General features: G+C 67.6%; 54 protein-coding genes and 1 pseudogene (1 of these 55 only partly in view). 31 read left to right on the top strand and 24 right to left on the bottom strand.

Annotated elements, in window-relative coordinates; all coding sequences use genetic code 11:
• From M7H19_RS13060 to M7H19_RS13075, 4 genes are all read left to right on the top strand, one after another.
• The coding region (locus M7H19_RS13060; RefSeq protein WP_277068364.1) for a DUF742 domain-containing protein at window positions 1-135 on the top strand (135 nt) is incomplete at its 5' end.
• Window positions 116-724 (top strand): ATP/GTP-binding protein, encoded by a 609-nt coding sequence (locus tag M7H19_RS13065; RefSeq protein ID WP_298181080.1) that lies wholly within the window; start codon window positions 116-118, stop codon window positions 722-724. The genes M7H19_RS13060 and M7H19_RS13065, both read left to right, overlap by 20 nt.
• Before the next feature lie 111 nt (window positions 725-835).
• Complete coding sequence (locus M7H19_RS13070; RefSeq protein ID WP_298181082.1) at window positions 836-1,255, top strand: roadblock/LC7 domain-containing protein; 420 nt, start codon at window positions 836-838, stop codon at window positions 1,253-1,255.
• Entirely contained in the window at window positions 1,248-1,829 is a 582-nt protein-coding gene (locus tag M7H19_RS13075; protein ID WP_298181083.1) for a DUF742 domain-containing protein, read from the top strand. The genes M7H19_RS13070 and M7H19_RS13075 overlap by 8 nt, the downstream gene beginning before the upstream one ends.
• Before the next feature lie 185 nt (window positions 1,830-2,014).
• Here the strand turns inward: M7H19_RS13075 and M7H19_RS13080 are convergent, their stop codons facing one another.
• On the bottom strand, window positions 2,015-4,267 hold the full coding sequence (locus M7H19_RS13080) for a helicase-associated domain-containing protein (protein ID WP_298181084.1): 2,253 nt from the start codon (window positions 4,265-4,267) through the stop codon (window positions 2,015-2,017).
• A 41-nt stretch (window positions 4,268-4,308) separates the two neighbouring features.
• Between M7H19_RS13080 and M7H19_RS13085 the strand changes: the two genes are divergently transcribed.
• From M7H19_RS13085 to M7H19_RS13100, 4 genes are all read left to right on the top strand, one after another.
• Window positions 4,309-4,527: a hypothetical protein gene (locus M7H19_RS13085; protein ID WP_298181085.1), complete on the top strand. Its 219-nt coding sequence runs from the start codon at window positions 4,309-4,311 to the stop codon at window positions 4,525-4,527.
• A 113-nt stretch (window positions 4,528-4,640) separates the two neighbouring features.
• Entirely contained in the window at window positions 4,641-6,041 is a 1,401-nt protein-coding gene (locus M7H19_RS13090; protein ID WP_298181087.1) for an NAD-dependent malic enzyme, read from the top strand.
• Window positions 6,038-6,511 carry a cyclic pyranopterin monophosphate synthase MoaC gene (gene moaC / locus M7H19_RS13095; RefSeq protein ID WP_298181088.1) on the top strand — a complete coding sequence of 158 codons (474 nt, stop codon included), beginning with the start codon at window positions 6,038-6,040 and terminating at the stop codon, window positions 6,509-6,511. Before M7H19_RS13090 ends, moaC begins: the two co-directional genes overlap by 4 nt.
• Before the next feature lie 31 nt (window positions 6,512-6,542).
• Complete coding sequence (locus M7H19_RS13100) at window positions 6,543-7,508, top strand: molybdenum cofactor biosynthesis protein MoaE (protein WP_298181090.1); 966 nt, start codon at window positions 6,543-6,545, stop codon at window positions 7,506-7,508.
• 212 nt (window positions 7,509-7,720) lie between these two features.
• Here M7H19_RS13100 and M7H19_RS13105 read toward each other — a convergent pair whose 3' ends face one another.
• From M7H19_RS13105 to moaA, 3 genes are all read right to left on the bottom strand, one after another.
• Window positions 7,721-8,401, bottom strand: a complete 681-nt coding sequence (locus M7H19_RS13105) for a transglycosylase family protein (RefSeq protein WP_298181091.1) — start codon at window positions 8,399-8,401, stop codon at window positions 7,721-7,723.
• A gap of 595 nt (window positions 8,402-8,996) precedes the next feature.
• Window positions 8,997-9,308, bottom strand: coding sequence for a MoaD/ThiS family protein (locus M7H19_RS13110; RefSeq protein WP_298181094.1), 312 nt, complete (start codon window positions 9,306-9,308; stop codon window positions 8,997-8,999).
• Between the two features lie 14 nt (window positions 9,309-9,322).
• On the bottom strand, window positions 9,323-10,387 hold the full coding sequence (gene moaA, locus M7H19_RS13115) for a GTP 3',8-cyclase MoaA (protein WP_298181095.1): 1,065 nt from the start codon (window positions 10,385-10,387) through the stop codon (window positions 9,323-9,325).
• Window positions 10,388-10,501: 114 nt separating this feature from the next.
• On the opposite strand from moaA, the gene M7H19_RS13120 reads away from it, so the two are divergent.
• The 6 genes and pseudogenes from M7H19_RS13120 to M7H19_RS13145 all read left to right on the top strand — a co-directional run bounded on the left by M7H19_RS13120 (window position 10,502) and on the right by M7H19_RS13145 (window position 15,268).
• On the top strand, window positions 10,502-10,915 hold the full coding sequence (locus M7H19_RS13120; protein ID WP_298181096.1) for a helix-turn-helix transcriptional regulator: 414 nt from the start codon (window positions 10,502-10,504) through the stop codon (window positions 10,913-10,915).
• Window positions 10,912-11,688 carry a molybdate ABC transporter substrate-binding protein gene (modA, locus tag M7H19_RS13125; protein ID WP_298181097.1) on the top strand — a complete coding sequence of 259 codons (777 nt, stop codon included), beginning with the start codon at window positions 10,912-10,914 and terminating at the stop codon, window positions 11,686-11,688. Before M7H19_RS13120 ends, modA begins: the two co-directional genes overlap by 4 nt.
• A 34-nt stretch (window positions 11,689-11,722) precedes the next feature.
• Entirely contained in the window at window positions 11,723-12,499 is a 777-nt protein-coding gene (locus tag M7H19_RS13130) for an ABC transporter permease (protein ID WP_298181237.1), read from the top strand.
• A complete protein-coding gene (locus tag M7H19_RS13135; RefSeq protein WP_298181100.1) occupies window positions 12,496-13,602 on the top strand; it encodes an ATP-binding cassette domain-containing protein in 1,107 nt (368 codons plus the stop codon). The genes M7H19_RS13130 and M7H19_RS13135 overlap by 4 nt, the downstream gene beginning before the upstream one ends.
• An 11-nt stretch (window positions 13,603-13,613) precedes the next feature.
• On the top strand, window positions 13,614-14,408 hold the full coding sequence (locus M7H19_RS13140; protein WP_298181102.1) for an HAD-IIA family hydrolase: 795 nt from the start codon (window positions 13,614-13,616) through the stop codon (window positions 14,406-14,408).
• Between the two features lie 37 nt (window positions 14,409-14,445).
• Window positions 14,446-15,268: pseudogene (locus M7H19_RS13145) on the top strand (metallophosphoesterase).
• 40 nt (window positions 15,269-15,308) lie between these two features.
• Here M7H19_RS13145 and M7H19_RS13150 read toward each other — a convergent pair.
• Entirely contained in the window at window positions 15,309-15,680 is a 372-nt protein-coding gene (locus M7H19_RS13150; protein ID WP_298181104.1) for a YccF domain-containing protein, read from the bottom strand.
• A 115-nt stretch (window positions 15,681-15,795) separates the two neighbouring features.
• Between M7H19_RS13150 and M7H19_RS13155 the strand changes: the two genes are divergently transcribed.
• Window positions 15,796-17,430: an AMP-binding protein gene (locus tag M7H19_RS13155; RefSeq protein ID WP_298181106.1), complete on the top strand. Its 1,635-nt coding sequence runs from the start codon at window positions 15,796-15,798 to the stop codon at window positions 17,428-17,430.
• A 55-nt stretch (window positions 17,431-17,485) separates the two neighbouring features.
• On the opposite strand, the gene M7H19_RS13160 is transcribed toward M7H19_RS13155, so the two are convergent.
• Window positions 17,486-18,454 (bottom strand): R2-like ligand-binding oxidase, encoded by a 969-nt coding sequence (locus M7H19_RS13160; RefSeq protein ID WP_298181108.1) that lies wholly within the window; start codon window positions 18,452-18,454, stop codon window positions 17,486-17,488.
• 16 nt (window positions 18,455-18,470) lie between these two features.
• The gene (locus M7H19_RS13165; protein WP_298181109.1) at window positions 18,471-19,124 is read right to left on the bottom strand and encodes a TetR/AcrR family transcriptional regulator; all 654 of its coding nucleotides are present in this window, start codon (window positions 19,122-19,124) and stop codon (window positions 18,471-18,473) included.
• A gap of 82 nt (window positions 19,125-19,206) precedes the next feature.
• Here M7H19_RS13165 and M7H19_RS13170 point away from each other — a divergent pair, with 82 nt between their 5' ends.
• On the top strand, window positions 19,207-19,884 hold the full coding sequence (locus M7H19_RS13170; RefSeq protein WP_298181111.1) for an HAD family hydrolase: 678 nt from the start codon (window positions 19,207-19,209) through the stop codon (window positions 19,882-19,884).
• Here the strand turns inward: M7H19_RS13170 and M7H19_RS13175 are convergent.
• Window positions 19,823-20,056 carry a hypothetical protein gene (locus M7H19_RS13175; RefSeq protein ID WP_298181112.1) on the bottom strand — a complete coding sequence of 78 codons (234 nt, stop codon included), beginning with the start codon at window positions 20,054-20,056 and terminating at the stop codon, window positions 19,823-19,825. The genes M7H19_RS13170 and M7H19_RS13175 overlap by 62 nt on opposite strands.
• Before the next feature lie 226 nt (window positions 20,057-20,282).
• Between M7H19_RS13175 and M7H19_RS13180 the strand changes: the two genes are divergently transcribed.
• Window positions 20,283-20,669: a cold-shock protein gene (locus M7H19_RS13180; RefSeq protein ID WP_298181114.1), complete on the top strand. Its 387-nt coding sequence runs from the start codon at window positions 20,283-20,285 to the stop codon at window positions 20,667-20,669.
• Window positions 20,670-20,745: 76 nt separating this feature from the next.
• On the opposite strand, the gene M7H19_RS13185 is transcribed toward M7H19_RS13180, so the two are convergent.
• The 3 genes from M7H19_RS13185 to M7H19_RS13195 are packed head-to-tail and all read right to left on the bottom strand — an operon-like array spanning window position 20,746 to window position 23,930.
• Window positions 20,746-21,279: a DUF2771 family protein gene (locus tag M7H19_RS13185; protein ID WP_298181116.1), complete on the bottom strand. Its 534-nt coding sequence runs from the start codon at window positions 21,277-21,279 to the stop codon at window positions 20,746-20,748.
• A 10-nt stretch (window positions 21,280-21,289) separates the two neighbouring features.
• The gene (locus M7H19_RS13190) at window positions 21,290-23,056 is read right to left on the bottom strand and encodes an MFS transporter (RefSeq protein ID WP_298181117.1); all 1,767 of its coding nucleotides are present in this window, start codon (window positions 23,054-23,056) and stop codon (window positions 21,290-21,292) included.
• Window positions 23,057-23,096: 40 nt separating this feature from the next.
• Window positions 23,097-23,930: a glutaminyl-peptide cyclotransferase gene (locus tag M7H19_RS13195; protein ID WP_298181119.1), complete on the bottom strand. Its 834-nt coding sequence runs from the start codon at window positions 23,928-23,930 to the stop codon at window positions 23,097-23,099.
• A 55-nt stretch (window positions 23,931-23,985) separates the two neighbouring features.
• Between M7H19_RS13195 and M7H19_RS13200 the strand changes: the two genes are divergently transcribed.
• Together M7H19_RS13200 and M7H19_RS13205 are read left to right on the top strand one after the other, a co-directional pair.
• A complete protein-coding gene (locus M7H19_RS13200; protein ID WP_298181120.1) occupies window positions 23,986-24,855 on the top strand; it encodes a DUF3027 domain-containing protein in 870 nt (289 codons plus the stop codon).
• Entirely contained in the window at window positions 24,852-27,689 is a 2,838-nt protein-coding gene (locus M7H19_RS13205) for a molecular chaperone Hsp90 (protein ID WP_298181121.1), read from the top strand. The genes M7H19_RS13200 and M7H19_RS13205 overlap by 4 nt, the downstream gene beginning before the upstream one ends.
• 38 nt (window positions 27,690-27,727) lie before the next feature.
• Here the strand turns inward: M7H19_RS13205 and M7H19_RS13210 are convergent, their stop codons facing one another.
• Window positions 27,728-27,943 (bottom strand): DUF2530 domain-containing protein, encoded by a 216-nt coding sequence (locus tag M7H19_RS13210; RefSeq protein WP_363321375.1) that lies wholly within the window; start codon window positions 27,941-27,943, stop codon window positions 27,728-27,730.
• 102 nt (window positions 27,944-28,045) lie between these two features.
• Between M7H19_RS13210 and M7H19_RS13215 the strand changes: the two genes are divergently transcribed.
• Window positions 28,046-29,512, top strand: a complete 1,467-nt coding sequence (locus M7H19_RS13215; RefSeq protein WP_298181125.1) for an NCS2 family permease — start codon at window positions 28,046-28,048, stop codon at window positions 29,510-29,512.
• Between the two features lie 53 nt (window positions 29,513-29,565).
• Here the strand turns inward: M7H19_RS13215 and M7H19_RS13220 are convergent, their stop codons facing one another.
• Window positions 29,566-30,156 carry a DUF3558 family protein gene (locus M7H19_RS13220; RefSeq protein WP_298181127.1) on the bottom strand — a complete coding sequence of 197 codons (591 nt, stop codon included), beginning with the start codon at window positions 30,154-30,156 and terminating at the stop codon, window positions 29,566-29,568.
• Window positions 30,157-30,336: 180 nt separating this feature from the next.
• Window positions 30,337-30,651, bottom strand: coding sequence for a hypothetical protein (locus M7H19_RS13225; protein ID WP_298181129.1), 315 nt, complete (start codon window positions 30,649-30,651; stop codon window positions 30,337-30,339).
• Between the two features lie 239 nt (window positions 30,652-30,890).
• On the opposite strand from M7H19_RS13225, the gene M7H19_RS13230 reads away from it, so the two are divergent.
• Both M7H19_RS13230 and M7H19_RS13235 read left to right on the top strand, forming a co-directional pair.
• On the top strand, window positions 30,891-31,325 hold the full coding sequence (locus M7H19_RS13230; RefSeq protein ID WP_298181130.1) for a MarR family transcriptional regulator: 435 nt from the start codon (window positions 30,891-30,893) through the stop codon (window positions 31,323-31,325).
• Window positions 31,326-31,357: 32 nt separating this feature from the next.
• Window positions 31,358-32,695, top strand: coding sequence for an MFS transporter (locus M7H19_RS13235; protein ID WP_298181133.1), 1,338 nt, complete (start codon window positions 31,358-31,360; stop codon window positions 32,693-32,695).
• A gap of 147 nt (window positions 32,696-32,842) precedes the next feature.
• Here the strand turns inward: M7H19_RS13235 and M7H19_RS13240 are convergent, their stop codons facing one another.
• Together M7H19_RS13240 and M7H19_RS13245 are read right to left on the bottom strand one after the other, a co-directional pair.
• Window positions 32,843-33,466 (bottom strand): superoxide dismutase, encoded by a 624-nt coding sequence (locus tag M7H19_RS13240; RefSeq protein ID WP_298181134.1) that lies wholly within the window; start codon window positions 33,464-33,466, stop codon window positions 32,843-32,845.
• Between the two features lie 187 nt (window positions 33,467-33,653).
• Window positions 33,654-35,150, bottom strand: a complete 1,497-nt coding sequence (locus M7H19_RS13245; protein ID WP_298181136.1) for a glutamate-cysteine ligase family protein — start codon at window positions 35,148-35,150, stop codon at window positions 33,654-33,656.
• A gap of 227 nt (window positions 35,151-35,377) precedes the next feature.
• Between M7H19_RS13245 and M7H19_RS13250 the strand changes: the two genes are divergently transcribed.
• From M7H19_RS13250 to M7H19_RS13265, 4 genes are all read left to right on the top strand, one after another.
• Window positions 35,378-36,181, top strand: coding sequence for an RNA methyltransferase (locus M7H19_RS13250; RefSeq protein WP_298181138.1), 804 nt, complete (start codon window positions 35,378-35,380; stop codon window positions 36,179-36,181).
• 19 nt (window positions 36,182-36,200) lie between these two features.
• Window positions 36,201-36,929, top strand: a complete 729-nt coding sequence (locus M7H19_RS13255) for a DUF2537 domain-containing protein (RefSeq protein ID WP_298181140.1) — start codon at window positions 36,201-36,203, stop codon at window positions 36,927-36,929.
• An 89-nt stretch (window positions 36,930-37,018) separates the two neighbouring features.
• Complete coding sequence (locus tag M7H19_RS13260) at window positions 37,019-37,963, top strand: NAD(P)-dependent oxidoreductase (protein WP_298181142.1); 945 nt, start codon at window positions 37,019-37,021, stop codon at window positions 37,961-37,963.
• A 3-nt stretch (window positions 37,964-37,966) separates the two neighbouring features.
• Entirely contained in the window at window positions 37,967-40,216 is a 2,250-nt protein-coding gene (locus M7H19_RS13265; RefSeq protein ID WP_298181144.1) for a glycosyltransferase, read from the top strand.
• On the opposite strand, the gene M7H19_RS13270 is transcribed toward M7H19_RS13265, so the two are convergent.
• A complete protein-coding gene (locus M7H19_RS13270) occupies window positions 40,140-40,664 on the bottom strand; it encodes a GtrA family protein (RefSeq protein ID WP_298181145.1) in 525 nt (174 codons plus the stop codon). The genes M7H19_RS13265 and M7H19_RS13270 overlap by 77 nt on opposite strands.
• Window positions 40,665-40,812: 148 nt before the next feature.
• Here M7H19_RS13270 and M7H19_RS13275 point away from each other — a divergent pair, with 148 nt between their 5' ends.
• Entirely contained in the window at window positions 40,813-41,967 is a 1,155-nt protein-coding gene (locus M7H19_RS13275) for an NAD-dependent epimerase/dehydratase family protein (protein ID WP_298181147.1), read from the top strand.
• A 214-nt stretch (window positions 41,968-42,181) separates the two neighbouring features.
• Here the strand turns inward: M7H19_RS13275 and sepH are convergent, their stop codons facing one another.
• The 4 genes from sepH to M7H19_RS13295 all read right to left on the bottom strand — a co-directional run bounded on the left by sepH (window position 42,182) and on the right by M7H19_RS13295 (window position 47,584).
• On the bottom strand, window positions 42,182-43,060 hold the full coding sequence (gene sepH / locus M7H19_RS13280; protein ID WP_298181148.1) for a septation protein SepH: 879 nt from the start codon (window positions 43,058-43,060) through the stop codon (window positions 42,182-42,184).
• A gap of 188 nt (window positions 43,061-43,248) precedes the next feature.
• Entirely contained in the window at window positions 43,249-44,379 is a 1,131-nt protein-coding gene (serC, locus tag M7H19_RS13285; protein WP_298181149.1) for a phosphoserine transaminase, read from the bottom strand.
• 44 nt (window positions 44,380-44,423) lie between these two features.
• A complete protein-coding gene (locus M7H19_RS13290; RefSeq protein WP_298181151.1) occupies window positions 44,424-45,785 on the bottom strand; it encodes a serine hydrolase domain-containing protein in 1,362 nt (453 codons plus the stop codon).
• 20 nt (window positions 45,786-45,805) lie between these two features.
• Entirely contained in the window at window positions 45,806-47,584 is a 1,779-nt protein-coding gene (locus tag M7H19_RS13295; protein WP_298181153.1) for an L-lactate permease, read from the bottom strand.
• A gap of 154 nt (window positions 47,585-47,738) precedes the next feature.
• On the opposite strand from M7H19_RS13295, the gene M7H19_RS13300 reads away from it, so the two are divergent.
• A complete protein-coding gene (locus tag M7H19_RS13300; RefSeq protein WP_298181155.1) occupies window positions 47,739-49,445 on the top strand; it encodes an SDR family oxidoreductase in 1,707 nt (568 codons plus the stop codon).
• A 52-nt stretch (window positions 49,446-49,497) separates the two neighbouring features.
• Here M7H19_RS13300 and M7H19_RS13305 read toward each other — a convergent pair whose 3' ends face one another.
• Window positions 49,498-50,667, bottom strand: a complete 1,170-nt coding sequence (locus M7H19_RS13305; RefSeq protein WP_298181157.1) for a citrate synthase 2 — start codon at window positions 50,665-50,667, stop codon at window positions 49,498-49,500.
• 268 nt (window positions 50,668-50,935) lie between these two features.
• Here M7H19_RS13305 and pdxH point away from each other — a divergent pair, with 268 nt between their 5' ends.
• Both pdxH and M7H19_RS13315 read left to right on the top strand, forming a co-directional pair.
• A complete protein-coding gene (gene pdxH / locus M7H19_RS13310) occupies window positions 50,936-51,616 on the top strand; it encodes a pyridoxamine 5'-phosphate oxidase (RefSeq protein ID WP_298181159.1) in 681 nt (226 codons plus the stop codon).
• Between the two features lie 69 nt (window positions 51,617-51,685).
• Window positions 51,686-53,047 (top strand): MFS transporter, encoded by a 1,362-nt coding sequence (locus M7H19_RS13315; protein ID WP_298181161.1) that lies wholly within the window; start codon window positions 51,686-51,688, stop codon window positions 53,045-53,047.
• A gap of 180 nt (window positions 53,048-53,227) precedes the next feature.
• Here M7H19_RS13315 and M7H19_RS13320 read toward each other — a convergent pair whose 3' ends face one another.
• A complete protein-coding gene (locus tag M7H19_RS13320) occupies window positions 53,228-53,743 on the bottom strand; it encodes a hypothetical protein (protein ID WP_298181162.1) in 516 nt (171 codons plus the stop codon).
• 196 nt (window positions 53,744-53,939) lie between these two features.
• Between M7H19_RS13320 and M7H19_RS13325 the strand changes: the two genes are divergently transcribed.
• Entirely contained in the window at window positions 53,940-55,865 is a 1,926-nt protein-coding gene (locus tag M7H19_RS13325) for a BTAD domain-containing putative transcriptional regulator (RefSeq protein WP_298181164.1), read from the top strand.
• A gap of 301 nt (window positions 55,866-56,166) precedes the next feature.
• On the opposite strand, the gene M7H19_RS13330 is transcribed toward M7H19_RS13325, so the two are convergent.
• Window positions 56,167-57,009: the 3' portion of an acetyl-CoA carboxylase biotin carboxylase subunit gene (locus M7H19_RS13330; RefSeq protein WP_298181166.1), read on the bottom strand. The gene runs 588 nt beyond the window's last position; the window shows 843 of its 1,431 coding nt (coding positions 589-1,431); the start codon falls outside the window, past its right edge; its stop codon occupies window positions 56,167-56,169.

Below are 57,009 nucleotides of genomic sequence, written 5' to 3' on the forward strand. Positions count from 1 at the left end.
GTCGTGCGGGTTCTCGTTGGTGACGTTGCCGGTCTCGGGCTTGTGCTCGTGCATTCCGCGTCCTCCTCCATGGTGGGAGACCGGCCCAGTATCGAGTTCATGGAAAGGGTTCTCAGTGGGCTTCGGAGAATTTGACGTGTCCGCTGCCGCGCCGGCGACGTCAGGCCCGACCCAGTCGGCCAAGATCGTGGTCGCCGGTGGTTTCGGTGTCGGTAAGACAACGCTCGTCGGAGCGGTGTCCGAGATCGACCCGTTGACCACCGAAGCGTCCATGACCGAGGCGAGCGTCTCCGTCGACGACCTGTCGCAGACGCCGAACAAGATGACCACCACGGTCGCGATGGACTTCGGCAGGATCACGCTCGATTCCGACTTGGTCCTCTACATCTTCGGCACCCCGGGCCAGCACCGGTTCTGGTTCATGTGGGACGACCTCGCCTACGGCGCGATCGGTGCTGTGGTGCTGGTCGACACCAGGAGGCTGGCCGACGCGTTCCCGTCGATCGACTTCTTCGAGAACCGCAAACTGCCCTACATCGTGGCGATCAACTGCTTCGACCGGCTGCTGCACCACCAGATCGAGGACGTGCGGCACGCGCTCACCATCTCGCCGTCGGTGCCGATCATGGCTTGTGACGCGCGGGATCGGGAGTCGGCCAAGCAGGTGCTCATCTCCATCGTGCAGCACGCGATCGCCCACGACACGGCATTGCAGGCGGGGTGATTCGTTGGGCCACCGGCGTGATTCGACCTGGCGGATGGGGGATTCGGCCTCGACAGGATTGACCTGACTAATAGTCTTGCCGCTACAGCGGGCGGGAGGCTAGGAGGGACAGTGACGGCATCAGCCCACCAGGGCGACTTCGGGTGGCTGGTCACCGATTTCGTGCGCCGTGTTCCAGGGGCGGCGCACGCCGTGGTGGTCTCGGCCGACGGGCTTCTACTCGCGAGCTCACAGGGATTGCCCAGGGAGAGGGCCGAACAACTGTCCGCTGTGGCGTCCGGCCTCGTGTCGTTGACGTACGGCGCGGCGCGATGCTTCGAGGGCGGCGTGGTCAATCAGACTGTGGTCGAGATGGAGCACGGTTACCTGTTCCTCATGTCGATCAGCGATGGCTCGTGTCTCGCCGTGCTGGCCTCGCCCACGGCCGACATCGGCACGGTGGCCTACGAGATGACCCTTCTCGTCGACCGGGTCGGCCAGCGACTCACTCCTGAACTACGGGCGCAGCTGCAGGGTGACGTGCGTGGCTGACGGCGTGGAGGAGTGGGAGGCTCTCAACAAACCGACCGACAGAGAAGGGTTCGACCTCCCGAGCAGGTTCGATTTGAGCAGCGTGTCCGGGGTCACGCAGCTGGCGAGGCGAGTGCGTCAGCAGTCGGGTCAGGCGAGTCACGCCGGGTCGGTGCGGACTCCGGGGCAGGCAGCGCAGCCTGTCCCGGCCGCCCCGGCGCGGCCGCGCACGGCACCCGCGCCACCGCACTTCACGCACCGGTCGTTGGTGCGGCCGTACGCGCGGACGGGCGGTCGGACCAGGCCGGCCAGGGAACTGGCGCTGGAGGCGCTGGTGGTGACCACGGACCGCGGCCGCCGCTACGAGGGTGTGGAGTCACCGGAACAGCGGTTCATCTGCGATCTGTGTGTGGACGTGCATTCGGTGGCGGAGATCGCCGCGTTCGCCAGACTGCCGTTGGGCGTGGTGAAGGTGCTGGTGGACGACCTGGCGCAGATACACGCCGTGGAGATCAGGCGTCCGGGATTCGTTCTCGAGGACAAGGGTTCCCAGGAATTCATGGAGCGCATCCTCAACGGACTCCGCGCGCTGTGACCCATAAGCGACCGTGTCCGCAGGTTACGTAGCCGTGTCCGCAGGTTACGTAGCCGTGTCCGCAGGTCGCGTAGCCGCGTCCGCACTTCTCGACCGCGGTGAGCACGCCGACCGCGCCGTCTGCGGACCGGTGGGCCGAGGCGCAGACCCGAACGAACCCGAACGAGCCCGAGTGAGCCGTCGCCTCAGTCCTCCACCAGGGCGGCGGAGGTGATGCGGTGCAGCGGGTAGCGTTCACCCGACGAGCTCTGCAATAGACCACCACCCACGTGCACCGGGGTGACGACTCGCTGGGTGGCGGTGCCGTGTGAGTCGACGAACCCGATCCACACCTCCCGCTGTTCGGCCGCGGCCTTGGCCAGCAGCGCCATCGTCGCCGACGTGTCGGCTCCACCGCCGCCCGGCAACCGGACGACCGAGCCCTTGCGACTGCGGGCAGCCTTGTCCCCGGCACGTACGTGTGCCACCACGGCCGCCAGTTGGTCTTCGGGCAGTCCCGCGCGTCCGTCCGGCGCGGTCCTTCTGGAGGGGCGGTTACGGGCGGGGATGCGCCTGCCGCTCGGCCGTAGGTCGAGCACACGCCCGTCGGGCCCTTCGGCCGCCGGGGCGAATCCGGCTTTGCGCAGTGCGTCGAGGACCTCGGCCAGTGGGTAGGGGCTCACCACCACCGTGGGCGCTATCCGGCGGAGTCCCAGGTCCCCGGCCGCCGTGGTGCGGAGGACTTCGGAGAGCAGGACCTCGTCGTCGCAGCGCAAAAACGACGCCGCCACACCGCCGCGCAACCGTCCGTGTCTGCGGGCGACGTCGTCGATCAGGTACGACAGCGACTGCGGTACGGGGGTGCGGGACCGGGTGCGGAACAGTTCGTGCAGTTCATCGGCGGTGCGTCCACTGTCGAGGGCCCGCCGCACCGAGGTCTCGCTGACGCGGTACATCGTCGCGTGCCCCGCCGATTCGATGTCGGCGACGGCCTCGATCTGGCGAGCCAGCTCCGGTTCCAGCGGCCCGGGTGCCACGACGGTGAGATCGGCCTGGACCAGAACGTGGTCCACGGGTTGCGGCATGGAGTCGGCCATTGCCGCGGCCGCCTCGTGCGGATCGTCCTCCAGCAGCGCCCTGCCGGCCGTGGTCAGTGCTCCCATGCCCACGATCCCCAGCGTGGTGGCCTCGGACATCGTGTCGCGTACCAGCTGGTCCCGCAGCCGACCGCCTTTACGCGGTGCGTGCCAGGCCAGGAGCGCGACGAGTTCGTCGACGCTTTTGATCCCGGCTCCGTTCGGAAGGTCGGCGAGTGTGTCCAGCACCCGGCGGCGCATCGTGGGCGCCGTCGGACGTCGGGCCTCTTCCGACAGGGGCACGATCACCTTGTCCCGGGCGTCCCTGCCGCCGATGAGACCGGGCAGGCGGGGTAGGTCGAGCCAGGCCCGGGCGAGGGCGAGCCAGCGACCTGACGGGGGAGAGGACAGCCACGAGTCGGTCAAGGTCGTGGGGACCCATTCCGGGGAGGTGCTCTCGTCGGTGGCGACGAGTCCCGCGCCTACGGCGAGTTCCACCAGTAGCACGGCGGTGCGTTCGTCGATGCCCAGGTCGCGGGTGATCCTGCGCAGTTCTCGGATACCGAGCCCGCCCGACTTCAGCACCGGCGGTGGCTGCTCGGACCACGTGCGCAGCAGCGCTTCCGCGTGCCGGAGGAACTCCATGGCCTCCCCGGCCGCAGTGGTGTCCACGGTGGATTGTCGGTGAGGGTCGGTGGGTAGGTCGGGTTCGGCGAGTGCCTCGGGGCCGAACACGGCCCCGCCACGCAGTGCGAGACCTATCTCACGTGGGAGTTCGACCGTCTGGTCGTCCCGGCGGATGAGCAGTCCTCGGGTGAGCAGTTTCTGTACCGGCGTCGTGGCCTCTTCCAACGGCAGGTCGGCGGTGGCGTCCCGGGTGCGTCCGATCGGGGGGCCGGCGGAGAGCGTGTTCAAAAGCGCGCGTTCGTCCTCACCGAGCTCGCCCAGCCGCGCGGACAGCTCGTCGGGTCCGAGGGTCGCCAGCTCGGCCGACGACGCGCCGAGCCCGGCGGGGAAGGGGCCGAACACGTCGCGTGCTGCGGGAGGCACGGATACGGCGTCGTCCGGTCCCCACGCGAGTGCCGCGGCTCGTAGCCGGTCGAGTGCGTCGCGTGGCAGGGTGCCGAGGAGGTCGCCGAGTCGTTCGACGGCGACGGGTTCGTTGTCCGCACCGGCGACGAGCAGTGTTTCGAGGACCGCCAGGGTGGCGTTGTCGAGGTTCTCGCAAGCCCGGGCGATCGAACCGGCCGTGCCCGCGCGGGTGGCGAGGACGTCGGAATTCGTGGGCGGCGGGGTGGCGAGATCACGCCTGCTTCTCAGAAGGGCGGCGAGAGCGTCGTCGGGAAGCGAACGCAGCCAGTCCGCGAGCGAGAGGGCGGCCATCGTCACCACGATATCCCCCGTCGTCCGATATCGGGCACACTATGGTCAGTCGTTTGGTCGAGTGTATGGAGGACGACGTGGGCAAGGACGACAAGCGTAAGCAGAACCGGATCGACCCGGAGTGGCCGGACGTCGAACACGCAGTCACCGAACTCGCCGCCGACCGACAGGGAGCACTGTCGCCCTTCGGCGAAACCACCTTCCCTTTGGAGTCCATCCCGTACGAACACCCCAAGACCGAGATCAACAAGACGCCGTAAGGCGAACGACGAGGTTACTGGCCAGTCCCCCATCCGGCCCACAGTGCTGTCACGCATCGGGATACGCTTCTCTGCGTAAGACCAGCGCAAGTCACTGATGCGGGGGTAGCACCATGCCCGTTCCCGGTCCCGGTTACTCGATCACCGTGCGACTGGAGGCCCCTCCATCTGTGAGTGCCGCCGGTGATCTCACGACGACTGTCGGCCGGGTGGGTGGCGTCCTGACGGCGTTCGACGTCGTCGAATCGCGGGCCGACGCCATCATCGTCGACATCACGGTGAATGTGCTGTCGGCCGACCACGCCGACGACATCACCCAGGCTCTCGACTCACTGCCCGGTGTGCATGTGCGGAAGGTGTCCGATCGCACGTTCCTCATGCACCTCGGTGGCAAGTTGGAGGTCACCCCGAAGGCCGCCCTCCGCAACCGGGACGACCTGTCCCGCGTCTACACGCCCGGCGTCGCGCGGGTGTGTCAGGCCATCGCGGCCAATCCCGACGACGCCCGCCGGCTCACCATCAAGCGCAACACGGTGGCCGTGGTCACCGACGGCTCGGCCGTCCTGGGGCTGGGCAACATCGGGCCCGCGGCGGCGCTGCCGGTGATGGAGGGCAAGGCGGCTCTGTTCAAGAAGTTCGCTGATGTGGACGCGTGGCCTGTGTGTTTGGACACCCAGGACACCAAGGAGATCATCCGGACGGTGAAGGCGTTGGCCCCGGTGTACGCGGGGATCAACCTCGAGGACGTCGCCGCGCCCCGGTGTTTCGAGATCGAGAGGCGGCTGCGGGAGCAGCTGGATATTCCCGTCTTCCACGACGACCAGCACGGCACCGCGATCGTGGTGGTGGCCGCCCTGCGCAACGCGTTGCGCGTGGTGGGTAAGTCCATCGAGCAGTGCCGCATCGTGGTCAGCGGTGTGGGTGCGGCCGGGTCCGCCATCATCCGGCTGTTGCTGCGCAAGGCGCCGGCCGACATCGTCGCGGTGGACATCGACGGGGTCGTGCACCGGCAGCGCCCGGGCCTCGACGACAACCTGCGGTGGATCGCCGAGCGCACCAACGCCGAGCAGCTGACCGGCTCGCTCCACGACGCGATGGTGGGAGCCGACGTCTTCATCGGAGTGTCCGCGCCGAACCTTCTCGGGGCCGAGCAGGTCGCCACGATGGCCGACGATCCCATCGTGTTCGCGCTGGCCAACCCGGACCCCGAGATCGACCCGTTGGAGGCGCAGAAGCACGCCGCCGTCGTGGCCACGGGCCGCAGCGACTACCCGAACCAGATCAACAACGTACTGGCGTTCCCCGGGGTGTTCCGGGGTCTGCTCGATGCGCAGGCGCACCGTGTCGACGACGACATGCTGCTGGCGGCGGCCGACGCCATCGCCGACGTGGTCGACGACCGGTTGCACGCCTCCTACATCGTGCCCAGCGTGTTCGACACCACCGTGGCTCCCGCCGTGGCGGAGGCCGTGAAGGCCGTCGCGCAAGGGCACGAAGTAGTCTCGACGTCGTGAGTGAACTGAGCCACCTCGACGATTCGGGTACGGCTCGGATGGTCGACGTGTCCGGCAAGGGCGTCACCGCGCGCACCGCGGTGGCCCGTGGCACGGTACGCACGACCTCCGAGGTCATCGAGTTGTTGACCGAGGGCGGGTTGCCCAAGGGCGATGCGCTGGCCACGGCCCGCATCGCGGGAGTGATGGGCGCCAAGCGCACCTCCGAGCTGATCCCGTTGTGCCATCAGATCGCGCTGACCAAGGTGGACGTCGACTTCGAGCTCGGAGCCGACAGTGTGGACATCACCGCGGCTGCGCGCACCAGTGATCGCACCGGGGTCGAGATGGAGGCGCTGACCGCCGTCGCGGTCGCCGGTCTGGCTCTGCACGACATGATCAAGGCCGTGGACCCGGCGGCGACACTGGACGGTGTGCGGCTGGTCCGTAAGGAAGGCGGGAAGTCCGGCACGTGGCAGCGTGAGGAATAGGCCGGGGGTCCCGTAAGGCACTGGAGGGCTCATGAAGCGCACTGCGCGGGTCGTCGTGGCGTCCAACCGGGCTGCCGCGGGCGTGTACCCCGACCGGACCGGACCGGTCATCGCGGAATGGCTTACGCAGCGGTCTTTCGACGTGGCCGAGCCTTTGGTGGTGGAGGACGGGGAGCCTGTCGCGCAGGCGTTGCGCGAGTGCCTGGCCGAGGGCGTGGACCTCGTTGTCACCACGGGCGGTACCGGAGTGTCGCCCACGGATCGGACACCCGAAGCCACGGCCGAAGTGTTGGATTTCGAGATCCCGGGCTTGGCCGACGCCATTCGGTCAGCGGGGCAGGACGCGGTGCCCACGGCGATGTTGTCTCGAGGGCTCGCCGGGGTCGCCGGACGTACGTTGGTGGTGAATCTGCCGGGGTCCCGTGGCGGTGTCCACGATGGTCTTTCCGTGCTGGACCGGGTACTCGACCACGCGTTGGACCAGTTGGCGGGCGGTGATCACCACCGGGCGGCGGGGCAGGTGTCCATCGAGGAAGCCGCAGAGGACGCGCAGAAGCCGGGAACGGGTGGGCAGGCCAGGGTGGCGCTGGCCCAGGTGACCGAGGCGGAGCTGTCGGTGGAGGAGCACGCGCGCCTGGTCGCCGACCCCGCCGCCGGGGCTGTGGTCACGTTCAGCGGTGTCGTGCGCAACCACGATCACGGTCGAACGGTGACGTCCCTGCATTACGAAGGACATCCCACGGCGGGCGAGGTGTTGGCGAGAGTCGTGTCGGACGTCGCCGGTCGGCGCGGCGGAGTACGAGCCGTGGCGGTCAGCCACCGGATCGGCGCTCTGGAGATCGGTGATGTCGCGCTGGCGTGCGCGGTAGCCGCCGACCACAGGGCAGAAGCATTCGCCACCTGTGCCGACCTGGTCGACGAGGTGAAGGCACAACTACCGGTGTGGAAACACCAGTGGTTCGCCGACGGCACGGACGAGTGGGTCAATTCGCCGTAGCGGCGGTGTTTCCTCCACGTCGGGGTGCGCCCGCGGCCGAGGGTCGTGCTGTGCCGTCGTCGGCTGCTATCGGTTGTTGTCGACTCTCGTCGACTTCCGCCCTTGTTCGGGGTTCGTCGGTCTGTGCCGGAGCGAAGGTCCCACCGCCCGGGGGACAGCGGTGGGACCTTCATAAGCGCCGCAGGGGTGGGCGCCGATGACTCCGACACCGATCACTCGGTGGCGATCTTCTGCCCCACCACGATGTAGTCGGGGTTGGAGATGTAGCCCTCGTTGAGCTCCATCAGGGTGTGGTAACCGCCCTCGATGCCCTTTTCCTTGGCGATCGCGCTGAGGGTGTCGCCCTTCTCGACGACGTAGTCACCGTCGGGGTTCGACTTCGCCACACCCGTGGCAGTGGACGGTGCGGAGGTGGGAGCGGGGCTGCTCTCCTGAGTCGGCTGGGCCGACTCGGCCGACGAGCCACTGCTGTTGCCGCTGTTGTCGCTACTGCTGCTGCTCGGAGCACCTTCGGTGTTGGTGCCCTCGTAGCTGGTGCTGGAGTAGCCCCTGGGGCCGCAGACCGGCCACGCGCCGATGCCCTGTCCGTCGAGGACGCGCTCGGCGACGGCGATCTGCTGCTCCCGGGAGGCCTCGTGCGGCATTCCGGTGCCGCCGTAGGCCTGCCAGGTGCTGAGCTTGAACTGAAGCCCGCCGTAGTAACCGTTGCCGGTGTTGATGCTCCAGTCACCGCCGCTCTCGCACTGGGCGATGGCGTCCCAGTTGACGCTGTCCGCCTGGGCCGGTGTGGCCGCGATGGTCAGCGGGGCGCCCACGGCGATGCCCGCGACGGCGAAGCGAGCCAGGTGACGGGATGTGTTGGACGGTTTGCGGTGCTTGCCTCGGTAAGCCATGTCGACTCGTTCGACTTCTGCGCCTACGAGATGGCAGGCAGGCCGGGAAGGCCTGGCCGACCGGTGGGTCCGGCTCGGCAGTCGGCACCGGGGGATGCCGGCTCCTTCTCGTCCCAGTCCGAGAAGTTCAGTTGCTCGGGGTTTCGGTCCCGGGGTTCCGCCGGACTGGGCTCGGCGCACGGAACTCCGGTCGTTGGTCGGTTCGGGGCCAACCGGAATGCGACGGTACGTAACGACGAGCATGATCGGAAATCTTTGTTGGGGTGAGCTAGTCCACAGTAACGGCACGCAACCTTGCGCGATCGTGGCATTTCCGCTGATCAGACGCCCGTTATTATTCCGTTTCCTTCCCGAAATATTTCACCCAAAGTGAGGTATGGGTCACGCTCGTTGAAGTCGCTTTGCTCTGTTAGTGGGAGCGCCGAGGTGGGGTCGTTCGAACCTCTCCGGTTGTTGTCCCCAGTGGAGTCGATTCGCCGAAATATTGACAAAAAGGACATACCGGCAAAGTGTTGAAGATGCCCTTCCCGATGGCCGCGAATCCTTGCCGGGGCGGTTCTGCCGAGGGAGGGTTGGAAGGTCCGAACTCGACCGGTCAGCCGCCCGCGAACGGAGGGAGCACGTCGAGTTCGGCACCGTCGGGCACAGGCTTGTCGAGGTCGCGCACCGCGATACCGTTCAGCAGGAAGGACGCGGCGTCGAGGATGCGTGGAAGACGCTCGGGATGTGCCGCGCGCAGGTGTTCGACCACGTCGGCGACGGACGCCGACGACGACAGCCGCACCGTCTCGGTCTCCACTCCCGCCGCCGCACGGGCGGAGGCGAAATACCGGACCAGGACCGTCACAGAAGCCCAGCCTGCCTCGTGAGAGGTCTCCACCACGTCACCGGTGCCTGCTGTGCTCATCGACCGCTCCTTCGTCAACCGCCGATTGCGCTCATCGGGCGGATCGGTTGCGCGAAACCAGCCTCATTGATCTCGTGACCCGCGAGTTTGCCCCACATCGCGCCACGCCAGGCGTTCGCGATCTCCTCGTCGTCGGCGCCGCCCCGAAGCAGGGCACGGAGATCGGTCTCGGTGGTGCTGAACAGGCACGAGCGCACGGCGCCGTCGGCGGTGAGACGGGTGCGCTCGCAGGTCGAGCAGAAGGGGCGGGTGACGGAGGGGATGATGCCGACCTCCTCCGGCCCACCGTTCACCAGCCAGCGTTCGGCCGGTGCGCCGCCGCGTTCGGTGGGGCTAGGCGTGAGTGTGAACTCCGCCCTCAACAGGTCGAGGATCTCGTCCGCGGTGATCATCTCGGACCGGTTCCAGCCATGCTGGGCGTCGAGCGGCATCTGCTCGATGAACCGCAGGTGGTAGCCGTTTTCGAGGGCGAAGCGCAGCAGGTCGGTCGCCTCGTGTTCGTTGATGCCGCGCATCAACACCGCGTTGACCTTGACGGGTTCCAGGCCCGCGTCGCGGGCGGCGGTGAGGGCGTCGAGCACGTGACGGAGCCGGTCGCGGCGAGTCAGGCGTTCGAAGGTGTCGGGGTCGATCGTGTCGAGCGAGATGTTCACGCGATCGAGCCCGGCCTCGGCGAAGGCGTGGGCCCGCTTGGCGAAGCCGATGCCGTTGGTGGTCATGGCGAGCCGGGGCCGTGGCCGCAACGCGGCGATTCTGGCGACGAGGTCCTCCAGCCGAGGCCGGAGCAGCGGCTCGCCACCGGTGAGCCGGATGTCGGTGACGCCGAGCAGTCGCACGGCGATGTCGATGAGCCGGATGAGTTCGTCGTCGCCAAGGAGCTGTTGGTTGGACATCCAGTCCAGCCCCTCGGCAGGCATACAGTAGGTGCACCGCAGGTTGCACTTGTCGGTCACCGAGACGCGCAGGTCGGTGGCGGTGCGACCGAAGCTGTCGATGAGCGCAGGCGTATCCGGGCGCGGCCGGTTGGGGGCCGTGGGCTCGGCTGGCACCCTCGGGATGCCGAGGTTTACTCCCGTCACACTTCCCAGCCTAGGTGGGATTTCGGTGAATAGGGAGACGCCTCGCGGCGTCGTCTGCCGAGCACTTCCACCGGAGGCTGCCCTTTTCGCAAATACGGCGTTATCGTCATCTTCATGCCGCATTTTCGGCTTTCGGAGGCCGCTCGTCTGCTCGGCGTCAGCGACGACACCGTGCGCCGCTGGGTGAGGGCCGGGCTGTTGACCGAGCACGTCGACGCCGCCGGTCGCAAGGTGGTGGACGGCGCCGAACTGGCCGCTTTCGCGCGCACGCAGGCGGAGTCCTCGCCCGATCCCACCGGGGTGGGCAGATCGGCGCGGAACCGGTTCGTCGGGCTGGTCACCGATGTGGTCGCCGACACGGTGATGGCGAAAGTGGAGTTGCAGTGCGGTCCGAATCGGATCGTGTCGCTGATGAGTTCGGAGGCGGTGGCCGAACTGGGACTACGGCCGGGAGTGCTGGCCGTGGCGGTGGTGAAGGCGACACAGGTGATCGTCGAAACCCCCGGTGGTGGGGTGGAGGGGCGATGAGCCGCCGCGTTCGGGGCGTGACGGCCGTGTTGTCGTCGGTGGTGACGGCCGCGCTCGTCATGACGTCGATGACCGCGTGCGGCGCCGCGAGCGGCGATCGCGTGCTCACCGTGTTCGCCGCCGCGTCGTTGACCGATGTCCTTCCCGAACTGGAGCGTCGTTTCGAGAAGACCCACGAAGACGTCGACGTCCGGTTGCACTTCGCCGGGTCGGCGCAGTTGGCCCAGCAGATCGCCGAGGGCGCACCCGCCGACGTGTTCGCCGCCGCCGACGCCGAGACCATGGCCCGACTCGACCGGGACGACCTGCTCGACGGCCCGGCGACACCGTTCGCCACCAACACGCTGACCATCGCCGTGCCGGAGGGCAACCCGGCGGGTGTGACCGGCTTGGCCGACCTCGCCGACCCCGCTCTCACCGTCGTCGTGTGCGCGCCCTCGGTGCCGTGTGGAGCGGCGACTCGGCACGTCGAACGACTCGCCGGAGTGACGTTGCGGCCGGCGAGCGAGGAAGCCGACGTGCGGTCGGTTCTGACGAAGGTGGAGACCGGCGAGGCCGACGCGGGGCTGGTGTACGTCACCGATGTCGCCGCCGCGTCGCGCGGTGTCGAACAGGTGCGGTTCCCCGAGGCCGCCGAGGCCGTCAACACCTATCCCGTCGGGATCCCGGTCGACGCGGCCCACAAGGACCTGGCGCGGCAGTTCCGGGACCTGCTGTTGTCCGACGAGGGACGGAGGTTGCTGAAGGAGGCCGGGTTCGGTGCTTCCTCGTGATCGCCGGAATCGGACCCTCGACGTCCCGACAGGGGTGCCACGCGTGTTGTGGCTGCCCGCTGCGGTGGCGCTCGCGTTGGTCGCGCTGCCCGTGGTGGGACTCGTGGCCCGAACCGACCTCACGCGGTTGCCCTCGCTGCTCGGCATGCCCGCCGCGCTGAACGCGCTGCGGTTGTCGCTGGTCACGGCCGCCGTCTCCACACTGCTGTGTGTCGTTTTCGGAGTGCCGTTGGCGGTGGTGCTGGCCCGGTCGAACGCGCGGGTCGTGCGGCTGTTGCGTGCGGTGGTGCTGCTGCCGCTCGTGCTGCCTCCCGTGGTGGGAGGTTTGGCGCTGCTGTTCCTGTTGGGTCGCAACGGTTTCCTCGGCTACCTGCTCGATGTCGTGGCCGGGGTGCGGGTGCCGTTCACCACCGCTGCCGTGGTGATCGCGCAGACGTTCGTGGCGATGCCGTTTCTGGTGGTGAGCCTGGAAGGCGCGCTGCGCGCATCGGGAGACCGCTACGAGCGTGTCGCGGCCACGCTGGGAGCTCGCCCGTGGACCGTCTTCCGCCGCGTCACCGTGCCGTTGCTGCTGCCGTCGCTGGGCTCGGGGGCCGTGTTGAGCTTCGCCCGCGCGCTCGGCGAGTTCGGCGCCACCATCACGTTCGCCGGCAGCCTGGAGGGCATCACCAGGACTTTGCCCGTCGCCGTCTATCACCACGCCCAAAGTGACGTCGACAGCGCGGTGGCGTTGTCGTTGCTGCTGGTGGTCGTGGCCGTGGTGGTCATCGCGGTGGCCAGGCCCAAGGCTCTGGAAGGAGCGCGGCCGTGACGCTGCACGCGGAGTTGACGCTGCGCAGGGAGTCTTTCGAGCTGTCCGTGACGTTGGACGTGGCCGAGGGCGGGGTGCTCGCGGTGCTCGGTCCCAACGGGTCGGGTAAGTCCACGGCGTTGGCGTGTCTCGCCGGGCTCGTGCGGGCCGAGCGGGCGCGCGTGAGCCTGGCCGGCCGGGTTCTCGACGGCGACGGTGTCCGGGTACCGCCCCATGCACGGGGGATCGGGTTGCTCGCCCAGAATCCACTGCTGTTCCCCCACCTGTCCGTACTGGACAACGTGGCCTTCTCGCCCCGTTCACGGGGCGCGTCGAAGACGCGGGCGCGTGCGGTGGCGCGGCGGTGGCTCGCCGAGGTCGGGGCGGAGGCCTTCGCCGACCGTGCCCCGGCGGCGTTGTCCGGTGGGCAGGCGCAGCGGGTCGCGCTCGCACGGGCTCTCGCCGGCGACCCCGACCTGCTGTTGCTCGACGAACCACTCGCCGCGCTCGACGTCGACGCCGCACCCGCCGTGCGCGGTGTGTTGCGGCGGATACTCCGGGACGGACACGGCGGTGACAGAGCGATCACCACCGTGCTCGTCACACACGATCCGCTCGACGCGCTCACCCTCGCCGACCACGTCGCGGTGCTGGCGGGCGGGCGCATCGTCGAACGCGGGCCGACTCGGCAGGTGCTCGCGGCACCGAGGACGGCGTTCACCGCGAGGCTGGCCGGGCTGAATCTCGTCACGGGTGTGGCCGTGCGCACCGGAACGGGCGCGGCGGTGCGCACGGAACACGGGTGGATGTTCCACGGAATGCCCGCGAGCGACCTCGTCGACGGTGCCGCCGCCGTGGCCGTGTTCGAGCCGGGAGCGGTGGCCGTCCAGCCGGGGGACACCCAGGTGGTCGGCTCTCCGCGCAACGTCGTGGACACCGTCGTGACCGCCGTCGAGCCGCACGGACCCGTAGTATGCCTGCGGACCAGCGAGGGAATCAGCGCCGATCTCACGCCCGCTGCGGTGGCCGATCTCGCGTTCGATCTCGGCACCCCCGTCCGGCTCACCGTCAAGGCCGCCGCGGTCACCGTTCATCCGGCCCCGGAGTCGGCGCGGAGGCCATAGGCTGGAACACCATGACCGAGCAACAGTGGAACTACCTCACCGACATGGACGGCGTGCTGGTGCACGAGGAGCACCCTGTGCCCGGGGCCGACGAGTTCCTCGCCGAGCTGAAAGCGAACGGGGCACGGTTTCTCGTGTTGACCAACAACTCGATCTACACGCCCCGTGACCTGCGTGCGCGGCTGGCCCGTTCGGGGTTGGACGTGCCCGAGGAAGCCATCTGGACGTCCGCGTTGGCCACCGCGCGGTTTCTGAGCAACCAGCGACCGGGCGGTTCGGCGTTCGTGATCGGGGAGGCCGGGCTCACCACTGCGCTGCACGAAGCCGGTTACGTGCTCACCGACATCGACCCCGACTACGTCGTGCTGGGGGAGACCCGTACTTACAGCTTCACCGCCATCACCAGGGCCATCCGGCTGATCGAGCAGGGGGCGAGGTTCATCGCCACCAACCCCGACGCGACGGGACCGAGTCGGGAGGGCGTGCTGCCCGCCACGGGCTCCGTCGCGGCACTCATCGAGCGCGCCACCGGCTTGTCGCCCTACTACATCGGCAAGCCGAACCCGCTGATGATGCGTTCGGCCCTACGGTCCCTCGGCGCGCACAGCGAACACACGATCATGATCGGTGACCGGATGGACACCGACATTCACTCGGGGATCGAGGCCGGTCTGCAGACCGTGCTGGTGCTCAGCGGCATCTCCACCCGCGAGTCGGCCGAGCGCTACCCGTTCCGCCCGACTCTGGTCGTCGACTCGATCGCCGACCTCGTCGGACGCACCCACGACCCGTTTCAGGCGGGTTGACCCCGAGGGCTGGAAAACCAGGGCTTATCGTCGGGGCGTGCTCGACCATCCCACGTTCGTCGTCGGCGACGTTCACGGCCACCGAGACGAACTGGCCGCCGCGTTACGTGACGCTGACCTCGTCGACAGTGCCGACAACTGGACCGGGGCCGATGCCCACCTGTGGTTCCTCGGGGATTTCGTGGACCGGGGACCCGACGGAGTCGGGGCCATCGACCTGGTGCGGGAGCTGCAACGACAGGCACCGTCGGTGGGCGGGGCCGTCGAGAGCCTGCTCGGCAACCACGAGATCCTGCTGCTCGGGATGTACCGTTTCGGCGACACGCCCGTACCGGCCGAGGCCGCCGGCGGTGGAGGCCGCAGTTTCGCCCGGAGCTGGGCCGTCAACGGCGGGCAACTGGCGGATCAGGACGCGCTCACCGACGAACACATCGAGTGGCTGACGTCGCGGCCGGTCATGGAGTTGGTCGCCGACCACCTGCTGGTGCATTCGGACACGCTGGAGTACCTCGAGTGGGGCGACACGATCGAGGAGATCAACTCGGCGGTGCGGCGTGTGTTGACCGGTGACGACCTCGCCGAGTGGTGGGACGTGTGGTGCCGGATGACGGCACGGTTCGCGTTCCGAGGGCGTCGACGCGGCGGACGAGATGCTGTCGCAACTCGGTGGTGAGCGCATCGTGCACGGCCACAGTGTCATCGCCGACCAGGTGGGTGTGCACCCGGCGGAGCTCGACGCCCCGTATCTCTACGCGGGCGGCCGGGTGCTCGGCATCGACGCGGGACTGTTCGCGGGCGGACCCTGCCTGGTCGTCGAGCTGCCGTACGAGCCGGACGACACCGACATCGAACCCTTCTAGTGGGTGCTACGCGGTACCGACCGTGCTGTCTCTTCCCGGCTCAGGCGGGCACGATCTCCCTGCCCAACGGCAGCAGTGACACGGGGATCATCTTGAAGTTCCCGATCCCCAGCGGAATGCCGATGACCGTGAGGCACAGCAGAACACCGGTGACGAGGTGTGTGAGCGCGATCCACCACCCAGCCAGAAGGAGCCAGACGAGGTTGCCGAACAACGACGGGATACCGGCGGACCGGCGATCGGTCACGGTCCGGCCGAACGGCCACAGCGCGTAGGCGGCGATGCGGAACGACGCGAGCCCGAACGGGATCGTGACGATGAGGATGCAGCAGACGATACCGGCGAGGGTGTAGGCGAGTGCCAGCCAGATCCCGGACAGCGCCAGCCAGATCACGTTCAGTAGAGCCCGCATCGGTCCATTCTCCCGCGCCAGGTCGACGAGCGTCCGTGTTCGCCGAAAATCATGGCTTTTGTGACGCGTGCCTCAGTAAACTCGTGCTGCTGTCGCTCACCGTTGAGGAGGCACCATGCAGCATGCGCTCACGGCTCCGAGTTACACCTCCGGCACGTCGGCGGTGCCGTTGCTCGGAGACACCATCGGTGACAACCTTGATCGAACAGCGCGGACTTTCGCCGACCGGGACGCCCTCGTCGACTACGCGAGTGGGCGCCGCTGGACCTACCGCGAGTTCGTCGCCGACGTCGACGCACTGGCCCTCGGCCTACTGGACAGAGGCGTCGTGAAAGGCGACCGCGTGGGTATCTGGGCACCGAACCGCCCGGAATGGACCCTGACCCAGTACGCGACGGCCAAGATCGGCGCGATCCTGGTCAACATCAACCCGGCGTACCGGGCGCACGAACTGGAATACGTCCTCAACCAGGCCGGAATCTCCACACTGGTCGCCGCGAGCGAGTTCAAGACCTCCGACTACGCGGGCATGATCCGCGAGGTGCGGCCCCGGTGCTCGGCTTTGACCGACGTGGTGCTCCTCGACAGTGACGACTGGGTCGAGCTGCTCGACGCGGGCCGGAAAGCCGATCCGGCGAAGCTGTCGCGGGCACAGGCGGCGTTGAGCGCCGACGACCCCGTCAACATCCAGTACACGTCGGGCACGACCGGCTTTCCCAAAGGCGCGACGCTGTCGCACCACAACATCCTCAACAACGGATTCTTCGTCGGCGAGCTGTGCCACTACACCGAGGAAGACCGCATCTGCCTCCCGGTGCCCTTCTACCACTGTTTCGGAATGGTGATGGGAAACCTCGCCGCCACCACTCACGGGGCCTGCATGGTGATCCCCGCGCCCGCGTTCGATCCCGCGAAAACCCTCGCCGCCGTTCAAGCCGAACGCTGCACGTCGCTGTACGGCGTGCCGACAATGTTCATCGCCGAACTCGCCGAACCGGACTTCGACTCCTACGACCTGTCCAGCCTGCGCACCGGCATCATGGCGGGTTCACCGTGCCCGGTGGAGGTGATGAAGCAGGTCATCGACCGCATGGGCATGACCGAGGTGTCCATCTGTTACGGCATGACTGAGACCTCGCCCGTGTCGATGCAGACCAGGGTCGACGACTCCGTGGAACGGCGCGTGTCCACCGTCGGCCGGGTCGGCCCGCATCTGGAAGCCAAGATCATCGACCCGGACACCGGGCTCACCGTCCCCCGCGGCACCCCGGGTGAGTTGTGCGTGCGCGGATACTCGGTGATGCTCGGCTACTGGGAACAGCCCGACAAGACCGCCGAGGTCATCGACGCGGCCCGCTGGATGCACACCGGCGATCTCGCCGTGATGGACGAAGAGGGCTACGTCAACATCACCGGACGTCTCAAGGACATGGTCATCCGAGGTGGGGAGAACATCTACCCGCGCGAGATCGAGGAGTTCCTCTACACCCACCCGGACATCCTCGACGCTCAGGTGATCGGCGTGCCCGACGAGCGCTACGGCGAGGAACTCATGGCCTGGGTCCGGATGCGGGAGGGAGCCGAGCCGGTGACGGCCGAGAGCCTACGAGAGTTCTGTACCGGCAAGCTCGCCCATTACAAGATTCCGCGTTACGTGCACGTGGTGGACGAGTTCCCGATGACCGTCACCGGCAAGGTCCGCAAGGTGGAGATGCGCAAGAAGGCGGTGGAACTGCTCGGACTTCGGTGACATCGCTCGCGCCCAGCGCCCTGAGTACGAGCGACGCCACCGAAACCCTCTGTCTTTAGGACGTTTGTCCGGCGGCCTCGGCGAACGCCTGCTCGTCCTCCCGGCCGAAGGTCTCCTCCAACTGTTCGGGCGAGTGGTCGAGGTCGATCTCGGCGACGTTCGCCCCGCGTGCCGACTCGATCGCGCTCAGCCTGCGTTGGGCGCGATCGGCCGCGTACTGCACGAACTCGGAATTGTCGATACCGAACGGGGGCTCGTCGAACTGCTGGTTGACCCACTCGATCATGCCGAGGGCGTGGGGCAGGAGTTCGCCCATACGCTGCTGCACGACCTCCCACAGGGAGTCGTCGGCGGCCACGTGTCGCCGGCACGTGAACGTGCCCCAGGCCATGTGTCGGCGTTCGTCGTCCGAGATCCGCCGTACCAGTTCCTGCATACCGGGCAGGATGCCGCGGCTCGTGCACAGCTTCTGCCACGCGTAGTAGCCCGTCAACGCCAGCGAACCCTCGATGACGTGGTTGTACGTCACGCTCGCCCGCACCTGGTTGCGGGGACTGGGGTCCTCGGCCAGCACGCCGAGTGATTCGGGCAGCTCCTCGTAGAACAACTTGCGGTAGTGAGGGTTCTCCGCCACGAACGGGTGCAGGTCGTCGGTGAGCCCCACGGCGTCCATCCACCGCCGGAAGACCTCGGTGTGTTTGGCCTCCTCGAAGCAGAACTGCGACAGATACATCTCGTCGCCCAGCCTGCCCTCGGCGGCCATCGCCTTCATGAACGGTTGGATGTCCTCGGTGACGGCCTCCTCGCCGGCCACGAACTGTACGCACAGGTAGGTCGCCGACCGGCGTTCCTCGTCGGTCAACGCTTTCCAGTCCCGCGCGTCGGCACTGAAGTCGATGTCGGCCGGGTTCCAGAACTTGCGGTTGCCTTTCACGAACAGCCGTAGCGGCAACGTTTCCCAGTTCAGCCCTCCCCGGCGCAGGGAGTGAAAGCCATCTCGGTGCTCGACGACGTTGTCGGTCATGATGGGCGTCCCTTCTTCACATCGTTGGGGCACGGTGGTCGGTTCTGTGGTCCCATCCGGGGCCACGTCTGGGGGCACGACGAGTGCGGTCGGCGGGTTCCAGCAGCGGTCCGATCACGGCGCACACGGCGTCGGCGGCCTCGGCCGCGGTGCGGGTGGGCAGGACGAGATAGCTCAACGTCAACCGCGTCATGGTCTCGGCGATCAACCGTGGTTCGGAAAGCTCCGGTCGACGTTGCCGCAGGTACGCCTCGGCGATGTCCGTGGCGGCATTCAGGACCGGTTCGCCCCGTGTGGTGAGCAGCGGAAGCAGGTCCTCGGCCGCCTCCGCGCCGGTGACCGCGGCGACCAGTCGGTTCTCCTTGGCGTGCTCGATGGTGTAAGCGGTGGCGGAGCGGATGCCCGCGAGGACGTCGACGGCCTCGTCGAGTCGTCGTTGGATGCCGCCGGTGAATTCGGCGAGCGTGCGCAGTGCCACCGCTTGCACCAGTGCCGACTTGCCGCCGAACTCGTTGTAGACCGTCTGCCTGCTCACCCCGACCGCCGAGGCGACATCGGCCATACGCAATCCGGCGTAGCCGCCGCGGATCAGCAGTTCGGCGGCGGCGTCGAGTAGTTCCTCGCGTAAGTGCGCCTTGGCGCGCTCGGCGTAATTAGTGACCCGCGACACGTATTGATCTTGACACGATCGGTTGATATGTCAATCGGCTGGACGGGTCAGGTCTTCGTGTCAAGCGGCTACTGTGGTCCGAGTGGGTATGTGCGTGGGTTTTGACCTGGACATGACACTCATCGATCCCCGACCGGGCATGGTCGCGGCCATGAACAGGCTCGCCGACGAGTCGGGTCTGCCGTTCGACGGCGAACACTTCGCCGCACACCTCGGACCACCGTTGGACCAGGTGCTCCGTGAGTTCGGAGCGCCCGAGGAACGCATCCCCGCGCTCGTGGCGCGGTTTCGACAGATCTATCCCGAGCTCGTCATCCCACGCACCGTCGCGTTGCCCGGTGCGGTCGAGGCGCTGGACGCCGTTCGCGGCTCGGGAGGGCGGACCCTCGTCGTCACCGGCAAATACGCCCGCAACGCCGAACTTCACCTGCAGGCGCTCGGTTGGACGGTCGACACGCTCGTGGGCGAGCTGTGGTCGACCGGGAAAGCCGCGGCCTTGACCGAGTACAGCGCCCACGTGTTCGTTGGCGACCATGTGGGTGACATCAAGGGGGCGCTGGCGGCGAACGCGGTCGCGGTGGGTGTCACCACCGGGCCGTGTGACAGGAGTGAACTGCTCGACGCGGGCGCGCACGTGGTGCTGGAGTCGCTTGTGGAGTTCCCCGCGTGGCTCGCCCAGCACGGCCCACGCGCCGACGTCACGCCTGACGGTGCTCCCGGATCAGGGCGAGCAAGCCCAGCCCCAAGCCGAGTGGAGTGATCACGCCGGCGAACGCGGACAACCACACCGGCAGTTCCGAGTAGCCCGCGGCGAAGAGCAGGAACACCACGACCACAGCGACCATGCCCGCCGTGAACAACCCGATGCCGACCCGCATCAGCCAGGGCTTTCGCTCAGCGGCCGACTTCTTCTTGTGGACAGCGGTTTCCATGTCGAACATCTTAGAGGCTGCGGTCGGACCCTTCTCCTCGCAGCGGGTGACGGGGAGAGCGGGCTCTCGGCGGGCTCTCGGGGCGGGCAATCACCTTCGCCGTGGCACGTGTGGCGAGATAGGCTAGATGTGGGGCGCGTCCTGGGTACGCCTAGGGCGCGTTCGTCGTGCGGGGCCGCGTGACGGCGTGGTCCGTTGCGGAAGAGCGAAGGAACGGTGAGGGGCAGTGCCGACCGGCAAGGTCAAGTGGTACGACGCGGACAAGGGGTTCGGCTTCGTCACAGAGGACGGAGGCAGGGACGTCTATGTTCGGAAGTCCGCGCTGCCGCAGGGCGTCGAGACGCTCAAGGCCGGTCAGCGACTGGAGTTCGGCATCGCCGAGGGTAGGCGCGGACCACAGGCTCTGTCCGTCAGATTGCTCGACCCACCGCCCTCGGTGGCCGAGGCGCGACGACGTCCCGCCGAGGAGCTGCACGGCCTCATCGAAGACATGATCAAGTTGTTGGAGATGAGGGTCCAGCCCAATCTGCGCAAGGGTCGTTATCCCGAACGCAAGAACACCAAGCGCATCGCCGAGGTCATGCGCGCGGTGGCGCGCGACCTCGACCCGTAAGCCCGCGTGTCCGCAGGTTACGTAGCCGTGTCCGCAGTCTGCGTAGCCGTGTCCGCGGGTTCGGGCGCCGCCGTGGTCAGTCGGCGGATTGCTGTTCCAGCGGGGACCTCTGCTCCTGAGGGGCGATCTGCAGCGACCACACGCCGCGCACCACGAGCTGTGGCTGGCCGTTCTCGTCGAGGATCGGTTCGTCCCGCTCGTTCACCGCGTAGGCGGCGCCGAGCTGCTGCACCTCCACCACGAGGACCTGGTGCTCCGCCGACTCGGGGATCACCGTGTGAGCGAGTTGGGTGCCGTCGGTGAACACCTCCTGGCTCATCGGGAGCAGATTGCCCTCGGGGTCGTAGGACTGCACGATGACCAGCCACGGGGACTCGGCGATCTCGGAGGGCACCGAGATCTGGACCGGCTGGCCGGGGCGTGCGTCGAGCACGGCGGGTTCACCGTCGGTGATCTCGCAGTGGGTGAGCAGGGCGTCGCAGTAGTTCATGGGGGCGGCTCTGACGCTCTCACCATCGGTGTAGAACGTCACCTCGGGTGGCGGTGGAGCCGAACACCCTGCCAGGACGGCCGCCCCCGCGGCGACCAATGCCACTACTGAACGTCGCATGACGGCGAGACTACGAGTCGACCCGGCTCGGCTGTGGATCGGGTCCGGGGGACGGCCTGCGCCGCAGCGACGGGAGCAGGGAGGAACCGCTGCGTACCACCCATGTCTGTGCGAGGCCCAGCGCCAGGAGCACGGACACCACGAGGAACCCGATCCAGTAGGTGGGCGGCAGCAGCAACCCGACCGCGCCACCGAAGACCCAGGCCAGTTGCAGCACCGTCTCGGAACGGCCGAACGCCGACGCCCGCGATTCCTCCGGCATGTCCTGCTGGATGACGGCGTCGAGGCTGTTCTTCGCCAGCGCGCTCGCGGTGGAGCCGACGAGTCCGACGAGTGCGGCGGTGGCCAGGCCCGACGCGATGGCGGCGATGATGGTGGAGGCGAGGACGCTCGCCAGGCACGTGAGGACGACCTGGTCGGGTTTGCCGAACTGCATGCGAGACCCGAGCGCGTTGCCGAGGAACCCTCCGACACCGGCGGCGGCACCGATGACGCCGAGCAGCAACAACTGCACGAACGCGCTCTGACCGCTGTTCTCGGTCTCGGCCTTCACTGCGAACGCGGCGAACATCATGAGGAACCCGGTCAGCACGCGGATGGAGCCGTTGCCCCACAGTGCAACCACGACGTGCCGGGCCATTGGCGCGCGGGTCGCCTTCTTCTTGGGCAGGTTGGCCGTCAGCGAGGCGGGCACCTCGCCCTCGGTGACCTCCACCCACGACGGGATACGCATGGCCTGCACAGCGCCGACGACGCAGATGAGTGCGGTGAACCACAGTGCGCCCGACGAGCCGAACGCCCAGTTCAACCCGCTGGCGACCGCACCGAACACGCCGCCGGCGGCGAGCCCGAACACGGCGAGTCGGGCGTTGGTCTTCGACAGGGTGATCTCGGGTGGGAGCACCCTGGGGGTGACGGCGGCTTTGAGCACCATGAACGACTTCGACAGCACCATCTTGCCGAGCGCGGCGGGGTAGAGCACCCAGCTGTCGAAGTTGAGTGCCATGAGCACGCACATCAGCGCCTGACCCGCCGACGACACGCACATCGCCAGCCTGCGCCCTCGTTGGATCCTGTCGAGAGCCGGGCCGATCACCGGCGCCACCAGGGCGAACGGCGCGATGGTGATGAGCAGGTAGAGCGCCACCTTGCCTCGGCTCTCACCGCTGCTGGCGGCGAAGAACAGGGTGTTGGCCAGCGCGACGGCCATCGCGGCGTCGCTGGCGTAGTTCAGCATCACCGCATACGTCAGCGAGGTGAGGCCGGACTTGTCGGCGCCGTCGGCGGTGGTGGCGCGGCGGAACGCGGCGACGGCCTGTCCGCTGAGTTCGCGGCTGCGCAGTGCCGCCACCCGGGTGACCGTGAGTTTCTTCGGCAGGCGCCGCTGGTCGGCGGCTTCGAAGCCGTGGCGGGTCGTGGTCGGTTCGGATTCGAACGACTCGGGCGTCTGTCCGGGGGCGTAGCCGGCGGTGTCGTAGTGCTCGTAGCTGGGCGGAGGGGACGCGGCGCCGGGACGGGACCGTCGGGGTGGCGGTGTCCGCGTCGTTCGGTGCGTTCGGGTGGTCTCGCGCGGATAGGGTCTGGCACCCCGGGGCGGGGGTGGTGGCTGCATCGGGACCGCGCCCGTCGGCGCGTCGTCGGCCGTGGGAACCGTGTCGGCCGAGTAGGCCGTGGTCTCGGGTGTGGACCGCCGCGTGCCCGGGGGGTTGTGGTCCGACGGTCGGCCCGCCCTTTCGTCGGGCGTCCACTTCCGCCTACCCCTGCGACCGGAACGCATGAGCCAATCCTGCCGTATCCACGTGGATCTGTCCGGTTGTTCAGCTCGTCGGGACGAACCGCACCGTGAACATCTTCGGCCACAGCTTGCCGGCGACCAGGAAGTGATCCGGTTCGTCGAGTGCGGCGATGCCGTTGAGCACGTCGGCGTCGGCCGCTTCCTGAGGGGTGAGCAACCCGGACGCGTCGATACGTGCGGTGACGAAGCCGCTGTCCGGATCGATACGCAGGATGTCGTCGGTGTGCCACACGTTGGCGTAGACGTCTTCGCCGACACATTCCAGCTCGTTGAGGTCGGTGACCGGGCCGTCGGTGTCGGTGACCTCCACGGTGTTGACGACGGAGAAGTCGTCGGGGTCGCGGAACGTCAGCGTGGCCGTGCCGTCACTCATCACGAGCCGGTCGTGGTCGTGCTGGTGGCACAGTCCCCAGCCCTCGCCCTCGTAGTCGACTCGGCGGAGCTCGTCCAACGTGGCGCGGTCGCGTTCGATGGCGACGCCGTCGCGCCACGTGAGTTGCCAGATCCGGTCGTCGACCACGGTGATGCCTTCGCCGAACAGTGGCTCGGGCAGGGACACGACGGTGGTGGGCTCGCCACCGAGCGGTCCCGCGCGCAGCGTCGACTCGCCGACAAGCCCGGTCCCTTCGTAGAGGGTGTCGTCGACCACTTCGAGGCCTTGGGTGAATGCCTCCGGGTCGTGGGGGAGCACGTCGACGACTTCGACACGCAACTCTTCCGGCTGAGGAACGCCGCCGGTGCTCCCACCGGAGTTCGACTCCGGGGCCTGTCCACATGCCGCCACTACCGTCGTCACGGTGAGTGCGGCCGTTCCGGCGCGGATCGTTCGGTTGAGCACTCGACGCACGGTTCCCACCTTGGCATGAACCCGCCCCTCCGGAGTAGTCGTTGAGTGCTGCACAATTGGTGGCATGAGCCTGCTGCTGACGCACGACGACGGCACGATCCGCAGGAAGCTGCTCGATGCGGTCGAGCCGGCGCGCGAGGCAGCGGTACAGGACGGCGGCGACGAGAACGTCGGCGACTACGTGGGCGCGGTGCACGAGGACGCCGTGTCGGTGACGCACCTGTTCGACTCCACACTCCCCGGCTACCGGGGTTGGCGTTGGTCGGTCACGGTGGCCACGGCCGACGAGGACGCCCCCGTCACGATCAGCGAGGTGGTGCTCACCCCGGGGCCGGACGCGATCGTCGCGCCGAGGTGGGTGCCGTGGGAACGCAGGGTTCGCCCCGGCGACCTGGGTGTCGGCGACATCTTCCCGACACACCCGGACGACCCGCGGCTCGCCCCGGCGTATGCGACGCTCGACGACCCCGAGGCCGAGGACGCGGTCAAGGAGATCGGGCTCGGCCGGGTGCGGGTGATGTCGCGGTACGGGCGACAGGAGGCGGCCACCCGCTGGTACCGCAGCGAGTACGGTCCCCGATCCGACATGGCCCGCAGCGCGCCCGCCACGTGCGGCACCTGCGGTTTCTACCTCCAGCTGGCCGGGTCACTGCGGTCGGCGTTCGGGGTGTGCGCCAACGAGATCTCCCCGGCGGACGGGCACGTGGTCCACGCCGAGTTCGGCTGCGGTGCCCATTCCGAGGCGCAGCTCGAGACGAGCTCGTCGGTGCCGGTGGCCGAGCTGGTGTACGACGACTCGCTGTTGGACATGGAGATCGTCGACAGCGGAACGGCCGAGGAGGCCGCTGAGAAGGGCACCGAGAAGGGTGCTGAACAGGGCCCGCAGTCCTCGTCTCAGCCGTCCCAGCCGTCCGAGCCGGATTCGACGGTGTGACCGGGCCCGGAACGTCGCTGTCGACCGACGAACTCAGACAGGCGGTGCTGCGGTCCTGGTGGGACTCGCCGACCCGGTTCACCGAGGACACCCGAGCCGAGCGTGACCTGTTGCTCGGCGCCTACCGAGACCGCGTGTTCGTCGAGCTCGCACAGAACGCGGCGGACGCCGCGGCACTCGCGGGCGAGCCGGGCCGGATGCGTGTTCGCGTGGTCGACGGTGAGCTGCGCGTGGCCAACACGGGAGCGCCACTCGACCAGCGTGGTGTGGAGGCGCTCGCGTCACTGCGGGCGTCGGGTAAGGACGGCGGACCGGGCGGAGCCGGCGCGGGGAGCGGGGAGGAAGCCACCGACTCGCGGGACCTCGTGGGCAGATTCGGAGTCGGGTTCGCCGCCGTACTGTCCTTGACCAGCGAGCCTCGTGTGGTCTCCCGAACCGGTGGGGTGGCGTTCTCCGCGACCCGCACTCGGCGGGTGTGGGAGGCGGACGAGGTCCCCGTCCTGCGGTTGCCGTGGCCGCTGCCCGACGACGAGCCGCCGGTGCCGGACGGCTTCGATACCGAGGTGCGCCTGCCGTTGCGGGTGGATCCGCGTGAGGTGCTGGAGCGGATCGAGGCCGAGGTGGCCGATGTGCTGCTGGTGCTGCCGTGGCTGGTCGAGGTGGAGGTCGAGGGTCGTTGTTGGGCCCGGCGGACGGACGGCGACGAGGTGGTGCTCACCGCACCCGACGACGGGTGGACCCGCTGGCTCACCCACCACGGCGAAGGGTGCGTGTGGGCGATACCGGTCACCGACGAGGGCGTTCCCCAGCCGCTCGGTGCCGACGTGCTGCACGCGCCGACTCCCACCGACGAGCGGTTGTCGCTGCCCGCGCGGTTGTTGAGCACGTCGGTGCCGACGGAGCCCTCGCGACGTCGGGTGTTGGCCTCGGCCGATTCACCGGACGTGGTGCGGGCTCTTCAGGACGCGGCCGAGGCCTATCCCGGGCTCGTGCGGCGGCTGCCCGCCCGCTACCGGCTCGCTCTCGTGCCGCGGCCCGGGTTCCCGCTCTCGGACGTCGACGGGCTTCTTCGCGACCTCGTCACCGCGCGGCTGGCCGACGACGCGTGGTTGCCGTCGGCTGTGTCGGGCGAGTTGCCGGGCCGCGGTGCGCGAGTGCTCGATGTGGACTCACCCCGGCTGGTCGAGTTGGTGGCCGACGTGGTGCCCGAACTGGTGGCCGCGCCGCTGTGCGGTCGTGAGGCCGCGCGGACCGCGGGAGCCGTGCAGGCGCGGCCGCTCGGTGTCGCCGAGCTGGTGGAGAGCCTGACCGGCATCGACCGCGCCGCGTCGTGGTGGCGGGCGGTCTACGCCGAGTTGCTCGCGGCCGTGGAACGCGCCGAGGTGGACCTCGACGAACTGGGTGCGGTGCCGGTCCCGCTCGCCGACGGCCGCACCGTGCCGGGTGCGCGCGGGGTGTTGCTGGCCGACGACGTTGCGGGTGACGTCGCCGCCCTCGACGTGCCGGGGCTGCACGTGGTGCATCCCGACGCCGGGCACCCGTTGCTCCAACGGCTCGGAGCGACGAGCGCGGGGCCCGCCGAGCTGTTGCGCGCACCCGCCGTGGTCGACGCCGTCGGACGGAGCGTCGACAACGCCCTCGCCGGACTGGACGTCGAGCCGCTGATCGACGCCGTGCTGTCGTGGGTGTCGGTGGTGGGGACCGTGCGGGACGCCGAACTCGGCGCGTTGGCGTTGCCCACGGAGTCGGGCTGGCGCCGCGCGGACGAGTCGGTCCTGCCCGACGCCGCGATCCTCGACGTGCTGCACCCCGATGCCGTCGGCGACGACGCGCCTCTCGACGTGCTGTCGGCCGAGGTCGCGGACCGGTGGGACCGGGAGACACTCGTGGCGGTCGGGGTGCGGGACGGCTTCGTCGTCCTCGGTGACGACGAACTCGACCCGGCCGACCCGGACAGCGCCGAACCGTCCATCCCGGACCTCGACCTCGTGGCGGACGACGCGTGGCCCCGCGCCGTGCGCCTGTTGTCCGCCGAGCCCGACACGTGGCGTGCGCTCACCGCGCCGGACGGCCGGGTGCGGGACTGGTTGGCCGTCAACGCCCTGTTGGCGGGCAGGCCGCCGAGGCAGTGGCGACTGCCTTCCGCCGGTGAGCTGGCCGGCCTGTTCGACCCCGTGCCCGATGCGGGTCTGAGCGACGAGCTGCTGGCACTGATCGGGGTGCGTTCCGAGCTCACCGTCGGCGACGCCGACGACGCCGAGCTGGTGTGCGCGCGGCTCGGCGACGAGAACCGGACCGTGCCACCCGGGCTCGTGTTGCGCGCCCACAGCGCCCTGTCCCGCCTGGTGCCCGACGACGTGGAGCCACCGGAGCGGGTGCGCACCCTCGCCGGCACGGTGTGCGACGCCTTCGACGCTGTGGTGCTCGACGCGCCGTGGTTACTCGCGCTGTGGCCGCTCGACCGGCTCGTCGCCGCCGTGGATTTCGCCGACGCGCCCGCGCTCGCCGATGTGCTCGACCTGCCGTTGGCCACGGACGAGACCACCGCGACGGTCGACGACGAGGGCGAGTTCGTCGCGTGGACCGACCTACCCGCGATCGTGGAGGTCGCCGACCTGTTGGGCGTCACCGTGCCGGACGGCGGTGTCGTGATTCACGAGGAACTGAGCGTGGCGGACGTCGCCGTGCCGTGGTGGAACGACGGTGACCTGCATGCCGCCGATTCCCCGGACGGCCTCGCCCGCGCCTTCGCGTGGGCCGCGGACCGGTGGGCCGATCGGGTGTTCGTCGAGCGGTTGCTCGACGACCCGGATCCCCGCGTTGCGCTGGGTTGATGCGAATGGTCCACGTGTACTCACATTCAGTGAGTGTGTTAAAGGTTTCGTTGTGCAAAACGCGACCCTCTGCGGGACGCGGCTCGCTGCCACACCATGATTGCCATGCCCACAAGGCCGAGCCCGACCCCCGCGAGAGTCGTCCACAGCCACACGCCGTGGACGCCGGTGACCAACAGCACGACGAAGGCGATCAGCCAGGCCGCAGTGCCTCCGGTCACGGGAATCCAAAGGCTGACCACAGATGTCGGCAGTTCAGGAGTAGGACGAAGCCGTCCTGCGATCTCCGGTGGGTTGTTCGGTTCGTCCACGTGGGACAGGCTACCGCTGCCGCGAATGAACAAGGCAGGTGAGCGATGTCAGATGTGACCGCGCGAGAACAGCGGTCGCGGCTCGATCGATTCTTCCGGATCAGTGAGCGAGGTTCGACCGTCGGCCGCGAAATGCGCGGTGGCCTGGTCACGTTCGTGACCATGGCCTACATCATCGTGCTCAATCCGCTCATCCTCGGTAGCTACTCCGCGGATGACCCGAGCGCGGCCAAGGACATGACCGGGGCGATCCTGCCCGTCGACCAGGTCACGGCCGTCACCGCCCTGGTCGCGGGTGTGATGACCATCCTGATGGGTGTTGTCGCGAACTTCCCGTTCGCGATCGCGGCCGGTCTGGGGATCAACACCCTCGTCGCGGTGTCGATCGCCCCGCAGATGACCTGGCCCGCGGCCATGGGGCTCGTGGTGGTCAACGGCATCGTGGTGCTGCTGCTGGTGGTCACCGGGGTGCGCACGATGGTGTTCAACGCGGTGCCGCAGCCACTCAAGGCGAGCATCGCCGTGGGCATCGGGTTGTTCATCGCCATCGTGGGGCTGGTCGACGCCGGGTTCGTGCGGCGTGTCCCGGACGCGGCGGGCACGACGGTGCCCGTTCAGTTGGGCATCGACGGGTCGATCGCCTCGTGGCCCACGATGGTGTTCGTGGTGACGCTCGTGGTCATGGGCATCCTCGTGGCCAGGAACGTCAAGGGCGCGATCCTGCTCGGCATCCTGTTCGGCACGGCGCTGTCGATCATCGTCGAGGCCATCGTCAAGGTGGGGCCGTCCCTCGGGGTCGACCCCAAGGGCTGGAACCTCGGTTACCCGGCCTTGCCCGACTCGGTCTTCAGTCTGCCCGATCTGTCTTTGGTGGGCGCTTTCAACTTCGACGCGTGGGTGCAGATCCCGGCGCTGACGGCGGCGCTTTTGGTGTTCACCCTCGTGCTCACCGACTTCTTCGACACCATCGGCACCATGACCGGCCTCGGCCAGGAGGCCAAGCTGGCGGACAAGGAGGGGCGTCTGCCCAACGTCGGCAAGGGCCTGTTCGTCGACTCGGTGGGTGCCGTCGCCGGTGGTGTGGCCTCGTCGAGCTCCAACACGGTGTTCGTGGAATCGGCCGCGGGCATCGGGGAAGGCGCGCGCACCGGCCTGGCCAACGTCGTCACCGGGTTGCTGTTCATCGCGGCCATGTTCTTCACCCCGCTGTACCAGGTGGTGCCGATCGAGGCGGCGGCACCCGCGTTGGTCGTCGTGGGCGCGATGATGGTGCGGCAGATCACCGAGATCGACTTCAAGGACTTCGCGGTGGCGCTGCCCGCGTTTTTGACCATCGTCGTCATGCCGTTCACGTATTCGATCGCCAACGGCATCGGCGCGGGCTTCGTCACCTACGTGCTCATCCAGGCCGTCACCGGCAAGGCGCGACAGGTGCACCCGCTGATGTGGATCGTGTCGCTGTCGTTCGTGGTGTACTTCGCGATCGAGCCGATCCAACAGGTGCTGGGTTGATCCTCGGGTGTGCTCGACGTCGGCATGGGCAGGTGCCGAGCACACCCGGCGGGTCAGGACGGCAACTCAGGCAGGCGCGGCTCGACGAGGTAGGCGATGGTGCTGGCGATGTCGCAGGTGAGGCCGTCCGGCCCCACGATGCCGACGTCGATCCGTGAGCTGTCGTCGACCTTCATGCCTATCGTGCAGTTCGTTCCCGAGGGGTCCGGTGCTACCGCAGTGGGGCGTGCGTTGACCTCGGCCGTCGTTACTTCTCCGCCTCCGGCCGGGTTCATCGACTCCACGCTCTGCTGATCTCGGACATCGAGGTCGACGACGATTCCCTCGTAGTTGTTCTCCATGGTCGGTGGTAACTGCCAACGACAGGTCCGTGAGTCCGGCATCTTCACCCGCTTGCCGTCCTCGAAGGTTCCGAGCTCCGCGAGATCGTCTGTGGAGAGCAGGCTGCAGGGGGCGATAGAGAGGCTCAGGGCGTCTCCGGCCTCGTTCGTGCTGGGCGGTGCCGCCTCAACACCGGAAGTCGGAGCGTTTGTCTGTGCGTGCGGTTGTCCTGTGGTCTCACCTGAGCAGGCGGCGAGACTCAGCAGGAGGCCCGCTGCTGTGAGTGCGAGGCACGGTCGTAACGTTCGCTCTCTTGTTCGCATCGATCAATCCTGTGCCATGCGCCGCAACGCGTCCTGTACTTCGGCTTCATGTTCCTCGTACTGATCGGAGGCGCGTAAGAGAGCTTCGATGCTCAGCTGCAGTACTATCCTCAGTTCTTCGATCGATTTCTTCGCAGAGCCCGGCCCGTTGGCGGCGTCGTATTGGTACTGGGCTACGAGCTAGCTGACCGTAGTCATGGTCTCCGAGTTTTGTTCCTGCTCGAAGTTCCGGAGCGTGGCCTCTGCTTCCTCGATGTCCTTCAAACTGTTTCGCAGCGCCTTGAGTAGGTGCTCCGCGCTCTCCTTGGTGACCGTGAATCCGCCGTTCTTGGCCGACTCGACCAGTGCGCCCGCCGACTTCTTGGCCTGCTCCATCGAGCCGGTGCCCAACGAACCGTTCGCTCCGAACAGCCCGTCCCATATCGAGCCGGAGGCCCCGCCCGGCTTCCCCGTAGCACCGCCGCCGCTGAGGTCCAGGTCCTTCAATTCGGTCACGGCTTGCCCCCATCCGTGTCGTTGTCCACCGTGCGAGACCGTTCGGATCCGAAGTGTAGACAGGCTTTGGGCTCCTCGGTGTGGGATCGGACGTATGACACCCGTCTCGTCGATCACCGCGGACGTGGGAACGGCGGCGCGGCGGATGTAGCCGCCGGGGAGCCCTCCTGCCTGCGATCATGACGGCCGTCTCATCGCTGAGAGCGTAGGAAAGAGTAATCGTGAGGTATGCTAAGGATGTGTCGGAAACCGCTGATGAACGATCGCTGGCCAGCCGTCTTCGGTTGGCGGTCGTTCGGCTGAACCGCAGGCTGCGAGCGCAACGAGCCAGTGACGACGTCTCACTGACTCAGATCTCGGCTTTGTCCTCGCTATACAAATGCGGTCCTATGACACCCGGGCAGTTGGCCGCCCGAGAGGGAGTGCAGCCACCGTCGATGACGCGAGTCATCTCGGCGCTGGAGGGCATCGCCTACGTCGAGCGCAGCCCCCATCCCACTGACGGGAGACAGGCGATCGTCGCCCTGACCAAGGAAGGGCAGGACTACGTGCGGGCCACGATCTCCCGCCGGGAAGTGTGGCTGGATCAGCGGTTGGCCGAGCTGACCGAGAGGGAGCGTCACGTGCTCTCCGAGGCGGCGGAAATCATCGAACGCATGGCCAGACACAGTTAGACGACATCCATGACGGGAGGCGACACCACCGCGTGACTAGCACGGCTAGCGCAGCGAATACCTCACCCGAACTACCCGTAGTCCCAGACAAAGCCGGCCCGCCACGATCACGCTCCGCGCCCGAACGCTCGCGCGGGATGTTCGCCTCTCTCCGGGTCCGCAACTATCGCCTCTTCTTCAGTGGCCAGATCATCTCCAACATCGGCACCTGGATGCAACGCATCGCCCAGGACTGGCTGGTGTTCGATCTCAGCGGCTACAATCCGGTGGCCCTCGGCATCGCCGTCGCGTTGCAGTTCCTGCCGACCCTGTTGCTGTCGCTGTGGGCCGGGGTGCTCGCCGACCGTGTCGACAAGCGCAAGCTGCTCATGGCGATCCAGTCCGGCATGGCGTTGCAGGCCCTCGTGCTCGGCGGCCTGGTGTTGAACGGCGCGGCGCAACTGTGGCAGGTCTACCTGCTGTGTTTCGTGCTCGGCACTCTGTCCGCGCTGGAGGTGCCGACACGGCAGGCGTTCGTGGCCGAGATGGTGGGCCGCGACCAGACCGCCAACGCGGTCGCGTTGAACTCGTCGATCTTCAACCTGGCCCGGATCGTGGGTCCCGCCATCGCCGGGTTCGCGATCGTGCTCGTGGGCATGGGTTGGTTGTTCATCGCCAACGCCGTGAGCACCGTGGCCGTCATCGCCGGTCTCGCGTCGATGAGGTCGTCCGAGCTGTTCCGGTCGCCCGCCGTCGACCGTGCCAAGGGGCAGTTGCGGGAGGGGCTGCGTTACGTGCGCAGCAGGCCCGATCTGGTGACCGTGATGGTGCTCGTGTTCTTCGTCAGCACGTTCGGCATCACGTTCTTCACCTCGCTCGCCATCGTGGCGGCCAACGTCTTCGGCACCGAGGCCGACGGCTACGGGATGCTCTCGACGATGCTCGCCGTGGGGACCTTCACCGGCGCGTTGCTCTCCGCGCGGCGGGGGAGTCGGGGCGGGCCGAGTCTGCGTGTGTTGCTGGTGTCGGCGGTGGCTCTGGGGCTGATCGAGTTCGTCGGCGCCTTCATGCCCACGTACGCGCTGTTCGGAGTGGCTCTCATACCGCTGGGCTTCGCCACGATCACGTTCCTCAACACGGCCAATGCGCTCGTGCAGACGACGGTGAGTCCGCAGATGCGAGGCCGCGTGATGGGGCTGTACGTGCTGGTCCTGATGGGCGGCAACCCCGTCGGTGGTCCGATGACGGGGTGGATGGCCGACACCTTCGGTGGGCGTTCCCCGTTCTACATCGGGGGCGCCGTTGCGCTCGTCGCGGCCCTGATCTGCGGGTATGTGGCCTATCGGGTGCAGCAGCGAAACATGCGACCGAGCCCCTTGTCCGAGGAGTGAGGTTAGGCTAACCTTAACTCAGTCGCTTCGTGGTGGGAGCGGCAGTCAATTCGGGAAACGAAAAAGGCCCCGCTTTCGATACGCCCTCGAAAGCGGGGCCTTTCTCATGCCGGTCTCACACCGGTCCCGTGGTGGGAGCGAGAACCGTCAGGGCAGCAGCAGACCGTTGCGTCCGGCCTTGGCGTCCTCGAAGCGCCGACCGATCTCCGCCCAGTCGAACACGTTCCACAGGGCGTTGATGTAGTCCGGCTTCACGTTCTTGTACTGCAGGTAGAACGCGTGTTCCCAGACGTCCACCAGCAGGATCGGAACGGTGGGAAGCACCATGTTGTTGTGGTGGTCACGCAGCTGCTGCGTGATCAGCGTCTTGCCGATCGGGTCCCACGACAGCGCACCCCAGCCGTTGCCCTGGATGGTGGTGCAGACTGCGGTGAACTGGGCCTTGAACTTGTCGAACGAGCCGAACGCTTCGTCGATCGCGGCGGCCAGCTCGCCGGTCGGCTTGTCGCCACCGTTCGGCGACAGGATCTTCCACCATACGACGTGGTTCGCGTGGCCCGCGAGGTTGAACGCCAGGGTGGTCTCCAGGCCGACGATCGAACCAAAGTCGTTCGCTTCCCGCGCGGCGGCCAGCTTCTCCAGCGTCTGGTTGGCACCGTTGACATAGGTCTGGTGGTGCTTGCTGTGGTGCAGCTCGTTGATCTCGCCGGAGATGTGCGGCTCGAGGGCACCGTAGTCATAGTCGAGGTCGGGAAGCTCGTACGTGGGCATGAGCCCTCCTTCTTGTGTTGCGGACCAAGCCTTGCCGATGCTGCCAAACCTAGTAGCCACTATGGGCTCAGGCTAACCGGGGCGTGACCAAGTTGACCTTGCAAAGTGGAGTTAGGTCGAGGTCAAGGTGTTGTTACGGCAGACACACTCGTGCGCTGTGTGGGCGCGGGCACGGCGTGGTAGTGCGTCAATCCAGCGGCCAGGAATGCACGGGCTCGCCTGAGCGCGACAGCTCCAGATACCGCGCGAGCATGGTGGCGAGCGCGGAGTCCCTGTCCATGCCGCGTTCCTCGGCCCGAAGCACGGTGTCGCGCTGCCACATGCTGCCGGTGCGCCGCCGCAGACACCGCTGCTCGATCACGCCCAGGTACCGGTCGGCGACCGTGTCGGACACACCCGAGTCCCGCAGTCCCTGCCGAGCCAGCGGCAACAACACCCGCAGCGCCAACTCGTCGGGCGGAATCCACCCGATACCGGGCCAGTACAGCTGCGCGTCGAAACCGTTGCGCGCGCCGGCGTAGAGGTTCTCCTCGGCCGCCTGGAACGACATCCGAGTCCACACGGGCCGTTCCTGCTCCGCCAGCGCTCGCTGTGCGCCGTAGAAGAAGGTGGCGTTGGCCATCATGTCCAACACGGTCGGACCCGCCGGGAGCACACGGTTTTCCACGCGCAGGTGCGGTTTTCCGTCCACCACGTCGTACACCGGGCGGTTCCACCGCCAGATGGTGCCGTTGTGCAGTCGCAGTTCGGTCAGCTTCGGCGCCCGGTTCGACTCCAGCGCCTCCATCGGATCCTCGTCGTCGGTCTCGGGCAGCAGTCCGGGGAAGTACCGGACGTTCTCCTCGAACAGGTCGAAGATCGATGTGATCCATCGCTCGCCGAACCACACTCTCGGCCGCACTCCCTGGTTCTTCAGCTCCTCCGGCCGGGTGTCCGTGGCTTGCAGGAACAACGGGATGCGGGTCTCGTGCCACAACGCTTTGCCGAGCAGGAACGGTGAGTTCGCGCCGAGTGCCACCTGCACGCCCGCCAGGCACTGTGCGGCGTTCCAGTGCGCCGCGAACTCCTCCGGCGCCACCTGCAGATGCAATTGCACCGACGTGCACGCCGCCTCCGGCAGGATCGACTGCGCGAGCACGCGTAACCGCTCGGGGTCCCGGCCCGGCAGGCCGATGCCCTCCAGCGACAACAACGGCTGCTCGCCCCGCGAGGCGAGGATCTCGTCGTTGAGCAACGAGTACCGGGTGCTGTGGGAGATCCACTTCTGGTCGAAGTGCTCGGAGCGCAGAGTCGGCAGCACGCCGATCATCGCGATGAGCGAGCCGACGGCATCGGCTCTGGTGTGCGCCTTGTGGAGGTAGTCGTCCAGCACCGCCTCCAGGCGCAACGCTGAGGTGCCGTCCAACGGGCACGGTGGCACGTTGAGCTCGATGTTGTGTTGCGACAGTTCCGTGGTGAACGACGTGTCGTCGAGCGAGGCCAACACCGCGGTGTTGGCCATCGACGGGCGCATGATCTCGTCGACGAGGTTCAGCTCGACTTCCAGGCCGATGTGTTTGCGTGGGAACGTGAAGCTGCCGTCCGAGAGCATTCGCGCCAGAGTGTCCAGACAGCGTTGTACCTTGTGGCGGTACCGCCCCCTGTCCCTCGGGGTGAAGGCGTTCGGTGACACGTCCTTACCCATGGGGTTCGTTCCTTTTCGTGCTCGGCCTCGGCTCCCGGACGCCTCGGCGTTGACCCCTGCCGGCGGCAACGGTGACACACCCGGGTGACCTCGACTAGCGGCCAAACCGGTGCACTCCGTCACTCGGGGATAACGCAGTGCATCCGAAGGGCCGTTCGTACGACCGGGTTACCCAGCGTTCGGAGCACCGATACCCGGTGGGATGGAGGAGTGCGACACTCCCGTGCGTGGCCTTGCTGATCGACATCGACGACGCGGCCGATCCGCGCCTGGACGACTTCCGTGATCTCACCGTTGCCGATCGAAGGCCGGACCGGCCCGGTGGGCGCGGCCTCGTGATCGCGGAGGGCACGGTGGTCGTGCGGCGCCTGTTGAGCTCGCCGTATCCCGTCCGCGCGTTGCTGGGTGTGCCGAAGCGCATCGGCGAGCTCGTCGACGACCTGGCCACACTGGACATGCCCGCGTATGTCACCTCGGACCGGGTCATGACCGAGGTCGTGGGTTTCCACCTCAATCGAGGAGTGCTCGCCGTGGCCGACCGGGCGCCGAGACCGACGTTGGACGAGGTGGTCGTCGATGCGCGGGTGCTTGCCGTGGTGGAGGGCGTCAACGACCACGAGAACCTGGGCGCGATGTTCCGCAACGCCGCCGCGCTCGGAGTGGACGGGGTGCTTCTGGGCGCAGGGTGTGCCGATCCGCTGTATCGCCGGAGTGTGCGGGTGTCGATGGGGCACGTGCTGCGGATGCCCTTCACGGTCGCCGAACAGTGGCCGCACGCGCTCGACGAGCTACGAAAGCACGGATTCCACGTCGCCGCCTTCACACCTCGCGCCGAGGCGGTAACGTTGCGCGACGTGCGTGAGGCGGGCCACTGCAGGATCGCGTTGCTGTTCGGTTCGGAGGGGCACGGCTTGTCCCAGGCCGCCCTCGACGCCGCCGACAGCGAGGTGCGCATCCCGATGGCGTCGGGCGTGGACTCGCTCAACGTCGCCACGGCGGCCGCCGTGGCGTTCTACGAGCTGACGAGGTGAGGTTGCGCGAGGAGCGTGGGTGAGCGGTGTGACAGACAAGGCCGAGCTGCTGCTGCGCGACGACCGTGCGGTCATGGTGCGGCGACGCGGCGAGGGCGGCCGGGAGACCCGGGGCGGGACGGCGGGCGTGTCCGCCGAGGCCGACACCGTCCGTCGCCGGAACGATGCCCGGAGCGACACCGCCGTGGCCGAGGGCGGCGACCTGGACGACCTGGTGGGCGCCGAGCTCGCCGAGGCCCTCGACGAGTGGGCGCGGGTGTGCGCGGCGTTGGTGCGTACCGGAGGCGATGCGGGTCGCGAAGTCGTGTCCCGGCGTGGCAGACAGCTCGTGTCCAGAGTGGCGACGGTGTTGGGGGAACCCGTGCGTTACCGCGACCCCATGACCGATGAGACGGCCGTCGTCCACCCCCCTTCACCCGGCCTCCGCCGGGCCGCCCCACCGCCCGGGCCGTCGCGACACCACCCGGTCGCCCGTTCGGCCGGTCCGGCTCCGCCGTGGGGGACCGGCCTCACCGCCGCCGGGTTCGTCGCCGTGTTCGTCATCGTCGCGATGCTCGCGTTGGCGCAGTCACTGGCCTCCGAGACCATGGGATGGGTCGCCGTGCTCGCCGCAGCCGTGGTGACCGGTGGCCTCGCCCCGTCGCTGTGGCTGGGCCGCACCGTCCCCGTGGTGCGCTGGGTGGTGCTCGGGGCCGTGGTGGGCATGGCGTTGTCATGGGTCGGTGTGCTGTTCGTCGCATTCTCCTGACGCCCGACTTGGCCCGATCGAACGCGGACCGTCACCGACGTGTTGCGGGTACAGGTTGGGCCGACCGGAGCAGGGGGTAGTTTGACCCCATGTCTTCACCCACCAATTCAGACTCGCCCCACGTCGTGGTCACCGGAGGCTGCGGCTTCATCGGGCGCGCAGTCGTCGCTGCGTTCCGACGTCGCGGCGCGCGGGTGACGATCGTGGACCGGGAATCGGTCACCGTGCACGACGAGGGGGTCGTCGCCGTTCAAGGCGATCTGGCCGACCCGGAGGTACGAGAACGCGCCGTGGTGCCCGGGACCGACGGGATCATCCATCTCGCGGCCGTGACCTCCGTGCTGCGTTCGGTGGAGATGCCCGCGAAGACGTACACGGAGAACGTGGCCATCACCCACGAACTGCTGGAACTGGCGCGGATGCACGGCGTGCCCCGCTTCCTCCTTGCCTCCACCAACGCCGTGGTCGGAGACGTCGGCACATCAACCATCACCGAGGACATGGCATTGCAGCCGCTCACCCCCTACGGCGCCACCAAAGCGGCCTGCGAGATGCTGCTGTCCGGCTACGCGGGCGCCTACGGCATGGCCACCTGCGCACTGCGGTTCACCAACGTCTACGGCCCCGGTATGAGCCACAAGGACAGTTTCGTGCCCCGGCTCATGCGAGCGGCGCTGCACGACGGTGGGGTGAAGGTCTACGGCGACGGCCTGCAGCGGCGCGACCTGGTGTTCATCGACGACGTGGTGCGGGGCATCGAACTCGCGTGGGACTCCCGGCACGTGGGCAGGGCCATCATCGGTGCGGGCCGCTCGGTGCCGGTCCTGGAACTGATCGACACGGTCCGCGAGGTCACCGGCTGCCCCATTCCCGTCGAGCACGTTCCCGCCCCGGGTGGTGAAATGCCCGCGGTGGTCGTCGACATCTCCCGCAGTGCCGAGACCATCGGGTACCGCCCGGCGTACAGCCTGCGAGACGGACTGGCCGCCACCTGGCAGTACTTCCTCGACCACGACAGGCAGAAAGTGTTTTAAGAAGTGCCGGGGTTCCTCCGCCGCCACTGGCTGCTGCTTTCCCTGCTCGCCGGCGGCATCACGTTACGTGTGCTGGTGTGGCTGGCGTACGAACCTGCCCTGCTCTACATCGACAGCTTCCGGTACCTCGGAAACCTCGACGCCCTGCGGCCCACCGACCTCAACCCGCTCGGGTACACGGTGGTGCTCAAGCTGCTGCTCTCCTTTGGCGGGCTCGCGTTCGTCCAAGCGGTACAGCACCTGGTCGGGGTATTGCTCGCGCTGTCGCTGTACGCGCTCACCCTGCGGTACACGTCGAGGACCTGGATCGGCGCGCTGGCCGCCGCTCCCGTGCTGCTCGACGCCTACCAGCTGCAGATCGAAGCGCTCGTCATGTCGGAGGTCTGGTTCCAGGCTCTCCTGGTGGGTGTGCTGTGGGCGCTGCTGGGCAGGGGCGAGCCGACGTGGGGGCGAGCCGCCCTGGCGGGGGTTCTCATCGGCTGCGCCGTGGTCACGAGGACCATCGGCTTCACCCTGGTGGTGCCGATGGTGGTGTACCTGGTGCTGGCGGGCGGCGCCTGGCGCAGCAGGGACGGGTGGAAACGCATCGCTGTGCGGGGCGCGGCCGGTCTGCTCGGCGTCGCCGCGGTCCTGCTGCCGTACTCGGCGTACTTCTACTCGCAGGCCGGCTACTGGGGGCTCACCGGCGCGACCGGCAACGTGATCTTCGGCCGCACGGCCACCGTCGCCGACTGCTCGAAACTGCCCGAGGACGACCCGGGACTGCGACTGTTCTGCCCCGACGAACCGCTCGACGAACGCAGAGGCATCGACTACTACACGCATTTCGTGTACGGCGACCCGGACTGGCCGCCGGAGGGACTGCCCGACGAACGGACCAAGGAGGACCTGGCCGGTCAGTTCGCCAAGGAAGTCATCCTCAACCAACCGGTGGACTTCTTCGGCTCGATCGCGCGGGACTTTTTGAAGAACTTCGACCCGGTCAAACGCACCCACCCCAAGGACGTGCCCGTCGAACGCTGGCACTTCCAGGTGACCTACCCCTACTACGACGTCGGCTCCGAATCGGTGGAGCGGTACAACGCGGTGACGTACGCCTACGACGGTGTGTTGCCGGACGCCGATACCGAGCTCGCGTCGTTCCTGCGGGCCTACCAGCTCGGCGGCGGCTACACGTGGGGGCCGTTGCTCGCCGCGTTCGCCATGCTCGGACTGCTCGGCGCCGTCGGAGTCGGCAAGGCTCGCCGGTCGGGATTGAGATCGGCCGCGTTCCTCGCCACCGGCGGTGGCTTGATCATCCTGATGGGAGCCGCGGCGTTCGAGTTCTCCTGGCGATACCAGCTTCCCGCGCTGGTGCTTCTTCCCCTCGGAGGTGCGCTCGGGCTCGCTGCGATCCTGGGTGCGCGCCCCGAGACATCCGGTGTGACAACAGGACGGAGGACCAAGTTGGACGACTACCCCGACGAGACCGACTCCAAGGCGGTGGCCGATTTCCGGCAGCGCTACGGCAACAATCCGCTCACCCCGCTGGTCGTGGTGATCGCCGCCTACAACGAGGCCAAGGGCATCGGCGCCGTGCTGCGGGAAATGCCCACCCACGTCGGTGACCTGCCCGTGTCCACACTCGTCGTGGTGGACGGCGCCACCGACGACACCGCCGAGGTCGCACACCGAGCGGGCGCGTACGTGTGCGTGGCCGACCGCAACCGGGGCCAGGGAGCGGCCCTCCGCCTCGGCTACCACCTCGCCGCCGAATGCGGGGCGCGCTACATCGTCACCACCGACGCCGACGGACAGTACGACAACAACGAGATGCCGCTGCTGGTCAAACCGCTGCTCGACGACACGGCCGACTTCGTCACCGGCTCACGCAGGCTCGGCAGCTACCAGCACGACAGCGCCATCCGCTGGCTCGGCGTACGGGTGTTCTCCTGGATCGCGTCCCTGCTGACCCTGCGCAGAATCACCGACACGTCGTTCGGATTCCGCGCGATGAAGGCCGAACTCGCGACATCGGTGACGCTGCGCGAACCGCAGTACCAGTCCTCCGAGCTGCTGCTCGGCGTCATGGCACGAGGAGCACGGGTACTGGAAGTCCCCATGACCATGCGCCTGCGCAACAACGGCACCAGCAAAAAGGGCCGCAGCATCAAGTACGGCGCCAACTACGCGAGGGTCATGCTTTGGACCTGGGTTCGGGAGTACGTGCTCCGCGGCGGAAAACGAGCCGGTCGAGCAGTGCGAACTTCATGACGAACACGACCGCGTAACTGCTGAGGAACACAGCGTCCAAAACGAGGATCCGGAGGAGACCGGTCAATCCCAACGGTTCCGTGAGCCACCCGGCCAGCGTGGTCAGTCCCACCGACGCCACCCCGGTGAGGGCTATGACCACCAGGTACGGCACGAGCTCACCCTTCACCGGGGGCTTGCCCTTGCGGCCCCACGCCCAGCGCCGGGCGATGAAGAAGTTGGGAATCGCACCCGCGATGAAAGCCATGGCGCTGGCCAGCGCCGGAACCGCTCCCCACCACAGAAGGCCGATCAGGGTGACTTGACTGATGGCGGTCGCCAGCACGGAACTGGTGGCGGCCCTGAAGAGCCGGACCAACAACCGGGGTTGTTTCACCGGGACGGACATCGGCGGTTCCGTAGCAGCCGGAGTAGCGGTGCTCACTTCTCCATTGTGCATACCCGCCATCGAGGCGTTCGCCGAACGCCCCGTATTCTCCGTGGAGGTTGCTCCGCGTGCCCGTGTGGTACACGGTAGTCCTGTACATATGAGGGGTTCCGCCCGGACAACAACCCGGTCCGGGCGTAGGCAGTAACGGTCTGGAGGCAGGCGAGTCGTGCGAGTCCTCGTTCTCGGTGGTGACGGATATCTGGGGTGGCCGACAGCCCTCCATCTCTCGGATTGCGGCCACGAAGTCGCCGTTCTCGACAACTTCGCTCGCAGAAAGTACGACGAGGAACTCGGTTCACAGAGCCTGGTCCCGATCGAGGACTTGGACGTCCGCGTCGCGGCGTGGAAGGAGGTCTCCGGTAAGGAGATCCCCATGTACGTCGGCGACCTGCTGGACGCCGACTTCCTGTACCGGGCCGTGCGTGAGTTCGAACCCGACACGATCATCCACTTCGGCGAGCAGCGGGCCGCGCCGTACTCGATGATTGACCGCGAGCACGCCGTCTACACGCAGCACAACAACGTGATCGGCAACCTCAACGTCATGTACGCCATCGCCGAGATCAACCCTGAGATCCACTTGGTGAAGCTCGGCACGATGGGTGAGTACGGCACCCCGAACATCGACATCGAGGAAGGCTGGATCGAGATCGAGCACAACGGTCGCAAGGACCGGATGCTCTTCCCGAAGAAGGCGGGCTCGTTCTACCACCTGACCAAGGTGCACGACTCGCACAACATCGAGTTCGGTTGCCGGATCTGGGGCATGCGCGCCACCGACCTCAACCAGGGCATCGTGTACGGCCAGCAGACCGAGCAGACCACACGTGACCCGCGCCTGGCGACCCGGCTCGACTACGACGCTGTCTTCGGCACCGTGCTGAACCGCTTCGTGATCCAGGCCGCGCTGGGCCAGCCGTTGACCGTTTACGGCAAGGGCGGCCAGACGCGCGGCATGCTGGACATTCGCGACACTGTGGAGTGCGTGCGGCTGGCGGTGGAGAACCCGGCCGAGCGTGGCGAGTACCGCGTGTTCAACCAGATGACCGAGAGCTTCTCGGTGAAGCAACTCGCCGAGCTCGTCGCAGAGGCATACCCGGGTTCCGTGCAGATCGACTACCTCGAGAACCCGCGCTGGGAGCTGGAGGAGCACTACTACAACGTCAAACACACGGGGCTTTTGGACCTGGGCCTCAAGCCGCACCTGCTCTCCGACACGCTGATCGAGTCGCTGTTCCCCATCATCGAGGAGAACAAGCACCGCGTGGACATGGGGAAGCTGCTTCCGAGTGTGAAGTGGGCGAACGCCAAGAACTCCTGATGTGACGACACAGGTGAAAGCCCCCACCGAGGGTGGGGGCTTTCACCTGTCGGTGTGTCCGCAGTTTGTGTAGCTGTGTCCGCAGACCATGTCGATGTGTCGCAGTGTGTGCCGATGTGTCCACGCCGGACGATGCCGCTAGGACTACGCAGGCTGCGGACACGGCTACCTAACCTGCGGACACGGCGTCGCAGGCTGCGGACACGGTGGGGCTTTAGCCTCGTTGGCTGCGCACTCCCAGGAGGACGTCCTCCCAGGCCGGCACAGTGGGGTGGCCCTTCTTCGACTTGCCGCGGGCGGAAACGGCGGACGAGGTCTGCTCGGGCACCAACCCGTTGTCGTCGTCCTGCCGTTCGGCGCCACGATCGAAGCGATCGGCGCGATCATCCGCAGGTGTGGGGATCGGCGCTTCGATCACCATGGCACCTTCTCGTTCGAACGAGGGCAGGCCGTGCGCGGGACCGTCCTCGTACACCGGCTCACCTCGCCGACCGACGGCCCTGGGCGCGTGGTACGACTCCGGGTCGAGCAACGTCTCGGCCAACTCGTCCAGCGCCGTCACCGTGCCGCCGTGGGCCCCGGGGGAGTACGACCAGCGTGCACGGTTGTCCGAACGGCCCGCCGTCCAGGACAGCCCGACGACCCACTTGCCCTCTTCCGACCGCCACGCGTCCCACTTCGCTTGTGCGTAGTCCTGCCCCCGCAGCGCGAACGAGTGAGCAACGACCTCACCGAGAGTCCGCACGTCAGGGCCGTCCTCGCGGACGGGGTGGGCGCGTTGCGCGAGTTCGGCGGTGCGGGACCGCTCCAGCAACACCGGATAGGCGAACCGTTCGACGCGCGTTGTGGACATGCCCGCAGCCGACGCGACTTCCTCGACCGACTCCCCGGCCCTGATGCGAGCCTGGATCTCACGCGGCCGCATCGTGTATTCCTGCTCGATCTCGATCTGGCCGAGTCGAGCGATGTCACCACGAGCGGCCGCACGCAGCCGCTCGTCCGCGGGCAGGAGGAATCGTTCACGCCGCTCCGGGTCTTCGCACACGATGGACTTGCCGTCCTCGTGCAACCCGACCACTCGTAGCGTTCGCATTCCCGCCTCCGAAAGACATCACCTATGTGGGCGTCTACGGTAGAACGGCGCGTCGCCTTGACGGGTGAGGCGCGCCGGACTCCGTGCACATCCGTTACTGATCGTGCTCGATAGGTACTTCCTATCGGGCCCGACGCGCCGGGATACCCACTTCTCGATCAGGCGAATCCGTGATCCTTACTTCGCCCTTACTTCGCTACGCGTTCGACGACCCAGTCGATGCATCGGGTCAGCGCGGTGACGTCGTCGGGTTCGACGGCGGGGAACATGCCGACGCGGAGTTGGTTGCGGCCGAGTTTGCGGTACGGCTCGACGTCCACGATGCCGTTCGCCCGCAGGGTCTTGGCCACCAGCGCGGCGTCGACGGAGTCGTCGAAGTCGACGGTGCCGACCACCTGCGACCGCAGTGCGGGGTCGCTGACGAACGGCGTGGTGTAGGAGGTCTTCTCCGCCCACTCGTAGAGCCGGTTCGACGAGTCCTTCGTGCGCGCGGTGGTCCAGTCCAGGCCGCCCTGTTCGAGCATCCACTCGACCTGGTCAACCAGCAGGAACAAGGTCGCCACGGCGGGGGTGTTGTAGGTCTGATCCTTGCGAGAGTTGTCCAGGGCGGTGGGCAGCGACAGGAAGTCCGGCACCCAGCGGTCGGAGGAACCGATCTCGTTCACCCGCTCGACGGCGGCGGGCGACATCAGCGCGACCCACAGCCCGCCGTCGGAGGCGAACGATTTCTGGGGCGCGAAGTAGTAGACGTCGAAGTCGGTGGCGTTCACAGGCAGCCCACCGGCGCCTGAGGTCGCGTCGATGGCGACGAGCGCGCCGTCGCTGCCCTCGGGGCGCCGCACGGGGACGGCGACACCGGTGGAGGTCTCGTTGTGTGCCCAGGCCACCAGGTCGGCGCCCTGCTGGTAGGCGATCTCGGGCGCGCTGCCCGGCTCACCGGCCACGATGATCGAGTCGCCGAGGAACGGTGCCTTGTCGGTCACCTTGGCAAACTTCGCCGAGAACTCGCCGTAGGTGAAGTGCTGCGCGCGTTCCCGGACGAGACCGAACGCCGCCGCGTCCCAGAACGCCGTGGTACCGCCGTTGCCGAGGACGACCTCGTAACCGTCGGGCAGGCCGAACAGCTCGGTGAGTCCGGAGCGGAGCCGGCCGACGAGGGACTTGACCGGTTTCTGGCGGTGGGAGGTACCGAGGACGTTCGCTCCCTCCTTGGCGAGGTTGGCGAGCTGTTCGGGCCGAACCTTGGAAGGGCCGCACCCGAACCGGCCATCGGAGGGCTTGAGTTCTGCGGGCAGAGTCAGCTCAGCGGCTTCGGTCATGTCTCCAGTCTTCCACGTGGTGTCCGAGGGGTGAATGGTGTTTCTCACCTCTCGGGCCTCGGCTGCCAGCCTGTGTCGTCGACGCCGCCGGGGACGGGGGCCGTGGGGTCGTACGGCGTGCGGGTGAAGACGAAGGTGGCCAGGTCGAGGTAGTGGGGGCGGCCGTCGGAGTCCCTGCCGACGGTGAGGGTCTCACCTGCGTAGTAGCCGTCGAGGCCCAGCCACCGGTCGTCGTCGAGTGGCCGGAAGCGTGAGGCCCTGCCCGCGCCGACGGCGGGACCGAGGTCGAGCCACCCGTTCGGCAGCACTCGAAGGTGGTACGGCGACGGGCCCCAGTGCCACAGGCCGGTCAGCTCCAGCAGCGCGGGGTCGATGGGGGCCGGGCGCCATTCGGCGGGCAGAGGCGGTTCGTAGTCGTCGGCCATGGCGATGAGGTCGGCGGTGAGCGACAGGACGCCGATGCCCGACGTGGTGTTGGCGAACGCCACCGCGCCCGTCCGGGTCGCGGGGTCGATCATGGAGCAGGCGAGGAAACCCGGCATGGACCCGGTGTGTCCGGCCAGTCGTTTGCCGTGCACGTGGGCGAGTTGCAGGCCGAGGCCGTACCCGGCCGTCCACGAACCGCTGTCGTCGATCACGGCGGCCTCCCGCATCTCGGCCACCGTGTCGGGGTGCAGCACGTCGCCGGTGTCACCGCCCACGAACGCGGTCCAGTGGGAGAGGTCGTCGATACACGACCACAGCTGCCCGGCCGGGGCCATCGCGCCCGCGTCGTGTTCGGGTTCGGGCAGGACGACGTCGGCGAACGGGTGCACGGCGTAGCCCTGGGCGTGCCTGCCCTCGGGACGGTCGGTGGTGTGGGACATCCCCAGTGGCAGAAGGACTTCGTCGCGCACGGCCTGCAGCCAGGTGGTGCCCCGCAGCCTGGCCACGAGCTCGCCGAGTACGCCGTAGCCGACGTTGGAGTAGTGGAACCGGCGTCCGGGGCGGTGTTTGAGCTCGCTCGGGCCGAGGCTCGCGTTCAACTCGGTCCAGGTGCCGCCCGGGGCGCGTTCCCACCACGCGCCGGGCGATTCGGAGGTGAGTCCGCTGGTGTGAGCGAGCAGCTGTGCGATGGTGACGTTTTCGAACTCGGTGCCGGGTACGTGCTTTTCGAGCGGGTCGTTCAGATCGAGTCGGCCTTCGTCGCGCAGCCGCATGACGACGGCGGCGACGAGTGACTTGGTGATCGACCCGATCCGATAGAGCGTGAGGTTGTCGGGGGCCGCGCCGTCGACCTCCCCGCGTGCCGCCGACCACACGAGTTCACCGTCGCGGATCACGGCGGCGGTGAGCGACGGTGCGCGGCCGGAAGCCTGTTCGGTGGCCACGCGGCGGAGCAGGGCGAGTTCGGTGGTAGGCAGCATGGCGGCTATTGTGCCGCGTCTCACCGACTGTCCGCTGTCCGGCCGCTCTGCAGCCGGTAGATCACCCAGCCGACCGCTGCGAGCACCAGCACGAGCAGGAGCGTGCCGAGATTGAGTCCCAGTCCGTTGGTGAACACGAACGTCAAAGCGCCCGCGAACAGGCAGTAGTAGACCATCGGGATGATCGTCTTGCGGATGGTCTCGCCTTCTCTGCCCAGCAGGCCCACGGTCGCCGACGCCGCGACCACGTTGTGCACCGTGATCATGTTGCCTGCCGCGCCGCCGATGGCCTGACCGGCCACGACGGTCTCGGGCGCCACTCCGATCTGTTCGGCGGTGGAGAACTGGAACAGCGAGAACATCAGGTTGCTCACCGTGTTGCTGCCCGCCACGAAAGCGCCGAGCGCGCCGATCCACGGGGCGAGGATCGGCCAGGCGTCCCCGACGGCCGAGGCCGCGCCGTCGGCGAGGACCAACGGCATGCTCTCGTATCCCGACGAGTTCACGTCGGAGTTGATGAACACCCGCACGAGTGGCAGTGCGAACAGCAGGGCCACGGCCGTGCCCGCGATCTGTTTGCCCGCCACCTTCCACGATGCCGCGATCTGTGCCCGGTTCATCCGGTGCAGCGCGTAGGACGACACGCTCGCCACGATGAAGATGAATCCGGGCAGGTAGAACGGTTCCAGGCTCTCGTCGATCCCCGTGCCGAGGATGGCGTCGAAGTCGAGCGACAGGCCGGTGAGGAAGTCGGTGAGCGGTTCGATCGTGCGCGTCAGCACCAGCAGCGCGGCCACGAGAAGGTACGGCGCCCATGCCCGTACGGGGTGCATCGTGCGGCCCGTGACTTCGGTGTCGGGTACCACCGCGCCCATCCAATTCGGATGCCAGGTGTCGCGGGGAGCGAAGTCCCACGACCGTCGGGGCAGGAACAGGCCACGACGTGCGGCGGTGACCACGATCCCCAGGCCGATGAGGCCACCGAGCAGTGCCGGGAACTCGGGGCCGAGCACGGCGGCCACGGTGAGGTACGGCACGGTCATGGCGAACGCCGCGAACAGGGCAAACTTCCAGATGCCGAGTCCGTCGGCGAAGCGTGCCAGCCGTGGTTTGTCGTCGGCGCCGAAGAAGCCGGTGAGCAGGCAGGCGAGGAACAGCGGCATGAGTGTGCCGACGATCGCGTGGATGATGGCGGCGTCCAGCGCGATGTGGGCGATGTAGTCGGGCATGGGCAGGCCGAGAAACGACGCGCGGTCCTCGACGGCGGCACTGCCACCGAGCCCGTCGGTGACTCCCACGAGGACGGGGGTGCCCACGGCGCCGAAAGTGACGGGTGTGCTTTGGATGACCAGCCCGACCAGCACCGCTGCCATCGCGGGGAAGCCGAGTGCCAGCAGCAGTGGTGCGACCACCGCGGCGGGTGTGCCGAACCCGGAGGCGCCCTCGATGAAGCTGCCGAACAGCCAACCGATGATCACGGCCTGGACGCGCCGGTCGGTGCTGATGTCGGTGAAGGTGGCGCGGATGGTGGCCAGCGCCCCACTGTTCGCCAGCGTGCCGAGCAACAACAGCGCTCCGAACACGATGTAGAGCAGGCCCACGGCGAGGACGAGGCCCTCGATGCTGGAGGCCGCGATCGTCACCGGTTCGACGCCCCACACGAAGGCGGCGATGCTGACGACGACGGCGAATCCGATCGGCATCGCGTACTTGGCGGGCCAGCGTAGTCCGACGAGGAGGAAACCGATGACCGCGATGGGAGCCAACGCGATCAGGCTCAGCACTGCCAGGTCATCCATGCCCGTACCGCCTTCGTCGGTGGTTCAGGTGTCCCAGCGACTTTCCGCATGCCGGAATGTGATTTCTGTCATGTTGCTGGAATCACACAGTGTTACAGCGCGTTGGCCCGGCGTCAATAGTTCGAGTGGCGGGTGGTCGCCTTAGCATGAGGCGATGCGGACAACGGTGACGGCCAGCGACGGCGTGCGGTTGGCGGTGCGGGTACGGGGCCCCCGGAAAGCGCCCACGCTCGTGTGTGTACACGGATATCCGGACAACGCCACACTGTGGGACGACGTGCTACGTCATCTCCCGCAGTTCCGCGTCGTCACCTACGACGTGCGGGGCGCGGGCTTCTCCGACCGGCCTCGGCGGCAGGAGGCCTACCGGCTCGACCAGCTCGCCGAGGACCTGCGGGACGTGATCGAGGCGACCTCGCCCGACCGGCCCGTGCACCTGCTCGCCCACGACTGGGGCTCCATCCAGGTCTGGCACGCGGTGGCCGGTCCATGGTTGCGCGGCAAGGTCGCGTCGTTCACCTCGATCTCCGGGCCGCCGCTGGACCACGCCTCGCGCTGGTTGCGTTCGGGACTGCGGAACCCCCGGCGGCTTCCCGCCGTGCTGTCCCAGTTGGCGCGGTCGGGCTACATCGGTTTCTTCCAACTGCCCGGCCTGCCCGAACTGGCCTGGCGTACCGGGGTCACCGCCGCTTTGGTGCGGAGGTTCGAACCCGACGAACCGAACCCGGTGACCGCCGACGCCGTGTACGGCCTCAACCTCTACCGCGCCAACATGATGCGTGCACTCGGTCGCGGTCGGACGCCGCGTCGGGTGGACGTCCCGGTACAGGTGCTCGCGCCCCGAGCCGATCCGTTCGTCGGTGTGCCACTGCAAACCGAGCTCGGCCGGTGGGCGAAGAACCTGCGGGTGCGCTGCGTCCCCGGAGGTCATTGGGTGGTGCGTGCCGATCCCGGGAGGATCGCCGCCGCCACGGCCGAGTTCGTGACCCACATCGAGGGCGGGCCAGAGACCCGGGCACTGCGCCGCGCCCGTCGGGACCCCTCCGGACGAGCCCGGTTCGACGGCCGGCTGGTCGTGATCACCGGTGCGGGCAAGGGCATCGGCCGCGCCACCGCGCTCGAATTCGCGCGCGAAGGAGCCGATCTGGTACTCGCCGACATCGACCCCGCCTCCCTCTCCGACACGGCCGACGAGGTCCGCGGGCTAGGCATCGCGGTGACGACCCGTCGAGTCGACGTCGCCGACGGCGAGGCCATGCGCGCGTTCGCCGACTCCGTGGTCGCCGAGTGCGGCGTGCCCGACATCGTGGTGAACAACGCGGGCGTCGGACTCGCCGGGTCCGTCCTCGACACCACCGAGGAGGAGTGGCGGCGACACCTCGACGTGAACTTCTGGGGAGTGCTCCACGGGTGTCGCCTGTTCGCGGCGAGGATGGTCGAGCGAGGCGAAGGCGGTCACCTGGTCAACATCGCCTCGATGGCGGCTTACCTGCCGAACGCGACGTTGCCCGCGTACTCCACCGGCAAGGCCGCCGTCCTGATGCTCAGCGAGAGTCTGCGTGCCGAACTCGGCGCTTCCGGTATCGGGGTCAGTGCCGTGTGCCCCGGCTTCGTGGCCACGGACATCGTGAGAACCACCCGCTTCGCCGGTACCGACGAGTTCGAACAGCAGCGCAGGCGGCGCAAGGCGCAGCGATTGTTCACCGCACGCGACGCCAAGCCGGAGCTCGTGGCGAAAGCCGTGCTGCAGGCGGTGGAGCGCGACCTCGCCGTGGTGACACCCACCGTGGAGGCGAAGGCCGCGCGCCTGCTCAGCCGCTGGGTTCCCGGACTGGTGCGCGCGGCCCTGCGCAAACGGTGAGCGGTCGGATCTTCCGGTCACTCGGACCGGAAGATCCTTTTCGAAGGGCGCATCAGGGCGTGCCGGTGTCCACCACCCGTTCCCAGCCCCGAACTTCCTGTACGGGCCTGGAACCGGGTCCCACGTAGGTCGCGGACGGCCGCACGAGCCTGCCCGTGCGCTTCTGCTCCAGGATGTGGGCGGCCCATCCCGCCGTCCGCGCCGCTGTGAACATCGCGGGCATCATGGCCGGAGGTACCTGCGCGAAGTCGAGGACCACCGCGGCCCAGAACTCCACGTTCGTCTCGATCGCCCGGTCGGGACGCCGATCCCGCAGTTCGGTCAGCGCGGCCTGTTCCAACTCGGCGGCGACCTCGTACCGCGCGGCGCCGAGCTCCTTGCACGTGCGCCGCAGCACCCTCGCCCGCGGGTCCTCGGCGCGGTACACACGGTGCCCGAAACCCATCAGCCGTTCCTTGCGGTCGAGGATGCCCCGCACCACGGCGCGCGCGTCACCCGTGCGCTCCACCTCCTCAATCATCGGCAGCACCCGGGCGGGCGCACCACCGTGCAGTGGCCCGGACATCGCGCCGATCGCTCCGGAGACGGCCGCCGCGACGTCGGCGCCGGTGGAGGCGATCACCCGGGCGGTGAACGTGGAGGCGTTGAGACCGTGCTCGGCGGCCGACACCCAGTAGGCGTCGAGGGCCTTCACGTGGGCCGGTTCCGGCTCGCCCCGCCAACGCACGAGGAACCGCTCTGTGATGCCGCGTGCCTCGTCGACCCGGGACTGCGGCACTGCGGGCAGGTCGACTCCGCGTGCGGACTGGGCGATGAACGACAGCGCGATCGCCGAGACACGGGCGAGCTGGTCCCGGACCTCGGTGTCGGAGATGTCGAGTACCGGTTTCAGCCCCCACCGCGGCGCGAGCGCGGGCAACGCGGACTGGACGTCGGCGCGTACGTCACCGCTATATACGGGAATGGGAAACGGTTCGTCAGGGGCCAGGCCATTGTCGAAATGACCGTCGACGAGCAGTCCCCACACATCACCGAAGCCGACCTTGCCCGCGAGTTCCTCGATGTCCACCCCGCGATAACGCAGTGCGCCTCCGTCGCGGTCCGGTTCGGCGATCTCCGTACGGAACGCGACCACACCTTCGAGCCCCGGTCGGAAACCGTCGTCCGGTTCGTGGCTCTGTGCCTCTTCTGTCGCCGTCTGCCCGTTCTTGGTGGTTGCCATGGCAGTAGACCTTTCGTGCGAGCCGCCGTTGGTCGTCGGCGCGTGAGGCACGGGTTGCTGCGCCTCGTCGCGCGGTGGAAGTGACTTTGCCCGCATTACGAAGAGGCAGCAATCAAAAGCGTGGTGGTTTCGGTCACGATTCCGAGAACGATTCAGAAAAGCCTATCGGGGTGCGAGTGGCTCCAATCACTGTTCCTGCACTTTCGCGTTCTCGTGAGAACATTTACCGTCGGCCCCAAGCCGGGGATAACAGGTGCGGGAGGTTGGCATGGCCGAACTCGGAAACGCCACGGGCAGCATTGACGCCGCCGTGCGGTTACCCGCTATGCGGGTCGCCTACGACGGTGAGGCTCTCGAGGAATCCGATCTCGCGCAGTCCTGGGTCGAACAACTTCAGGCGTGGCTCGACGAGGCGTTGGCCCACGGTCTGGCCGAGCCCAACGCGATGGTGCTCGCCACCGCCGACGCCGACGGTCGGCCGTCCTCACGGACGGTGCTGTGCAAGGGGCTCGACGAGCGCGGCATCGTGTTCTACACCAATTACACCTCGGCCAAGAGCCACGATCTCACCGTCACGCGCTACGCGTCGGTCACGTTCCCGTGGTATCCCCTGCAGCGTCAGGTACACGTGCGTGGCGAAGTGGAGAAGGTGGACCCCGCCGAGACCGCGGCGTACTGGGCCACCCGGCCACGCGGGTCGCAGCTCGGTGCGTGGGCGTCGCCTCAGTCGAAGGTCGTCGACGGCAGGCGTGACCTCGACACCGCGTTGAACGCCATCGAACGCCGGTTCCGCGACGTCGAGCGCATCCCGGTTCCCCCGCACTGGGGCGGCTGGCGCGTCCGGCCCGAGATCGTCGAGTTCTGGCAGGGCAGGCAGGACCGGCTGCACGACCGGTTGCGGTACGTGTGCACCGAGGACGGCTGGAGTATCCAGCGCATCGCTCCCTGACGCTTTTGCGATGTGGCGGTGTGACGACGTTGCTGGAGTAGTTCGTTAGCTCGGCTAAGCTCTCTTCGCGTGAGCGAGCAGACCTCGGAAGCGCCGTCGACACCGCCCCCTTCCCCCGGACGCCTCCGCAAGTTCCTCGGCTCGGTGGTCGCCGACCGGAGGCCGCTGCGCATACCCGCGTTCCGGCGGCTGTGGGTCACCTCGATCGTGACCGCACTCGGCAGCCAGGTCACGGCCGTGGCCGTGCCCAAACAGATCTACGACATCACCGGTTCGTCGGCATACGTCGGTCTCACCGGGCTGTTCGGTCTCGTCCCGCTGTTGGTCTTCGGGCTGTGGGGCGGTGCCATCGCTGATACCGTGGACCGGCGGGTCCTTCTGCTGGTGAGCAATGTCGGTATCGCCGTCACCGCGGTGCTGCTGTGGGCTCAGGCGTTCGCCGACATCGGATCGGTATGGCTCGTGCTCGGGCTGCTCAGCGTCAACCAGGCGTTCTTCGCGGTCAACATGCCCACGCGTCAGGCCGTGGTGGCACGGGTGGTGCCCAAGCACCTGCTCGCCTCCGCCGCTGCCCTGACCAGCACGGTGACCACGTTCGGCGCCGTGTTCGGGCCGATGGCTGCCGGGGCGTTCCTGCCCGTGGTGGGCCTGTCGACACTGTACCTCGTGGACACCGTCGCGCTGATCGCCGTGCTGTGGGCGGTGTGGCGACTACCGGCGTTGCCACCGTTGTCGGGACAGATCCGCAGCGCGGGAATCCGGGATGTCCTCGCGGGCTTCCGCTACCTGGGTACCCAGAAGGTGTTGCTCGCGTCTTTCATCGTGGACATCGTCGCGATGGTGGCCGGGATGCCGCGGGCTCTGTTCCCCGAGCTCGCCGAACGCACGTTCGGCGACCCGCCGGGTGGTGGCTTCGCCCTGGGCTGGCTGTATGCGGCGATCCCGCTCGGCGCCATGCTCATCGGCGTGATGTCCGGATGGGCGCACCGGGTGAGTAGGCACGGTGTGGCCGTCGTGGTGGCCATCGCGGCCTGGGGACTTGCGATGGTCGGGTTCGGTCTGTCGCAGTCGCTGTGGCTGGCGGTCGTGTTCCTCGCGATCGGTGGTGCCGCCGACATGGTGAGTGCGATCTTCCGGCAGGCGATCCTGCAGACGGCGGCCACCGACGAGATGCGCGGGCGCATGCAGGGCGCGTTCACCGTGGTCGTCGCGGGTGGGCCACGTGTCGCGGACCTGACTCACGGATGGGCTGCCGCGGCGGTGGGCACCACCCTGGCGACATCCGGTGGGGGACTGCTCGTGGTTGTGGGTGTGGTGGTGTCGGCGTTCCTGCTGCCGGCGTTCTGGCGTTACCGGGCTCCGACGTCGAAGAAGGCGGCGAAGGAGGAGGGGCCGAGCCGACCGAGTCGGCGTAAGCGGAGAGTAGTATGATTACTACTCAATGTGCTGGCATGTGGCTTTGTGTTGCTCACGGTGGATCACTCGCTGTCGAGATAATCCGAATAGGTTTATCCAATCGGGTGAAGGGCGAGCGAATGGCGTGACTGAAAAGGACCAAAGGTCCCTCAAGTAGTTGAATCGCTTATTATCTCGGTTGCTAGTATGTCGCCATCACGTGGTCTGCGTGGACGGGCCCGCGAGTGAGGTGATGTACCAGTGTTCACCAGGGAGGGGCTCGGCGCGGTCGAACCAGGCCGAGTTGCGGCGGCGTTCGAGAGGTCCCTCGACTTCGTCGGGACTGCCACGGTCGGGACTGCCACGATCGACATCGAGCGACGAGAACGTGTTGAGTGCGCGTGTCGGTTGTTCGACCGGGCCGACCACGGGAAGGTGTTCGTCGAACCCCCGAAAGGTCGGCTTGGGGAGATCGGCGCCTCCGTCGGGAGTGCGCGGAAGGTTCCGCGAAGGCTTCTTCCGGGAAAGCGAAATATTATTCGCCTTCTCGGGGGTTGATGGCGGTTCGGCGTCTTGTCGTTCGATTTCTTCGAGAAATTTTCGATGACCTTCTGTTCGGTTGGTTTGGTTTTCGTGTGCGTCGGGGGCGACTGTTCCGGTCGCGGCCTTCCGGGTGTTTTCGGTCGTTATTCGGCGGTGTCTCTTGATTTCATTATTTTGAATATTTGTCACGATTTCGTCGCGTGTGGAGAGTGGCTTCCGGGGTCGAACCTTCCGGAGTAGCCTCCCCGAGTGATTTTCGAGCATAAATCCAATAGGTACCATTAGTGTGCTCGACAGCTGGAAGTAGTTTCCGACGTTTCCGGCCAGGCGGGTTTGGTGATGTGGTCCATGTGGCTTCTCTGAGGAGCGATCCAGTTCACGGAACATGATCCACGGGAGACTGGCAAAGGAGAAACGAGTGGAGTTCAAGCTTTTGGGGCCACTCGAGGTGGTGCATGAAGGTCGATTAATCACTCCGTCTGCGCCCAAATTGCGTAGGGTAGTGGCCCTGCTGGCCTTGCGAAGCAACCAGGTGGTCACTTTCGGACAGGTCATCGAGGAGCTGTGGGACCAGCGGCCGCCGAGCAGTGCGAGTACCACCATGCAGACCTATATCTACCAGATCCGAAAGCTTTTTCGCATGAATGACGGGGACGACGGTGAATCCTCGTTGTTGCGAACGACTCCCGGTGGATACATTCTCTCGGTGCCCTCCGAGAAACTTGACGTGGCTCAGTTCGAAAAATTGCTGAAAATCGCTCAGGAAAAACGTTCGGAAGAGGAGCTGGAAGCTGCCGCGGAAGCATACCAGTCGGCTTTGCAGATATGGCGTGGCCCGGCGCTCGGCGACATTTCTTTGGGTGCTCTTTTGCAGGCGGAGGCGGTCCGTCTGGAGGAAATCAGGAAAAGTGCTCTGGAACAGCTCCTCGATCTTTATCTTGAGCTCGGTCGGCACCAGGAGCTCATCAGCGAACTCTTGTGGCTCACCAGTAAGGAACCCACTCACGAAGGATTCTTCGCGCGGTTGATGATCGCATTGGCCCGCACCGGGCGCAGAACCGAGGCGCTCAGCGTTTATCACCGGTGCCGCCGCAATCTCATCGAACAACTCGGTCTGGAACCGTCAGCCGAATTACAGGAACTCCAACATTCGTTGCTCGCGTCCGAGGTTCCGAATCGGGAAACACAACCGGTCGTTGCCACACAACGTCGGGAGGTCGTCGCCCGCCCACCTCGCGGGCTGGTCGGCCGGGACCGGGAATACGAGCGCATCGTGAGGGAACTGACCCGTTCCCGCGACGACACCGTGTCGCCCGTGGTGTTGGTGACCGGCCCTGCCGGGGTGGGCAAGACCGCGCTGGCGTCGGCGGTCGCGCAAGAGGTCGCCCCGATGTTCCCCGACGGTCGCTTCCTGGTGGATCTGGAATGCGCGGACGGAAACCACGACGAGGAAGCGTTTCAGCGGGTTCTGGACAGCCTGCTGGCCCAGGTGGGGCTGTGCGTCGACCAGGCCGTCGGGGTGGAGGGCCGGTTACGTGCGCTGCGCGACTGGACCCGTTCCCGCCGCGTGCTGTTCGTGGTGGACAACGCGGTTGATTTGACCTCACTTCTGCCGGCGGGTTCCGGTTGCGCGGCGCTGGTTTTGACCCGGCGCAGAGCCTACGACGAGTGTGTCGACCACTTCGTCGAACTGGCCCCGTTGTCGACCGCGGAGAGCATCGAGTTGTTGACCTCGGTGCTCGGCGCGACTCGGGCGAAGGAGGACATGCGGGCCGCCGAGGAGTTGGCGGAACTGTGTGAGGGACTGCCTGCCGCGCTCCGGGCCGTGGCCGTGCGGTTGGCGACCCGACCTCACTGGACGCTGGGTCAGATGGTGCTCCGGCTGCGGGATCACCGTTGGGAGTCCGTGGAGTTCAACGTCGGCTCGCTGAACGTGTTGCGCAGCATCGAACTCACCGTGCGGTCGCTGCCACCGGACTGTCGGGACGCTTTCACCAGGCTGGCGTGCCACACCACCGAGAACGGGCTGGCGATCGAGGAAGCGGCGCTGGTTCTCGGCACCGACGTCTTCACCGCTGAGGAGATCCTCGAATGCCTGGTGGAGGCGCACCTGGCCGTTGCAGGGGCCGACGAACAGCGTGACAACGGCGCACATCCGTTCCGTTACCGCTTCTCGCGGCTGCATTGTCTCGCGGCACGGACGATGAGTACGGAAGGCAGCGCCGATCCGGCGGCTTCCGCGGGTTCGGGTGAGCAGGCGAAACGTTCGGGACGCGTGGTGCCGGGCAAGGCGACTGTGGTGGGGTTTTGAAGGGACGTTTCGACTCCACGCGAAACCTTCGGTGGAGTCGAGGGCATTCGAGGGGGCCCGAGAGCGGATCCGAGAACTTCGAAAGCTTTGAAAGCACTGCTGAGCCGATTGCCGGGTTCGCGCGCCACACCGGCATGCGGAAGAAGCACGGCCAGGGCCTTTTCGTACCCGTTGCCGTGGTCTTCCGGATAAGCAGTACACAAAGGACCGCCGTACGATACGGGCCCACGTTCGGTCCCGTCACCGGAAGCGGCGCCCGGCTACCGTTCTCTCCGGCGGGGAACGGTCGGCCCGAGTACGGTCAGGTTCTCCTCCGTCCGACAGTGGCGGTCGATTCGTGGCCACGTTCTTCGTCGCGGTGGGCCCGTGCCCGGTGCTCCAGGAACCGGGTGGTGTGTGTGCCCGCGCGGAAACTCGAATCGTCGAGCAGCTCGGAGAGATACCGTGCGGTGGTCCGGACTCCGCTTCCCGCGATCCGGAACTCGTCGAGAGCGCGACGCATCCGTTCGATCGCGAGGGCCCGGTCGGGGGCCCAGGCGACCACCTTGGCCAGTAGTGAGTCGTATTCGACGGGGACACTCCAGCCGGTGCGGGCGTGGGTGTCGACTCGCACGAACGGGCCGCCCGGTGGAACGAATTCGGTGAGGGAGCCGGCGGTGGGGGCGAAGTCCCGGTTCGGGTCCTCGGCGTTGACCCGGCACTCGATGGCGACTCCGCGCGGCTCGATCTCCGCTTGTGTGAAGCGCAGCGGCCTACCCGCGGCGATGTGCAGTTGTTCGCGAACGAGGTCGATCCCGGTGACCATCTCCGTGACCGGATGTTCGACCTGGATCCGGCAGTTGACCTCCATGAAGTAGCAGTCGTCGCCGTCGACGAGGAACTCGAAGGTGCCCGCCCCGGTGTAGCCGACCGCCTCCGCGCCCCGCACGGCCGCGCCCGTCAGGCGTTTACGTACCGCTTCGGGTAGGCGTGGAGCGGGGGTCTCCTCGATGAGTTTCTGGTGGCGACGTTGCACCGAGCAGTCCCTCTCACCCAGGTGCAGCACCGTGCCGTGTTCGTCGGCGAGGACCTGGACCTCGACGTGCCGAGCCTGCGGGCAGTACCGCTCCACGTAGACCCGGCCGTCGCCGAAGGTCGTCTGTGC

Source organism: Saccharomonospora sp., from assembly GCF_027317685.1.
Taxonomy (GTDB): Bacteria; Actinomycetota; Actinomycetes; order Mycobacteriales; family Pseudonocardiaceae; genus Saccharomonospora.

Coding starts and splice junctions, on each gene's coding strand:
- M7H19_RS13080 (WP_298181084.1), bottom strand. CDS start 4,267: ATGGCCGCCCTCTCGCTCGCGGACTGGCTGCGTTCGCTTCCCGACGAC.
- M7H19_RS13085 (WP_298181085.1), top strand. CDS start 4,309: ATGGTCAGTCGTTTGGTCGAGTGTATGGAGGACGACGTGGGCAAGGAC.
- M7H19_RS13090 (WP_298181087.1), top strand. CDS start 4,641: ATGCCCGTTCCCGGTCCCGGTTACTCGATCACCGTGCGACTGGAGGCC.
- M7H19_RS13100 (WP_298181090.1), top strand. CDS start 6,543: ATGAAGCGCACTGCGCGGGTCGTCGTGGCGTCCAACCGGGCTGCCGCG.
- M7H19_RS13105 (WP_298181091.1), bottom strand. CDS start 8,401: ATGGCTTACCGAGGCAAGCACCGCAAACCGTCCAACACATCCCGTCAC.
- M7H19_RS13110 (WP_298181094.1), bottom strand. CDS start 9,308: ATGAGCACAGCAGGCACCGGTGACGTGGTGGAGACCTCTCACGAGGCA.
- M7H19_RS13120 (WP_298181096.1), top strand. CDS start 10,502: ATGCCGCATTTTCGGCTTTCGGAGGCCGCTCGTCTGCTCGGCGTCAGC.
- modA (WP_298181097.1), top strand. CDS start 10,912: ATGAGCCGCCGCGTTCGGGGCGTGACGGCCGTGTTGTCGTCGGTGGTG.
- M7H19_RS13140 (WP_298181102.1), top strand. CDS start 13,614: ATGACCGAGCAACAGTGGAACTACCTCACCGACATGGACGGCGTGCTG.
- M7H19_RS13150 (WP_298181104.1), bottom strand. CDS start 15,680: ATGCGGGCTCTACTGAACGTGATCTGGCTGGCGCTGTCCGGGATCTGG.
- M7H19_RS13155 (WP_298181106.1), top strand. CDS start 15,796: ATGCAGCATGCGCTCACGGCTCCGAGTTACACCTCCGGCACGTCGGCG.
- M7H19_RS13160 (WP_298181108.1), bottom strand. CDS start 18,454: ATGACCGACAACGTCGTCGAGCACCGAGATGGCTTTCACTCCCTGCGC.
- M7H19_RS13175 (WP_298181112.1), bottom strand. CDS start 20,056: ATGGAAACCGCTGTCCACAAGAAGAAGTCGGCCGCTGAGCGAAAGCCC.
- M7H19_RS13185 (WP_298181116.1), bottom strand. CDS start 21,279: ATGCGACGTTCAGTAGTGGCATTGGTCGCCGCGGGGGCGGCCGTCCTG.
- M7H19_RS13190 (WP_298181117.1), bottom strand. CDS start 23,056: ATGCGTTCCGGTCGCAGGGGTAGGCGGAAGTGGACGCCCGACGAAAGG.
- M7H19_RS13200 (WP_298181120.1), top strand. CDS start 23,986: ATGAGCCTGCTGCTGACGCACGACGACGGCACGATCCGCAGGAAGCTG.
- M7H19_RS13215 (WP_298181125.1), top strand. CDS start 28,046: ATGTCAGATGTGACCGCGCGAGAACAGCGGTCGCGGCTCGATCGATTC.
- M7H19_RS13220 (WP_298181127.1), bottom strand. CDS start 30,156: ATGCGAACAAGAGAGCGAACGTTACGACCGTGCCTCGCACTCACAGCA.
- M7H19_RS13240 (WP_298181134.1), bottom strand. CDS start 33,466: ATGCCCACGTACGAGCTTCCCGACCTCGACTATGACTACGGTGCCCTC.
- M7H19_RS13245 (WP_298181136.1), bottom strand. CDS start 35,150: ATGGGTAAGGACGTGTCACCGAACGCCTTCACCCCGAGGGACAGGGGG.
- M7H19_RS13260 (WP_298181142.1), top strand. CDS start 37,019: ATGTCTTCACCCACCAATTCAGACTCGCCCCACGTCGTGGTCACCGGA.
- M7H19_RS13270 (WP_298181145.1), bottom strand. CDS start 40,664: ATGGCGGGTATGCACAATGGAGAAGTGAGCACCGCTACTCCGGCTGCT.
- sepH (WP_298181148.1), bottom strand. CDS start 43,060: ATGCGAACGCTACGAGTGGTCGGGTTGCACGAGGACGGCAAGTCCATC.
- serC (WP_298181149.1), bottom strand. CDS start 44,379: ATGACCGAAGCCGCTGAGCTGACTCTGCCCGCAGAACTCAAGCCCTCC.
- M7H19_RS13290 (WP_298181151.1), bottom strand. CDS start 45,785: ATGCTGCCTACCACCGAACTCGCCCTGCTCCGCCGCGTGGCCACCGAA.
- M7H19_RS13295 (WP_298181153.1), bottom strand. CDS start 47,584: ATGGATGACCTGGCAGTGCTGAGCCTGATCGCGTTGGCTCCCATCGCG.
- M7H19_RS13300 (WP_298181155.1), top strand. CDS start 47,739: ATGCGGACAACGGTGACGGCCAGCGACGGCGTGCGGTTGGCGGTGCGG.
- M7H19_RS13305 (WP_298181157.1), bottom strand. CDS start 50,667: ATGGCAACCACCAAGAACGGGCAGACGGCGACAGAAGAGGCACAGAGC.
- pdxH (WP_298181159.1), top strand. CDS start 50,936: ATGGCCGAACTCGGAAACGCCACGGGCAGCATTGACGCCGCCGTGCGG.
- M7H19_RS13325 (WP_298181164.1), top strand. CDS start 53,940: ATGATCCACGGGAGACTGGCAAAGGAGAAACGAGTGGAGTTCAAGCTT.